The sequence below is a fragment of the Pseudomonas sp. TWI628 genome (assembly GCF_039673865.1).
GTDB lineage: Bacteria > Pseudomonadota > Gammaproteobacteria > Pseudomonadales > Pseudomonadaceae > Aquipseudomonas.
Window position 1 is genome coordinate 110589 of record NZ_JBDJMM010000002.1, and the last position, 56849, is coordinate 167437.

The 56849-nt window shown below is 63.7% G+C and carries 53 protein-coding genes and 1 riboswitch (2 of these 54 cut by a window edge); of the genes, 23 read left to right on the forward strand and 30 right to left on the reverse strand.

The genetic code is table 11. The annotated features are described in order from the left end of the window. Positions 1-498: the 5' portion of a DUF3016 domain-containing protein gene (locus ABE528_RS02060; RefSeq protein ID WP_346652006.1), read on the reverse strand. 18 nt of this gene lie to the left of the window's left edge; 498 of the gene's 516 nt are visible here — the first part of the coding sequence; its start codon is at positions 496-498; the stop codon falls past the left edge of the window. Positions 499-572: 74 nt separating this feature from the next. On the opposite strand from ABE528_RS02060, the gene ABE528_RS02065 reads away from it, so the two are divergent. Next, positions 573-1298, forward strand: coding sequence for a metallophosphoesterase (locus tag ABE528_RS02065; RefSeq protein WP_152957529.1), 726 nt, complete (start codon positions 573-575; stop codon positions 1296-1298). Here the strand turns inward: ABE528_RS02065 and ABE528_RS02070 are convergent. After that, positions 1246-1860: a LysE family translocator gene (locus tag ABE528_RS02070; protein ID WP_346652007.1), complete on the reverse strand. Its 615-nt coding sequence runs from the start codon at positions 1858-1860 to the stop codon at positions 1246-1248. The genes ABE528_RS02065 and ABE528_RS02070 overlap by 53 nt on opposite strands. Positions 1861-1921: 61 nt before the next feature. Then, positions 1922-2740, reverse strand: a complete 819-nt coding sequence (locus ABE528_RS02075; RefSeq protein WP_346652008.1) for an AraC family transcriptional regulator — start codon at positions 2738-2740, stop codon at positions 1922-1924. Positions 2741-2871: 131 nt separating this feature from the next. Between ABE528_RS02075 and ABE528_RS02080 the strand changes: the two genes are divergently transcribed. Beyond that, positions 2872-3495, forward strand: a complete 624-nt coding sequence (locus ABE528_RS02080) for a LysE family translocator (protein WP_346652009.1) — start codon at positions 2872-2874, stop codon at positions 3493-3495. Here ABE528_RS02080 and ABE528_RS02085 read toward each other — a convergent pair. From ABE528_RS02085 to ABE528_RS02140, 12 genes are all read right to left on the reverse strand, one after another. Further along, the gene (locus ABE528_RS02085) at positions 3492-5816 is read right to left on the reverse strand and encodes an autotransporter outer membrane beta-barrel domain-containing protein (protein ID WP_346652010.1); all 2325 of its coding nucleotides are present in this window, start codon (positions 5814-5816) and stop codon (positions 3492-3494) included. The two genes, ABE528_RS02080 and ABE528_RS02085, sit on opposite strands and share 4 nt — an antisense overlap. A gap of 133 nt (positions 5817-5949) precedes the next feature. Continuing rightward, positions 5950-6225, reverse strand: coding sequence for a peptidylprolyl isomerase (locus ABE528_RS02090; RefSeq protein WP_008095636.1), 276 nt, complete (start codon positions 6223-6225; stop codon positions 5950-5952). Positions 6226-6261: 36 nt separating this feature from the next. Continuing rightward, the gene (locus ABE528_RS02095; RefSeq protein ID WP_346652011.1) at positions 6262-8220 is read right to left on the reverse strand and encodes an acetoacetate--CoA ligase; all 1959 of its coding nucleotides are present in this window, start codon (positions 8218-8220) and stop codon (positions 6262-6264) included. A 58-nt stretch (positions 8221-8278) separates the two neighbouring features. Then, positions 8279-8758 (reverse strand): serine protease inhibitor ecotin, encoded by a 480-nt coding sequence (gene eco, locus ABE528_RS02100; protein ID WP_346652012.1) that lies wholly within the window; start codon positions 8756-8758, stop codon positions 8279-8281. A 55-nt stretch (positions 8759-8813) separates the two neighbouring features. Beyond that, the gene (hbdH, locus tag ABE528_RS02105; protein WP_346652013.1) at positions 8814-9584 is read right to left on the reverse strand and encodes a 3-hydroxybutyrate dehydrogenase; all 771 of its coding nucleotides are present in this window, start codon (positions 9582-9584) and stop codon (positions 8814-8816) included. A gap of 11 nt (positions 9585-9595) precedes the next feature. Then, positions 9596-10987, reverse strand: a complete 1392-nt coding sequence (locus tag ABE528_RS02110) for a GntP family permease (protein WP_152957521.1) — start codon at positions 10985-10987, stop codon at positions 9596-9598. 271 nt (positions 10988-11258) lie between these two features. Further along, positions 11259-12641 carry a sigma 54-interacting transcriptional regulator gene (locus ABE528_RS02115; RefSeq protein ID WP_346652014.1) on the reverse strand — a complete coding sequence of 461 codons (1383 nt, stop codon included), beginning with the start codon at positions 12639-12641 and terminating at the stop codon, positions 11259-11261. A gap of 17 nt (positions 12642-12658) precedes the next feature. Continuing rightward, positions 12659-13675 (reverse strand): ABC transporter permease, encoded by a 1017-nt coding sequence (locus tag ABE528_RS02120; protein WP_152957519.1) that lies wholly within the window; start codon positions 13673-13675, stop codon positions 12659-12661. Continuing rightward, positions 13675-14733 carry a microcin C ABC transporter permease YejB gene (yejB, locus tag ABE528_RS02125; protein ID WP_346652015.1) on the reverse strand — a complete coding sequence of 353 codons (1059 nt, stop codon included), beginning with the start codon at positions 14731-14733 and terminating at the stop codon, positions 13675-13677. The genes ABE528_RS02120 and yejB overlap by 1 nt, the downstream gene beginning before the upstream one ends. Then, positions 14730-16658 carry an extracellular solute-binding protein gene (locus ABE528_RS02130; protein ID WP_346652108.1) on the reverse strand — a complete coding sequence of 643 codons (1929 nt, stop codon included), beginning with the start codon at positions 16656-16658 and terminating at the stop codon, positions 14730-14732. The genes yejB and ABE528_RS02130 overlap by 4 nt, the downstream gene beginning before the upstream one ends. A gap of 7 nt (positions 16659-16665) precedes the next feature. Beyond that, a complete protein-coding gene (locus ABE528_RS02135) occupies positions 16666-16947 on the reverse strand; it encodes a peptidylprolyl isomerase (RefSeq protein ID WP_054884552.1) in 282 nt (93 codons plus the stop codon). A gap of 81 nt (positions 16948-17028) precedes the next feature. Next, entirely contained in the window at positions 17029-18090 is a 1062-nt protein-coding gene (locus ABE528_RS02140) for a 3-deoxy-7-phosphoheptulonate synthase (RefSeq protein WP_346652016.1), read from the reverse strand. A 632-nt stretch (positions 18091-18722) separates the two neighbouring features. Here ABE528_RS02140 and benA point away from each other — a divergent pair. The 15 genes from benA (at position 18723) to ABE528_RS02215 (ending at position 32788) form a co-directional block, all read left to right on the forward strand. After that, positions 18723-20093 (forward strand): benzoate 1,2-dioxygenase large subunit, encoded by a 1371-nt coding sequence (benA, locus tag ABE528_RS02145; RefSeq protein ID WP_346652017.1) that lies wholly within the window; start codon positions 18723-18725, stop codon positions 20091-20093. Then, positions 20090-20575, forward strand: a complete 486-nt coding sequence (benB, locus tag ABE528_RS02150; protein ID WP_346652018.1) for a benzoate 1,2-dioxygenase small subunit — start codon at positions 20090-20092, stop codon at positions 20573-20575. Before benA ends, benB begins: the two co-directional genes overlap by 4 nt. Positions 20576-20645: 70 nt before the next feature. Further along, positions 20646-21659, forward strand: a complete 1014-nt coding sequence (benC, locus tag ABE528_RS02155; protein WP_152957513.1) for a benzoate 1,2-dioxygenase electron transfer component BenC — start codon at positions 20646-20648, stop codon at positions 21657-21659. 104 nt (positions 21660-21763) lie between these two features. Next, on the forward strand, positions 21764-22525 hold the full coding sequence (locus ABE528_RS02160; protein WP_152957512.1) for a 1,6-dihydroxycyclohexa-2,4-diene-1-carboxylate dehydrogenase: 762 nt from the start codon (positions 21764-21766) through the stop codon (positions 22523-22525). 65 nt (positions 22526-22590) lie between these two features. Next, positions 22591-23913 carry an aromatic acid/H+ symport family MFS transporter gene (locus ABE528_RS02165; protein ID WP_346652019.1) on the forward strand — a complete coding sequence of 441 codons (1323 nt, stop codon included), beginning with the start codon at positions 22591-22593 and terminating at the stop codon, positions 23911-23913. Between the two features lie 30 nt (positions 23914-23943). Next, positions 23944-25065 carry a muconate cycloisomerase family protein gene (locus tag ABE528_RS02170; protein WP_152957510.1) on the forward strand — a complete coding sequence of 374 codons (1122 nt, stop codon included), beginning with the start codon at positions 23944-23946 and terminating at the stop codon, positions 25063-25065. A gap of 19 nt (positions 25066-25084) precedes the next feature. After that, positions 25085-25375 (forward strand): muconolactone Delta-isomerase, encoded by a 291-nt coding sequence (catC, locus tag ABE528_RS02175; RefSeq protein WP_346652020.1) that lies wholly within the window; start codon positions 25085-25087, stop codon positions 25373-25375. A gap of 38 nt (positions 25376-25413) precedes the next feature. Continuing rightward, entirely contained in the window at positions 25414-26328 is a 915-nt protein-coding gene (gene catA / locus ABE528_RS02180; protein WP_346652021.1) for a catechol 1,2-dioxygenase, read from the forward strand. A gap of 97 nt (positions 26329-26425) precedes the next feature. After that, on the forward strand, positions 26426-27625 hold the full coding sequence (locus tag ABE528_RS02185; RefSeq protein ID WP_346652022.1) for a benzoate/H(+) symporter BenE family transporter: 1200 nt from the start codon (positions 26426-26428) through the stop codon (positions 27623-27625). A gap of 54 nt (positions 27626-27679) precedes the next feature. Beyond that, positions 27680-28930 carry an OprD family porin gene (locus ABE528_RS02190; protein ID WP_346652023.1) on the forward strand — a complete coding sequence of 417 codons (1251 nt, stop codon included), beginning with the start codon at positions 27680-27682 and terminating at the stop codon, positions 28928-28930. A gap of 94 nt (positions 28931-29024) precedes the next feature. Beyond that, entirely contained in the window at positions 29025-30080 is a 1056-nt protein-coding gene (locus ABE528_RS02195; RefSeq protein WP_346652024.1) for a metal-dependent hydrolase, read from the forward strand. A 69-nt stretch (positions 30081-30149) separates the two neighbouring features. Beyond that, a complete protein-coding gene (locus ABE528_RS02200) occupies positions 30150-31061 on the forward strand; it encodes a LysR family transcriptional regulator (RefSeq protein ID WP_346652025.1) in 912 nt (303 codons plus the stop codon). A gap of 99 nt (positions 31062-31160) precedes the next feature. Then, positions 31161-32141 (forward strand): LLM class flavin-dependent oxidoreductase, encoded by a 981-nt coding sequence (locus ABE528_RS02205; RefSeq protein ID WP_346652026.1) that lies wholly within the window; start codon positions 31161-31163, stop codon positions 32139-32141. Between the two features lie 154 nt (positions 32142-32295). Continuing rightward, positions 32296-32508, forward strand: a complete 213-nt coding sequence (locus tag ABE528_RS02210) for a cold-shock protein (RefSeq protein ID WP_152957502.1) — start codon at positions 32296-32298, stop codon at positions 32506-32508. Positions 32509-32581: 73 nt separating this feature from the next. Next, positions 32582-32788, forward strand: a complete 207-nt coding sequence (locus ABE528_RS02215; RefSeq protein ID WP_152957501.1) for a hypothetical protein — start codon at positions 32582-32584, stop codon at positions 32786-32788. A 104-nt stretch (positions 32789-32892) separates the two neighbouring features. On the opposite strand, the gene ABE528_RS02220 is transcribed toward ABE528_RS02215, so the two are convergent. From ABE528_RS02220 to ABE528_RS02230, 3 genes are all read right to left on the reverse strand, one after another. Continuing rightward, positions 32893-33903 carry an aldo/keto reductase gene (locus tag ABE528_RS02220; protein WP_346652027.1) on the reverse strand — a complete coding sequence of 337 codons (1011 nt, stop codon included), beginning with the start codon at positions 33901-33903 and terminating at the stop codon, positions 32893-32895. 80 nt (positions 33904-33983) lie between these two features. Continuing rightward, on the reverse strand, positions 33984-35504 hold the full coding sequence (locus ABE528_RS02225) for an FAD-dependent oxidoreductase (RefSeq protein WP_346652028.1): 1521 nt from the start codon (positions 35502-35504) through the stop codon (positions 33984-33986). Positions 35505-35683: 179 nt separating this feature from the next. Continuing rightward, on the reverse strand, positions 35684-37012 hold the full coding sequence (locus tag ABE528_RS02230; protein WP_346652029.1) for an MFS transporter: 1329 nt from the start codon (positions 37010-37012) through the stop codon (positions 35684-35686). A 163-nt stretch (positions 37013-37175) separates the two neighbouring features. Here ABE528_RS02230 and ABE528_RS02235 point away from each other — a divergent pair, with 163 nt between their 5' ends. Together ABE528_RS02235 and ABE528_RS02240 are read left to right on the forward strand one after the other, a co-directional pair. Beyond that, a complete protein-coding gene (locus ABE528_RS02235; RefSeq protein ID WP_346652030.1) occupies positions 37176-38273 on the forward strand; it encodes a sugar diacid recognition domain-containing protein in 1098 nt (365 codons plus the stop codon). Between the two features lie 112 nt (positions 38274-38385). Continuing rightward, positions 38386-39528, forward strand: a complete 1143-nt coding sequence (locus tag ABE528_RS02240) for a glycerate kinase (protein WP_346652031.1) — start codon at positions 38386-38388, stop codon at positions 39526-39528. Between the two features lie 24 nt (positions 39529-39552). On the opposite strand, the gene ABE528_RS02245 is transcribed toward ABE528_RS02240, so the two are convergent. From ABE528_RS02245 to ABE528_RS02255, 3 genes are all read right to left on the reverse strand, one after another. Then, the gene (locus ABE528_RS02245; protein WP_346652032.1) at positions 39553-40503 is read right to left on the reverse strand and encodes a tyrosine-type recombinase/integrase; all 951 of its coding nucleotides are present in this window, start codon (positions 40501-40503) and stop codon (positions 39553-39555) included. Between the two features lie 114 nt (positions 40504-40617). Then, the gene (locus tag ABE528_RS02250) at positions 40618-41613 is read right to left on the reverse strand and encodes an SCO family protein (RefSeq protein ID WP_346652033.1); all 996 of its coding nucleotides are present in this window, start codon (positions 41611-41613) and stop codon (positions 40618-40620) included. Positions 41614-41676: 63 nt separating this feature from the next. Further along, positions 41677-45069: an Ig-like domain-containing protein gene (locus ABE528_RS02255; RefSeq protein WP_346652034.1), complete on the reverse strand. Its 3393-nt coding sequence runs from the start codon at positions 45067-45069 to the stop codon at positions 41677-41679. 252 nt (positions 45070-45321) lie between these two features. Then, positions 45322-45436, forward strand: a riboswitch (TPP riboswitch). A 28-nt stretch (positions 45437-45464) separates the two neighbouring features. Here ABE528_RS02255 and ABE528_RS02260 point away from each other — a divergent pair. Next, positions 45465-46112, forward strand: a complete 648-nt coding sequence (locus tag ABE528_RS02260) for a TenA family protein (RefSeq protein WP_346652035.1) — start codon at positions 45465-45467, stop codon at positions 46110-46112. A 2-nt stretch (positions 46113-46114) separates the two neighbouring features. After that, positions 46115-46774: a thiaminase II gene (gene tenA, locus ABE528_RS02265; RefSeq protein ID WP_346652036.1), complete on the forward strand. Its 660-nt coding sequence runs from the start codon at positions 46115-46117 to the stop codon at positions 46772-46774. Positions 46775-47092: 318 nt separating this feature from the next. Here the strand turns inward: tenA and ABE528_RS02270 are convergent, their stop codons facing one another. The 9 genes from ABE528_RS02270 to tssB all read right to left on the reverse strand — a co-directional run bounded on the left by ABE528_RS02270 (position 47093) and on the right by tssB (position 55619). Further along, entirely contained in the window at positions 47093-47617 is a 525-nt protein-coding gene (locus ABE528_RS02270; protein WP_346652037.1) for an Hcp family type VI secretion system effector, read from the reverse strand. A gap of 92 nt (positions 47618-47709) precedes the next feature. After that, positions 47710-49053, reverse strand: coding sequence for a type VI secretion system baseplate subunit TssK (tssK, locus tag ABE528_RS02275; protein ID WP_346652038.1), 1344 nt, complete (start codon positions 49051-49053; stop codon positions 47710-47712). 53 nt (positions 49054-49106) lie between these two features. Next, complete coding sequence (tssJ, locus tag ABE528_RS02280) at positions 49107-49901, reverse strand: type VI secretion system lipoprotein TssJ (protein WP_346652039.1); 795 nt, start codon at positions 49899-49901, stop codon at positions 49107-49109. Further along, on the reverse strand, positions 49898-50455 hold the full coding sequence (locus ABE528_RS02285; protein WP_346652040.1) for an FHA domain-containing protein: 558 nt from the start codon (positions 50453-50455) through the stop codon (positions 49898-49900). The genes tssJ and ABE528_RS02285 overlap by 4 nt, the downstream gene beginning before the upstream one ends. Next, positions 50452-51468 (reverse strand): type VI secretion system baseplate subunit TssG, encoded by a 1017-nt coding sequence (tssG, locus tag ABE528_RS02290; protein ID WP_346652041.1) that lies wholly within the window; start codon positions 51466-51468, stop codon positions 50452-50454. The genes ABE528_RS02285 and tssG overlap by 4 nt, the downstream gene beginning before the upstream one ends. After that, positions 51432-53198 carry a type VI secretion system baseplate subunit TssF gene (gene tssF, locus ABE528_RS02295; protein ID WP_346652042.1) on the reverse strand — a complete coding sequence of 589 codons (1767 nt, stop codon included), beginning with the start codon at positions 53196-53198 and terminating at the stop codon, positions 51432-51434. The genes tssG and tssF overlap by 37 nt, the downstream gene beginning before the upstream one ends. A gap of 3 nt (positions 53199-53201) precedes the next feature. Continuing rightward, positions 53202-53612 (reverse strand): type VI secretion system baseplate subunit TssE, encoded by a 411-nt coding sequence (tssE, locus tag ABE528_RS02300; protein WP_346652043.1) that lies wholly within the window; start codon positions 53610-53612, stop codon positions 53202-53204. Further along, the gene (gene tssC, locus ABE528_RS02305) at positions 53609-55099 is read right to left on the reverse strand and encodes a type VI secretion system contractile sheath large subunit (protein ID WP_346652109.1); all 1491 of its coding nucleotides are present in this window, start codon (positions 55097-55099) and stop codon (positions 53609-53611) included. The genes tssE and tssC overlap by 4 nt, the downstream gene beginning before the upstream one ends. A gap of 16 nt (positions 55100-55115) precedes the next feature. After that, positions 55116-55619 carry a type VI secretion system contractile sheath small subunit gene (gene tssB, locus ABE528_RS02310; protein ID WP_346652044.1) on the reverse strand — a complete coding sequence of 168 codons (504 nt, stop codon included), beginning with the start codon at positions 55617-55619 and terminating at the stop codon, positions 55116-55118. Positions 55620-55923: 304 nt separating this feature from the next. On the opposite strand from tssB, the gene vasI reads away from it, so the two are divergent. Further along, entirely contained in the window at positions 55924-56556 is a 633-nt protein-coding gene (gene vasI / locus ABE528_RS02315) for a type VI secretion system-associated protein VasI (RefSeq protein ID WP_346652045.1), read from the forward strand. Next, on the forward strand, positions 56544-56849 hold the 5' portion of the coding sequence (gene tssA, locus ABE528_RS02320; RefSeq protein ID WP_346652046.1) for a type VI secretion system protein TssA. The gene runs 1161 nt beyond the window's last position; only the first 306 of its 1467 coding nucleotides appear in the window; it begins with the start codon at positions 56544-56546; its stop codon lies off the right edge, out of view. Before vasI ends, tssA begins: the two co-directional genes overlap by 13 nt.

Below are 56849 nucleotides of genomic sequence, written 5' to 3' on the forward strand. Positions count from 1 at the left end.
CGCGAACCGCTGGCGGAACCAGTCGTAGAGCATGGCCTTTTCCGCGTACAGGCGGTCACTGCTGTGGGCGGCGCGGCCCGGGCGGCTCAGGTACATCTTGTCGCTGACCCGCTCCTTGGCCTGCTGGTCGGGCTTGCCAGGCTGGTGCAGGGTGTAGCTCAGGTCGATGGTCGGCCAGGTGATGTCTCGCATGAAGCGCACATCGTAGGCCTGGCTGTGCCATGGCTCGTAACGGCCAGCCAGGTCGACGTCGCGAATGTCGATGACCAGTTGCTGGTCGGGCTGCAGGTAGCGCTGGCCGAGTTTCTGCAGGTATTCGGTCAGGGTCTTCATCACGTAGGGATCGGCGCCGCGTTCATAGCCAGGGCCATCGAGGCTGGCGTCGCGAAACTTTTCCGGGTGGTCGAAACGCACCTCGACCTGCGCAGGCGGGGTGCCTTGTGCCATGCTGTTGAATGACAGCGCCATGAGCACGGCACACACAAGAGCGTTACGCATGATGCACCTCCGGGGCGGGCTGCGTGTCGCTTCATTTTACGCCGGCCGCGGCGCGCCAGCAGAGGAACATTGTAATGAGCCGGTTTCGGCGGTTAGCCGCCAACAGCAAGGGGCGTGACTTGGCCGTGGGTGATATCCACGGGCATTTTCGGCGGCTTGAGCAATGCCTGGACGCAGCAGCTTTCGACCCCGCAGTGGACCGCCTGTTCAGCGTCGGCGACCTGGTCGACCGCGGGCCGCACAGCGAAGAATGCCTGTGGTGGCTTGAGCAGCCCTGGTTTCACGCCGTGCAGGGCAATCACGAGTCGCTGGCGATCACCTGCCTGCATGGCGGGCGTCTGGATCTGGAGATGTACCGTGCCGCAGGTGGTGGCTGGTTCATCGACATGCCCCGCGACAAGCAGGCGGTCTTCGTCGAACGGTTCCTGCAACTGCCGATTGCCCTGGAAGTGCAGACCCACTCCGGCCTGATCGGCCTGCTGCATGCCGACAGCCCGTTCAACGACTGGAGCGAATTGCGCAACAGCCTGCTGTTCGATGACGACGCTGGCGTTCGCGAGGTGTGCCAGTGGTCGCGTCAACGCCTGAAGGATGGCAACACCGAGCTCGTGGCAGGCTTGCGCGCCTTGCTGGTAGGGCATACGCCGGTATTGCGGGCCAAGCAGTTGGGCAACGTCTGGCATCTGGATACCGGCGGCTGGGCCAGCGGCCATTTCAGCCTGATGGACCTTGCCAGCCTGCGCCTGGTCAGCCCGCCAGCAGATGAATCAGCAGCGCCACGGCCAGCACCATCAGCATGACCCCGCAGGCCCGTTCCAGCCACGGCAGGGCATGGGCGAAGCGCCGCAGCAGGCGTTGATTGCCGATGGCCGCTGCCACCAGCAGGTCCCACAGCAGCACGATGCTGAACATCCACGCGCTGTACAGCCACTTCCAGCCGGCGCTGCTGCTGGCCACCATGCCAGCGAGGCTGGCGTAGAACAGCGCGTTCTTCGGGTTCAGCGCCCCTGACAGAAAGCCCAGGCCCAGGCCACGCCACCAACCCTTGATCGCGCCCGGCCCAGCAACGGCTGTCAGCTCGTTTTTACCGGCATGGCGCAGGAACAGCAGGCCGATGTACAGCAGGTAGCCAGCACCGGCCAGTTGCAGGGTGAGGAACAGCACGCTGCCTTGGCGCAGAATGGCCAGGCCGGCAAAGGCCATGGCGATGAACAGGCCATTGGCCAAGGCGATGCCCAGGCAGGCGCCGCTGGCCACGCGCCAGCCTGCCGCTACCGAGGTGCGGGCAACCAGGAAAAAGTCCGGGCCGGGTGAAAGCAGGGCGAGGAAGTGGGCGAGGGCGACGATCAGGAACTGCTCCATGCTGGGCTGTCTCGGGAACAAAGCCGCAGTCTGGAGGCTGCTCTGGCACAGGTATTGAAGATTATTGCGCGTGGCGGTACTGCCCCGGCGTCACCCCGACATGGGCTTTGAACACCCGCTGGAAGTGGCTCTGGTCGGCAAACCCCAGCTGGTAGGCAACCTCGGCCAACGCCAGGCCGTCACGCAGCAGCAGCCGGCCACGGTTGACCCGTGCATTGAGCAGGTAAGCATGGGGTGTCAGCCCGGTGGCGGCGCGAAATGCACGGATCAGCTGGTAGCGGCCAAGGCCTGCTTGCCTGGCCAGGCGTTCCAGGCTCAGTTGCGCCAGGTCCTGCGCTTCGATGTGTTCGATCAGCCCCCGCAAGGTCGGCATCCGCAACACAGGCGCGGGGGCCGCGAGCGATGCCGGTTGCGCCGAAAAATCGTGATCCCCCAGGAATGCCAGTAGCGCCGCTTCTTTCTCGCCGACGCCGGCGGTGGAAAAGAGCAGGTCGTTCAGCGCGCAGAATTCACGGTATAGCGCCGGGTCCCGGCTGATCCGCGCAGGGGCACCGGGCCTGGCTGCGGCGAGCCCTGACTCCAGCCGCCACTGCGCCAGCCAGGCAGCATCCACATGCAGCATCTGGTAGCTCCAGGCTTGGCCAGGCACGGGGTTGCAGGCATGTACCCGCTGCGCCGGCACCAGCACCAGGGTACCCGGCGTGAGGCGCTCCTGCCCGTCGCCAGCGCCTGTGAAGCAGCTGTTGCCGGCATCCACCGCGCCGATGGAGAAGGTCGGGTGACTGTGCGCCTTGTAGCAGGCGCGGCTATGGCAGGCGCGGCGGCTTTCCACCCAGGGCAGTGCCGGGTCGCGCCAATGCTGGGAGCGGGCAGTGGGCATGACAGGGTCCTCGATCAGCTGGCCAGCTTAGCAGCGGCGGGCGCTTGACCGTACAGTTTTTGCCGCTGGCTGTACCTTGACCCGGCCCCGGCCCGGCATCGACAGTAGCGGCTGATTGCCTGGAGAACAAAATGGACCTGTCGAGCCTGTTGCTATTCATCCCTGCCTGCTTTGCCCTGAACATGGCGCCGGGGCCGAACAACCTGTTGTCGTTGCACAATGCCAGCCGCTTCGGCCTGCGCACCGCCTGCGTGGCCGGCGCCGGGCGGATTCTTGCCTTCAGCGGCATGATCGCCCTGGCCGCCATGGGCCTGGCGGTGGTGCTGCACACCAGCGAATTCCTGTTCCTGGCAGTCAAGGTGGTGGGCGCGGCGTACCTGTTCTACATCGCCTGGCAGCTGTGGCGCGCCCCAGTTGGCGAGGCCGTGGTGGCCGGTGATCATCCGCGCGGCACCTGGCGCCTGGCGCGCCAGGAATTCTGGGTGGCGGCGGGCAACCCGAAGGCCATCCTGATCTTCACCGCCTTCCTGCCGCAGTTCGTCTCGGTTGGCAGCGCCACCCCGGTGAGCGAGCAGTTCCTCTGGCTCGGCATGCTGTTCCTGCTGCTGGAGTGGGCAGCGATCGCCATCTACTCAGGCCTGGGTGCCTACCTGCAACGCTGGTTCAGCCAGCCAGGGCCGCGCCGGTTGTTCAACCGGGTCAGCGCCTCGCTGCTCGGTTGCGCTGGCCTTGGCCTGCTGGCGGCGCGCCGCTAGAACTGCCAGCGCACGCCCAGGTTCACGCCGCTGGCTTCCTGCTGGCGGCTGTCGAGGTTGCTTGAGTACTGCACGCCGCCGTGCAGGCTCAGCGCCGCGCTGACCTGGGCAGCCAGGCCGGTTTCCAGCTGCAACGAGGTGTAGCGGTAGTCGGTCTTGATCTTGTCCACCCCATCGAAGGTCAAGGTGTCGCGACCGCCGTCGCCATGCCACAGGTTGAGCTGCGCGTAGGGTTGCAGCAGGCGCCCGCTGCTGGCGTTGTAGGCGCCTTCGAGGCGCACGCCGAGCCGGCCGGTGAGCTCGACCTGGGCATCATGGCTGACGTGCGCGACGCTGTCGTTGGCGCTGTCCAGTGAGACTTTCTGGGCAATCAGCTGGGCTTGCGGCTCCAGGGTCCAGCGTTCGGACAGGCTGATCGGGTAGCCGGACTCCAGCGATGCGGTCCAGGCGTGGCCGTCGATGTTCAGTTTGTCGCCCCGGTCAGAGCGGGCGCGGCCATCGAGTTTGGTGTACTGCAGCACGCTGTCGAGGTACCAGCCTTGTGGCCCAACCAGCGTCCAGTAGCCGCCAACGCTGTCGCCATCGAGCTTCAAGTCACCAACGCTGCGGTCCTTCACGGCCAATGCGAAGCCTTTGACGTCGGCGTCCAGCCGGCTGTGGCTGACATACAGGCCCAGATGCTGGCGATAGCCGTTATCGCTGAGCTTGGCATACAGGTCCTGGCCCACCTTGAAACCGTACAGGTCACCGTTCAGGCTCGGGCTGACGGTGCCGCTCCATTGCTGGCGCAGCGCGCCGCCGTAGGCCTGGCCCCAGCTGGCGGGCAGGCTGCCTTGGCCAGCCAGCAACTGCTGGTCACCCTGGCGTTGGTGGAAGGTGCCCAGGGCCTGACGAGCGATGATTGCAGCACCCCGTGGTGCGGCGGCGTAAACCGGCACTTCGGGGCGGTACAGCGGCACACTGACGCCGGCAACCGGGGCTGGCAGCTCGGCCTGGCCGGGAGCCGGTGCAGCCACGGGTGGGGTTGCTGCGGGCTCGACTGGCGGCTCACCTGGTGCCGGGGCGGTGGCGGACGGTGTTGCCACCAGCGTCGAGCGCAGGTACCAGCTGTTCTCGCTGCCTGCGGTTACCCCGCCCTTGAACAGCCGGTAGTCGTAGGCGCCGACCGACAGCGTCTGTGTCTGGACAAAGGCGGTGGCGCTGCTGGTGGCGCCATTGCGAGCCTCGACCACCTGGATGCCGTTCTGCAGGGTGGTAGCACCGGTGCCGCCCAGGTTGTTGACCTGCAAGCGCGTACTGCCGGTGATCGTGCCTTGGCTGACGACCAGCCGGTCGGAGGCTGCGTCGTCACCTGCCAACACGCTGTTTACGCGCAACAGTCCATTTTCCCCCACGTAATTGCCGTTCACAGTCAATCTGCCTTGAGCGTCATCGCCACTGCTGAGGTCGAGGGTACCAGCATTGTTCAGCGTCGCCTTCTGCCCTTGGCTGACGGGCGTGATGGTGCCTTGGCGGGAAACCAGTGTACTGCTGTCGTCGATGAGCAAGGCGCCAGTGCCGCTGCCAGGCTGCTCAGCGGTGCCGTCGCCAAGGGTCAAGGTGTCGTCCAGTGTGAGGCGGCTGTTTTCGAACAGGCCGATGGCTTCCCAGTTCACATACCGGGTTGCGCCATTGATCTGGCTGTTCTCGAATACCAGGCTGTCGTTGCCGCGGCCACCGTCCAGGGCAATGACCAGCGTGCTGGAGTCGAGGCCGACGATGGTTGCATGGTCATCACCCGGGCCCATATCGACCTCGCCGCGAATACGGCCGCCAGTCCAGGTGAAGACGTCGTCTCCCGCACTGGCCAGTACATTGCCTTTCAGCAGGCCGCCGCTGATGGTGATGTCGTCGACTCCGCCGCTGGTACTGATGTTGCCGCCGATGGTGCCACCACGCAGGATGATGGTGTCGTTGCCGAAGCCGCTGACCAGGTTGCCATCGATCAAGGTATCGACACCAGGGGCCTCGGACATTTCGAAGTAGTTGTCTGCCAGCTTGAGGTCGACGCGGCCAATACGCCCGCCGGCGAAGGTCGCGTAGTCGCCATCCTCGAATGCACCGACGATCTGCCCGGCGGACATGGAGAACGTGTCGTAGCCTTGCCCTTGATTGAGCGATTGCACGGTCCCGCCGGTCATCCTGAAGTCGTCGATGGCCGGGGTCTGTACGACGGCACCCAGGTTGTCGCCAGGCGAAACCACCAAGGCTTGCGCGTGGACGATCAGCGGCAGGGCAACGAGGGGAAAGGCAGCAGGCAGTAGCAGGCGAGGGCAACGCATAGGCAGGTCTCCGTGTCCATTAGAGGGACCACTACCTGAAGCGGCATCTTAGGTGCCGCTTCGGCCCTGCCTGAGTTGTATGGAATGCGCGAACACGGGGCAACTGGCAAAAATGCTAGGTGGCCCGTGGCTATCAATCGCGATAGAAGGTCTGCACCAGGTGGTAGCCGAACTTGCTCTTGATCGGCCCGTGCACCACGCGCAGGGGCTTCTTGAAGATCACCTGGTCGATCGCGCCGACCAGCTGGCCCGGGCGTACTTCACCCAGGTCACCGCCGCGTTTGCCCGACGGGCAGGTGGAGAACTTCTTCGCCAGCACGTCGAAGGCCTCGCCGTTGGCGATGCGCTGCTTGAGCTTTTCGGCTTCGTCAGCGGTCTTGACCAGGATGTGGCGGGCTTGAGCTTTCATGGGTACACCTGTGCTTCGGGGCGAAAAAGGGCGCCATTATGCCTGATCGCGCAGCTCCGTGCGGTCACGAAACTGCTCCAGCGCCTGCGGGTTGGCCAGGGCGTCGGTATTTTTCACCGGCAGCCCGTGCACCACGTTGCGGATGGCCAGTTCCACCAGCTTGCCGCTGATGGTGCGCGGGATGTCGCTGACCTGGGCGATCACCGCCGGCACATGGCGCGGTGTGGTGTACTGGCGGATCACCTGGCGAATGCGCTGGCGCAGGGCGTCGTCCAGGTGCAGGCCATCGCGCAGGCGCACGAACAGCACCACGCGCACATCGCCGTGCCAGTCCTGGCCGATGGCCACGCTTTCCAGCACCTCTTCGACCTTTTCCACCTGGCGGTAGATCTCGGCCGTGCCGATGCGCACGCCGCCGGGGTTGAGCACGGCGTCGGAACGGCCATGGATCAACCAGCCACCGCTGCTGCGCTGCTCGGCGTAGTCGCCCTGCGCCCAGACCCCGGCGAACTGGCTGAAATAGGCGTCATGGTAGCGGCTGCCGTCAGCGTCGTTCCAGAAGCCCAGGGGCATCGACGGGAAGTTGCGGGTGCAGACCAGCTCGCCTTTTTCGTCGAGCACCGGCTGGCCCTGCTCGTTCCAGACCTCCACGGCCATGCCCAGGCCCTTGCAGGCCATTTCGCCACGTCGCACTGGCAGGGTCGGGTTGCCGAGCACGAAGCACGAAACGATATCGGTGCCACCGGACATCGAGGCCAGGCACACATCAGCCTTGATCTTGCCGTAGACGTAGTCGTAGCTGTGTGGCGACAACGGTGAACCGGTAGACAGGATCAGCCGCAGGCTGTCCAGGCGATGGCTGCGGGCCGGTTGCAGACCGGCCTGTTCAAGCGCAGCCAGGTACTTGGCACTGGTGCCGAAGGCCTGGATGCGTTCGCCGTCGATCAGGTCGAGCAGGCGCTCGGGGCCAGGGTGGAACGGTGAGCCGTCGTACAGCACCAGGGTGGCGCCGACGGCCAGGCCGCTGGCCAGCCAGTTCCACATCATCCAGCCGCAGGTGGTGTAGTAGAACAGCACGTCGTCGGCCTTCAGGTCGTTGTGCAGGCCGTGTTCCTTGAGGTGCTGCAGCAGCAGGCCGCCGGCGCGGTGGACGATGCACTTGGGCACACCCGTGGTGCCGCTGGAATAGAGGATGTACAGCGGGTGGTCGAACGGCAGCGAGGCAAACACAGGCTCGCCGCCAGGCTGGTAGAAGTCATCCCACAGGCTGACCTTGGCGGCGGTGAATTCAGCCGCTTGTGTGTGCGGGCGGGTATAGGGCACCACGATCAACTGCTGCAGCCCCGGCAACTGGGCGCAGACCTGGTTGATCTTGTCGACCTGGTCGATCGACTTGCCGGCGTATTGATAACCGGCGCAGACCAGCAGCAGTTTCGGTTCGATCTGGCCGAACCGGTCGATGATGCCGTGCAGGCCGAACTCCGGCGAGGACGTCGACCAGACCCCGCCCAGGCTGGTGCAGGCGAGCATCGCCACCAGGGTTTGCCAGGTATTGGGCATGACCGCAGCGATGCGGTCACCGGGCTTGACGCCGGCTGCCATGAACGCCTTCTGCAGGCCTGCGACTTCGGCGGCCAGTTGGGCATGAGTGATGACCACGCGTTGGCCATCTTCGCGCACCGAAACCAGCGCAGGCCGGTCGTCACGACGGCGCAGCAGGTGTTCGGCGAAATTCAGCGTGGCGCCGCTGAACCAGCGGGCGTCGGGCATGTGCGCGCCTTCGCTGAGGACCTGGCTGGGCGGGGTATGCCAGGCCACCTGAAAATAGTCGGCAAGGGTTTGCCAGAAGGCCGGGCGCTGCTCGATGCTCCAGCGGTGCAGGGCCGCGTAGTCATTGAGCTGCAGGTTGTAGCGCAGGTTCACCCGGCGGCGGAAGGCATCCATCCGGCTGGCTTCGATCTGCGCCGTGGAGGGGCGCCAGAGCACATCGTTCATGCCGAACCTCCAGAGAATGCTTGGGGTTGAGGGCCCCATGAAGGGCCCTCGGAGTCACTTATTCCACTTTAGCGGTTTGCACGTCGGCCGATGCCGACCACACGCGATATCGCACTTCGACACCCTTGGGCACGTACACCACCACGGGCAGCTTGCTGTTGTAGCGCAACATGAAGCCTTCACCGACCACCGGCACGAAGGCCTGGGTCTTGTTGCCATCCGGGCAGGCCATCAGGGTGCTGGCCGGGCCAGCGACCTTGTCCAGGCGGTAGTAGCTGTATCCCCAGCCTTCGAGGGTATGCTCTTCCAGGCTGCCGGCCAGGCGCTGGCGGTTGCAGTCCACTTCCAGCGTCTTGCCGGCCAGGATTTCCAGCTTGTGGGCCGATTCATCGGTTTGCGCCGGCAAGTGGATGACCTGCCGGGTGAAGCCTTTTTCCGCCTCGGGATAGGGCGCGACGTCCTTGAGGCTGGCCGCCATCGCCGGAGCGGCGGCGGCCAGGGTCAGGGCAAAGATCGCGGACATTGGGGTAGGGCGCATAGGGCCTCCTTGCAGATAGACGGGTGCAAGACCGTTGCCAGGCCCAGGCCGCCCGTCACTGGGCCAACCAGCCACCGTCGACGTTCCAGGCGGCACCGCGAACCTGGCTACCGGCCTCGCTGCACAGGAATAGTACCAGCTCACCGAGGTGCTCGGGGGTGACGAAGGCCAGTGAAGGCTGCTTCTCGGCCAGCAGATCCTCTTGTGCTTGCTGCGGATCGACGCCGTTGGCAGCACGATCGTCGATCTGTTTCTGCACCAGCGGGGTCAGCACCCAGCCTGGGCAGATGGCGTTGCAGGTGACGTTGCTGGTGGCGGTTTCCAGCCCCACCACCTTGGTCAGCCCGATCACGCCGTGCTTGGCCGCCACATAGGCCGCCTTGCCGGTGGAACCGACCAGCCCGTGTACCGAAGCGATATTGATGATCCGCCCCCAGTTGCGCGCGCGCATGCCGGGCAGGGCCAGGCGGGTGCCATGGAACACTGCCGAGAGGTTGAGGGCGATGATCTTGTCCCAGCTTTCCAGCGGGAACTGCTCCACCGGCGCCACGTGCTGGATGCCGGCGTTGCTGACCAGGATGTCGACGCCGCCGAACTCCCGTTCGGCCATCGCGAACAGCGCTTCGATCTGTGCCACCTCGGACAGGTCCGCCGGGTGGTGGGCAACCTTGACGCCATGGCTGGCGATCTGTGCCAAGGCTGGCGACGGGTCGCCGAAACCGTTGAGCACAATGTTCGCTCCGGCGCGGGCCAGCACCTGGGCGATACCCAGGCCGATGCCGCTGGTGGAGCCGGTGACGAGTGCCGTCTTGCCTTTCAAAGTCATGCACAAACTCCTTAGACGATGCCGGTGGCGTAGAAGGTGGCGATGACCACGAATACCGCCACGGTCTTGATCAGGGTAATACCGAAAATGTCCTTGTAGGCTTCGCGGTGGGTCAGCCCGGTCACTGCCAGCAAGGTGATCACCGCGCCGTTGTGCGGCAGGGTGTCCATGCCGCCGCTGGCCATCGCGGCCACCCGGTGCAGCACTTCAAGGGGAATGTTGGCAGCATGGGCAGCGGCGATGAAGCTGTCGCTCATGGCCGCCAGGGCGATGCTCATGCCGCCCGAAGCGGAGCCGGTGATGCCGGCCAGCAAGGTCACGGTGATCGCTTCGTTGACCAGCGGGTTGGGTATTCCGCGCAAGGCATCGGCCAGCACCAGAAAGCCCGGCAGCGAAGCGATCACGGCACCAAAGCCATACTCGGATGCGGTGTTCATGGCCGCCAGCAGGGCGCCACCCACTGCACTCTTGGTACCTTCGGCCAGGCGCTCGCGGATAACCCCGAAGGCACATACCAGCACCATCACGATGCCCACCAGCAGAGCCGCCTGCACCGCCCAGATCGCCGTGAGCTTGGCCACGTCGCTGTTGACCGGCGCGCTCATGCCCGGCAGTTGCAGGGTGTGGCTGGGGCCATACCACTGCGGGATCCAGTGGGTGAACAGCAGGTTCATCACGCCCACCAGCACCAGCGGCGACAGCGCCAGCCAGGGGTTGGGCAGGGCCAGGTCAGCGGCCGTCTCAGGCTCGTTGCGCAGGTTGCTGCCATAGCCTTCGCCCGCACGCTGGGCCTTGTTGCGTTGGCGCTGCAGGTAGAGCATGCCGCTGCAGAACACGAACAGCGTGCCGATCAACCCCAGCCACGGCGCGGCCCAGGCGGTGGTGTTGAAGAAGGTGCTGGGGATGATGTTCTGGATCTGCGGGGTGCCGGGCAGGGCGTCCATGGTGAACGAGAACGCGCCCAGGGCGATGGTCGCCGGGATCAGGCGCTTGGGTATGTCGCTCTGGCGGAACATTTCGGCGGCGAACGGATACACCGCGAACACCACCACGAACAGCGACACGCCGCCATAGGTGAGCAGGGCGCAGACCAGCACGATCACCAGCATTGCCTGGCGGGTGCCGAGCAGGCGGATGGCAGCGGCGACGATCGAGCGCGAGAAACCGGACAGTTCGATCAGCTTGCCGAACACCGCGCCGAGCAAAAACACCGGGAAGTAGAGCTTGATGAAGCCGACCATCTTCTCCATGAACACCCCGGTGAACGCGGGGGCCACGGCGGCGGGGTCGGTGAGCAGGACGGCGCCGAGGGCGGCGATGGGGGCGAAGAGGATCACGCTGTAGCCGCGGTAGGCGGCCAGCATCAGCAGGGCCAGAGCGGCGAGGGCGATGAGCACGGTCATCGGGATGGATCTCCTGGGTGAGTCTTGTTGTTATGGGTGACCGGGAGATAGCGGGAATCGTGCCAAATTAGTAACGTATTGAATTTAAAGGAAAATCCTCTTCCAGTTTTAAGCCGTGTCTATATGTTGAGACGGTAAGGGGCTGCTTTGCAGCCCATCGCCGGCAAGCGCGGCTCCCACAGGGGGCGCGGCACCCAGGGGGAGCCCGGCGTGCCGGCGATCGAGGGCGAAGCCCTCGTGACAATCTCAAATTAGAAACACAAATCTCTAATCAGAGACCAAGCGCAACCATCTTCTTGTACAAGGTCGAACGCCCCAACCCCAAGGCCTTGGCCGCTTCAGGCACATTCCCCGAATGCTCGGCCAATGCCCCGCCAATCAGCCGGCGCTCGAACTGTTCGCACGCCTCACGATAGCTCATCCGTTGTTCCTGACCCGCGACCGGGCTCAATGGCCCCAGCGCCGCAGCCAGGTCGGCTACGCCAAGGCGCGGCTGGTCAGCCAGCAACGTCGCCCGCTCCAGCACGTTGCGCAGCTCACGAATGTTCCCAGGCCACCCATGCCGCGCCAGCAATGCCTGGGCATCCTGCTCCAGTTCGTACTGGCTACCCAACTCGGCCAGGATCGCTTCACACAGCGCCGGCAAGTCCTCGACCCGCTCGCGCAGCGGCGGCACTTCGATCGGCAGCACATTCAGCCGGTAGTAAAGATCGGCACGAAACGCCCCGCGGGCCATGGCTGCCTGCAGGTCGATGGAGGTAGCGGCAATGATGCGCACGTCACTGCGCAGCATCTGGTTGGAGCCGACCGGTTCGTACTCCTTTTCCTGCAGTACGCGCAGCAACTTGCTTTGTAGCGCCAAGGGCATGTCACCAATCTCGTCGAGGAACAAGGTGCCGCCCTCGGCCAGTTGCAGTTTGCCGCTGCGGCCCTTGCGATCGGCACCGGTAAAGGCGCCGGGCGCGGTGCCGAAGAACTCGGCTTCCAGCAGGGTTTCGGGGATTGCCGCGCTGTTGATACTGACGAAGGCCTTGTGCGCCCGCGGCGAAGCCGCATGGATGGCATGCGCCAGCAACTCTTTGCCGGTGCCGGTCTCGCCCAGCAGCAGCACGGGCGAATCGCTGCTGGCACCGCGCCGTGCGCGGCGTTTGGCTTCGAGGCTGGCCGGGCTGCTGCCGACGAACTGGGCAAAACTGTACTTGGCCTGGCGTGCGCGCAATTGCGAGCGGGTGCTGGCCAGCTCCTGCTGCATGCTCGCAAAGCGCTTGAGCAAGGGCGACAGGCTGCGCAGCTCCTCGAACAGGGCGAAGCCGATGGCGCCGATCAGGGCGCCCTGGGCATCGTGAATCGGCAGGCGCATCACCACCAGCGGCTCGTTGGGGGTATCGAGCATGTCCAGCAGGATCGGCCGGCCATCGCTGACCACCTGGCGCATCAGGCTGCCCGGTATGACCGCCTCGCACGGCTGGCCGATCGCGCTGGCCGCGTCGGCCAGGCCGAAGCGCCGGGCGTAGCGCTCGTTCATCCAGACAATGCGTGCGTCGCGGTCGACGATCACCGTGCCTTCGCTGGACTGCTCGATGATTTCGAACAACGAGCGGATCGCCAGTTGCCGTACCTGGGGGTAGTCCTTGAGGCTGTCGCTGTCATGCATGGGAAGAATCCTGAAACCTATCTTCTGGGGTCGAACGCCTCGCGCAGCGCATCGCCGATGAACACCAGCAGTGACAGGATCACCGCCAGGGCAAAGAACGCGGTAAAGCCCAGCCACGGCGCTTCCAGGTGCTGCTTGCCCTGGGTCACCAGTTCTCCCAGCGAGGCACTGCCCGCGGGCATGCCGAAGCCGAGGAAATCCAGCGCTGTCAGCGTGGTGATCGCCCCGGTGAGCATGAACGGTACGTAGGTGAACGTCGCATTCATCGCGTTAGGCAGCACATGACGCAGCATCACCAGGGTGTCTGACAGCCCCAGGGCACGCGCCGCCTTGACGTATTCGAGGTTGCGCCCGCGCAGAAACTCGGCGCGCACCACATCGACCAGGGCCAGCCACGAGAACAGTGCCATGATGCCCAGCAGCCACCAGAAATCCGGCTCGACAAAGCCGCTGAGGATGATCAGCAGGTACAGCACCGGCAGCCCCGACCAGACCTCCAGCAAGCGCTGCCCGAACAGGTCCACCCAGCCACCGTAATAGCCTTGCAGCGCGCCGGCACCGACCCCGATGAGTACGCTGATCACGGTCAGGGCAAAGGCGAACAGCAGCGAGGTACGCGTGCCATACAGCACCCGCGCCAGCACGTCGCGGCCCTGGTCGTCGGTGCCCAGCCAGTTGCTCGCGCTCGGCGGGCTGGGAGTGGGGACCAACAGGTCGTAGTTGGGTGTGTCGGCACTGAACGGGATGGGGGCGAACAGCATCCAGCCGCCTTGGCCCTCGATCAACTGGCGCACGTAGGCGCTGCGGTAATCGGGCTGGAACGGCAGCTGGCCACCGAACTGCTGCTCGCTGTAACGCTTGAGCGCAGGCGTGTACAGATCACCTTTGTAGCTCAGCAGCAGCGGCTTGTCGTTGGCCACAAGCTCCGCGCACAGGCTCAGTATCAGCAGGCCGGCGAACAGCCACAGCGACACCCAGCCCAGGCGGTTGCGGCGAAAACGCTGCAGGCGACGACGCGCAACCGGCGACAGCATCAGTGCGCCCTCGTGTCGAAGTCGATGCGCGGGTCGAGCACGGTGAAGGCCAGGTCACCGATCAGGCGGAACAGCAGGCCGGCCAGGGTGAAGATGAACAGCGTGCCGAACACCACCGGGTAGTCGCGGGACACGGCCGCTTCGTAGCTCATGCGGCCAAGGCCGTCGAGGGAGAAGATCACCTCGATCAGCAGCGAGCCGGCAAAGAACACCGTGATCAACGCCTGGGGCAGGCCGGCCAGCACCAGCAGCATGGCGTTGCGCAACACGTGCCCATAAAGCACGCGGCGTTCGCTCAGGCCCTTGGCGCGGGCGGTGACCACGTACTGGCGGGAGATTTCATCGAGGAAGGCGTTCTTGGTCAGCAGGGTGAGGGTGGCAAAGCCACCGATCACCAGGGCGCCGACCGGCAGCACCAGGTGCCAGAAGTAATCGGCGACCTTGCCCAGCAGGCTGAGCTGGTCGAAGTCATCCGATACCAGGCCACGCACCGGGAACCAGTTCAGCGAAGTACCGCCGGCGAACAGCACGATCAGCAGCAGCGCGAACAGGAACGAGGGCAGGGCATAGCCGACCACGATCAGCGCACTGCTCCAGGCATCGAAGCGGCTGCCGTGGCGTACCGCCTTGCGGATGCCCAAAGGGATCGACACCAGGTAGGTGATCAGCGTGGCCCAGAAGCCCAGCGACAGGGTCACCGGCAGCTTGTCGAGGATCAGGTCGGTGACCTTGGCGCCGCGGAAGAAGCTTTGGCCGAAGTCCAGCCGGGCGTACTGGCCGAGCATCAGCCACAGGCGTTGCGGGGCGCTCTTGTCGAAACCGTACTGGCGCTTGATCTCCTCGATCAGCTTCGGGTCCAGGCCGCGGGTGGCACGGGACTCGCCGTGTACCACTTCGGTCCGCGAGCCTGGCGCACCGCCGCCCAGCCCCTGCAGCCGCGCCACCGCCTGCTCGACCGGGCCGCCGGGCGCGGCCTGGACGATGGCGAAGTTGACCAGCAGGATCGCCAGCAAGGTCGGAATGATCAGCAGCAGGCGCCGCAGGAGGTAGCTGGTCATGGCTGGGCCTTCTGCCGTTCGGCCATCTGCGCATTGGTCAGCGCCGTCGGGCTGATTTCCCACCAGCTGTCGAGGCCTTCGTCATAGGCGGGCTGGACGTTCGGCAGGCCGAAGCGGTTCCACCACACCGTCGAGCTGCCGGGCGGGTAATAGTTGGGGATCCAGTAGTAGTTCCATTGCAGCACCCGGTCCAGGGCATGGGCATGGCGCAGCATGTCGGCCTGGGTGTCGGCGCGCACCAGGCCGTCGATCAGCTGGTCGACCACCGGGTCCTTGAGCACCATCAGGTTGTTCGAGCCCGGGTCGTTGGCGGCGGCCGAGCCGAAGTAGTTGTACAGCTCGGCGCCTGGCGACAGGGTCACCGAATAGCCAGTGACGATCATGTCGTAGTCACGGGCCATCAGCCGGTTCACGTACTGCGCCGAATCGACGTTGCGGATGTTCAGGGTGATACCGATCTGGGCCAGGTTGCGCTTCCACGGCAACAGCAGGCGCTCCATACCGGACTGGCCGTTGAGGAAGGTGAATTCCAGCGGCTCACCCTGGGCGTTGACCAGGCGATCGCCGTCGGGGTGCCAGCCGGCCTGTTGCAGCAAGGCCAGCGCCTGCAACTGTTGCGGGCGAATGATCCCCGAGCCGTCGGTAACCGGTGCCGTGAACACCTGGTTGAAGACTTCGTCCGGCACCCGGCCACGCAGCGGTTCGAGCAGCTTGAGCTCGCCCGCATCCGGCAGTTCGCGGGCTGCCAGCGGGGTATTGGAGAACACGCTCTGCTGGCGGATGTACATATTGCGCATCATCTGCCGATTGCTCCATTCGAAGTCCCAGAGCATGGCCAGCGCCTGGCGCACGCGGCGGTCCTTGAACTGAGGCTTGTCCAGGTTGAACACGAAGCCCTGGGCCGCTTGCGGCTTGGCCGGGCCGAGATGGGCGCGCTGCAGGCGGCCATCGTCCAGCTGCGCGCCGTTGTAGCCCAGGGTGTAGGCGGTGGCGGAGAACTCGCGGTTGTAGTCGTAGCCGCCGCCCTTGAGCACCTGGCGCGCCACTTCGGTATCGCCGAAATACTCGATGCGGATGTGTTCGAAATTGTAGCGCCCGCGGTTGGCAGGCAGGTCCTTGGCCCACCAGTTCGGGTCGCGTTCGAAGGTGATGCTGCGGCCGTTGTCGATGCGCCCGATGCGGTACGGGCCGCTGCCAACCGGCTTGTCGAAACCGGCGCCGTTGGCGAAGTCGCGGTTACCCCAGTCGTGCTCGGGCAGTACCGGCAGGCTGGCCAGGTCCAGGGCCAGGGTGCGGCCGTGCGGCTGTTTGAAGTCGAAGCGCACCTGCAGCGGGCCTTCGACCGTGACCCCGGCGACTTCGGCGAACTGGGTGCGGTACTTGAGGCTGCCTTCGGCCATGAGCTTGTCGAAGCTGAAGCGCACATCTTCGGCGCGCACCGGCTTGCCGTCGGCGAAGGTCGCCTTGGGGTCGATCTCGAAGCGCAGCCAGGTGTCATCCGGGCCGCGTTCCATGCGCCGGGCGATCAGGCCGTAGACGGTATAAGGCTCGTCGAACGAGCGTTGCGCCAGGGGCGCATACAGCCAGCCATCGACCTCGCTGACGCCGATGCCTTTGTCGATGTAGGGCAGGATATGGTCGAACTGGCCGATCTCGATGGCCGAGCGGCGCATCAGGCCACCCTTGGGGGCGTCGGGGTTGACGTAGTCGAAGTGGCGGACGCTTTCGCTGTAGCGGGGGGCTTCGCCGTAGACGGTAAGCGCGTGAGTGGGCGCGGCCTGCGCCATCCAGCCCATACACAAAAGCACGACCCCATAAATGACCTGTGGGAGCGGGTTTACCCGCGAAGAGGCCCGAGCAGGCAATGGGTTTACCTGCTCTGGCCTATTCGCGGGTGAACCCGCTCCCACAAGGGACACGATGATCAGCAGATCAGTCCTGGCGGCTGGTCACTTCCAGCAGGTGGTAGCCAAACTGGGTCTTGACCGGGCCCTGTACGGTGTTGACCGGGGCGCTGAACACCACGGTGTCGAATTCCTTGACCATCTGGCCTGGGCCGAACGAGCCCAGGTCACCGCCTTGGCGGCTGGACGGGCAAGTGGAGTTGGCCTTGGCGATTTCAGCGAAGTCGGCACCGGCTTCGATCTGGGCTTTCAGTTCGTTGCACTTGTCTTCAGTGGCGACGAGGATGTGACGGGCGGTGGCGCGTGCCATGGTTACTGCTCCTTGGGGGTGAAAACGGCAAGCCTAGCGCACTTGATTGGGTCATGTCTCGCCAGGCTTGCTGTAGCCGCTTCACAGACGCGCTGCGGCCTCGCGCAGCAAGCTCTCGGTCGCGCTCCAGCCCAGGCAGCCATCGGTGATCGACACGCCGTATTTCAGCGCGCCCTTGCCCAGCGCCTGGCAGCCATCGAACAGGTGGCCTTCGAGCATCACGCCGACAATCGCGCGGTCACCCGCCAGGCGCTGGGCCAGCACGTCCTCGAACACGGCGGGCTGGCGGGCCGGGTCCTTGCCGCTGTTGGCATGGCTGCAGTCGACCATGATGCGGGCCTGCAAACCTGCCTTGGCCAGCCCTTGGCGGGCCTGGGCAATGCTGCCGGCAGCGTAGTTCGGGCCGTTATGGCCGCCGCGCAGCACCAGGTGGGTGTCCGGGTTGCCCAAGGTCTCGATGATCGCCGGGTAGCCCTGCGCATCCATGCCGAAATGGCGGTGCGGGGCCGCAGCGCTGCGCATGGCGTCACAGGCGATGCCAACGCCACCGTCGGTGCCGTTCTTGAAACCGACTGGCAGCGCCAGGCCGCTGACCATTTCCCGGTGAATCTGCGATTCGGTGGTGCGTGCGCCAATCGCCGCCCAGCCCAGCAGGTCATCGAAGTAGCCGGCCGCCATCGGTTGCAGCAACTCGGTGGCAATCGGCAAGCCACGTTCGATCATGCTCAGCATCAAGCCACGGGACAGGGCGATGCCGGCATGCATGTCGTCGCTGCCATCGAGGTGCGGGTCGTAGGCCAGGCCTTTCCAGCCGACCGTGGTGCGCGGCTTTTCCACATAGGCACGCATCACCAGCAGCAGCTTGTCATCGACTTCGCGGCTCAGCGCCGCCAGGCGGTCGGCGTATTCCAGGGCCGAGCGGGGGTCGTGGATCGAGCACGGGCCGACGATCACCAGCAGGCGCTCATCGCGGCCGTCGAGAATGGCGCGGATGGCCTGGCGCTGGCTGTGGACTTGCTGGGCGAGTTCGGTAGACAGCGGCATCTGTTGCTTGAGCAGGTGCGGGCTGGGCAGGCGCTGGCTGACGGTGGTGTTGGCCGCTTGCGGTTGGGTCAGGGGCAGAGCGAGGTTGGAGGCGTGCATGGCGTATGTTCCCTGGGCGGACGGCGGGTTCTGGCCCGCGCGGTCGGCCCTATCGAGGTGTTCGACTATTCGTTGATTGATTGTCTGCAGCATTGCCACCGGTGAGGGACCGATCGGAGGCGGCAGGCTGGCCCGAACGGGATTGGCTAAATCGCCAGGCATAGGTGCTTGCGTAGTAATAAGTGGCGTAGTTCATGAATCTGTCCTCGGTTCGAATCGGTAAAAGTGCAATGGCCTGAAAAGCAAAACCCCCGGTCGGGGAGCCGACCGGGGGTTTGAGTATTCTCATGTTCGGCGGCCCCTCGAAGGTGGGCGCCGGGTGGGTATCGGCGCCTAGTGGCTAAACCAATACCCAAAGTAATAGCTGGCAGCAGCCTGGCAGCCGGCAACGGCCAGCACAGGGCGCAGGTTGCGACCGGTGTGGTTGGCGGGGTTGCGGGTGAGTTTCGGCATGTCGCGCTCCAGTGAATGAGCCCGAGCTTACTTCAGGCGCTGCGCACTGTTCAATGGATAAATGCTATTGCGCCGATAATTGCACAAAACGGATAGCACTCTGCAGACGATGGATATTGCCGCCCCAGGGCAAACCCTAACCTGACCCGGTCTGAACTATAACAATGGAGACCCTGGCCATGTCCCTGGGATTCGACTACCTCAATGCCATGCTCGAGGACGATCGCGAAACCGGCGTCTATCGCTGCAAACGTGAAATGTTCACCGACCCGCGCCTGTTCGACCTGGAGATGAAGCACATCTTCGAGGGCAACTGGATCTACCTGGCCCATGAAAGCCAGATTCCCGAGAAAAATGACTACCTCACCCTGACCATGGGGCGCCAGCCGATCTTCATCGCGCGCAACAAGGACGGGGAACTCAATGCCTTCCTCAATGCCTGCAGCCACCGCGGTGCCATGCTGTGCCGGCACAAGCGCGGCAACCGCTCCAGCTACACCTGCCCGTTCCACGGCTGGACCTTCAACAACAGCGGCAAGCTGCTCAAGGTCAAAGACCCGAGCAACGCCGGCTACCCCGACAGCTTCAACTGCGACGGCTCCCACGACCTGACCAAGGTTGCCCGCTTCGAGTCGTACCGTGGCTTCCTGTTCGGCAGCCTGAATGCCGATGTCAAGCCGTTGGTCGAGCACCTGGGTGAGTCCGCCAAGATCATCGACATGATCGTCGACCAATCCCCGGAGGGCCTGGAAGTGCTGCGCGGTGCCAGCTCGTACATCTACGAGGGCAACTGGAAGCTCACCGCCGAGAACGGCGCCGACGGTTACCACGTCAGCTCCGTGCACTGGAACTACGCCGCCACTCAGAACCAGCGCAAGCAGCGCGAAGCGGGTGACGAGATCAAGACCATGAGCGCCGGTGCCTGGGCCAAGCAGGGCGGTGGCTTCTATTCCTTCGACCACGGCCACCTGCTGCTGTGGACCCGTTGGGCCAACCCTGAAGACCGCCCGGCCTTCGAGCGCCGCGACCAGCTGGCCGCCGACTTCGGCCAGGCCCGCGCCGACTGGATGATCGAGAACTCGCGCAACCTGTGCCTGTACCCGAATGTGTACCTGATGGACCAGTTCAGTTCGCAGATCCGCATCGCCCGGCCGATTTCGGTGAACAAGACCGAAATCACCATCTATTGCATCGCGCCGAAGGGCGAGAGCGCTGATGCCCGGGCCAAGCGTATCCGCCAGTACGAAGACTTCTTCAACGTCAGTGGCATGGCCACCCCGGACGACCTTGAAGAATTCCGCTCCTGCCAGACCGGCTACGGCGGCGGCACCGGCTGGAATGACATGTCCCGTGGCGCGCAACACTGGGTCGAAGGTGCCGATGACGCAGCGAAGGAAATCGAACTCAAGCCGCTGCTGTCGGGCGTGCGCACCGAGGACGAGGGCCTGTTCGTGCTGCAGCACAAGTACTGGCAGGACACCATGATCAAGGCGCTGAAACAGGAGCATCAACAGGCACAGCAACTGATTCCCGTGGAGGCCGTGCAATGAGCCTGCATGACACCGTGCGCGACTTCCTCTACCGCGAAGCGCGCTACCTGGACGATGCCCAGTGGGACCAGTGGCTGGAACTGTACGCCAGCGACGCGACCTTCTGGATGCCGTCCTGGGACGATGACGACACCCTCACCGAAGACCCACAGAGCGAAATCTCGCTGATCTGGTACGGCAACCGTGGCGGCCTTGAAGACCGCGTGTTCCGCATCAAGACCGAGCGCTCCAGCGCGACCGTGCCGGACACCCGCACCTCGCACAACATCAGCAACATCGAGATCGTCGAACAGGGCGAAGGCAGCTGCCAGGTGCGCTTCAACTGGCACACCCTGAGCTTCCGCTACAAGACCACCGACAGCTACTTCGGCACCAGTTTCTACACCCTCGACCTGCACGGCGAGCAGCCGCTGATCAAGGCCAAGACGGTGGTGCTGAAGAACGACTACGTGCGTCAGGTCATCGACATCTACCACATCTGATCCGAGGTATCGCGAGCCGCTCGGTGTGCCCTTTGGCGCGCCGCGGCCAGGCTCGCCCGTGAGGTGCAACATGAGCTTCCAGATCGCGCTTAATTTCGAAGACGGGGTGACCCGCTTCATCGAGGCCAGCGGCCATGAAACCGTGGCCGATGCCGCCTACCGCCAGGGCATCAACATCCCGCTGGACTGCCGCGACGGCGCCTGCGGTACCTGCAAGTGCAAGGCCGAGTCCGGGCGCTACGACCTGGGCGACAACTTCATCGAAGACGCCCTGAGCGAGGATGAAATCGCCGAAGGCTACGTGCTGACCTGCCAGATGCGCGCCGAAAGCGACTGCGTGGTGCGCATTCCGGCCTCGTCACAACTGTGCAAGACCGAACAAGCCAGCTTCGAGGCGGCCATCAGCCAGGTGCGCCAGCTGTCGGCCAGCACCATCGCCTTGTCGATCAAGGGTGAGGCACTGGGCCGCCTGGCGTTCCTGCCGGGGCAGTACGTCAACCTCAAGGTGCCGGGCAGCGACCAGAGCCGCGCCTATTCCTTCAGCTCGCTGCAGAAGGACGGCGAGGTCAGCTTCCTGATCCGCAACGTGCCGGGCGGCCTGATGAGCAGCTTCCTCACCAGCCTGGCCAAGGCCGGCGACAGCATGAGCCTGGCTGGCCCATTGGGTAGCTTCTACCTGCGGCCGATCGAGCGCCCGCTGTTGCTGCTGGCCGGTGGTACGGGCCTGGCACCGTTCACGGCGATGCTGGAGAAGATTGCCGAGCAGGGCAGCGAGCACCCGCTGCACCTGATCTACGGGGTGACCAACGATTTCGACCTGGTCGAACTGGACCGCTTGCAGGACTTGGCGGCGTGCATCCCCAACTTCACCTTCAGCGCCTGCGTGGCCAACCCCGACAGCCAGTACCCGCAGAAGGGCTACGTGACCCAGCACATTGCGCCGCAGCACCTCAATGACGGCGATGTCGATGTGTACCTGTGCGGGCCGCCGCCGATGGTCGAGGCGGTGAGCCAGTACCTGCGCGAGCAGGACATCAACCCGGTGAATTTCTATTACGAGAAGTTCGCGGCGGCGGCTGCCTGAGTTTCCTTGGGGCTGCCGGCATCGTGCGGGTGCCGGTGGCCTCCTTTTATTGCAATGGCCTCGGCGAGGGCTTTGCCGGCGATGGGGCAAATGAGGAAAGAGCGATGAACAACAGATTCCAAGGCAAGGTCGCGCTGGTCACCGGCGCCGCCCAAGGCATTGGCCGCGGCGTGTGCTGGCGGCTCAAGGCCGAAGGCGCGCAGGTGGTGGCGGTGGACCGTTCCGAGCTGGTCCACGAACTGGCCGGGGAGGGCATGCTGACCCTGACTGCCGACCTCGAACGGTATGCCGATTGCTCCCAGGTCATGGCCACGGCGGTGGCAACCTTCGGCCGCCTCGACATCCTCGTCAACAACGTCGGCGGCACCATCTGGGCCAAGCCCTTCGAGCACTATGAAGTGGAGCAGATCGAGGCCGAAGTGCGCCGCTCGCTGTTCCCGACCCTGTGGTGCTGCCACGCGGCACTGCCGTACATGCTCGAACGCTGCAGCGGTGCCATCGTCAACGTCTCGTCGATCGCCACCCGTGGGGTCAACCGCGTGCCGTACGGCGCGGCCAAGGGCGGCGTCAACGCACTCACCGCGTGCCTGGCCTTCGAAACCGCCGGCCGCGGCATTCGTGTCAACGCCACCGCGCCAGGCGGCACGGAAGCGCCCCCGCGCCGGGTGCCGCGCAACACCAGCGAGCAGAGCGAGCAGGAAAAGGCCTGGTACCAGCAGATCGTCGACCAGACCCTCGACAGCAGCCTGATGCACCGCTACGGCAGCATCGACGAACAGGTCGGCGCGATCCTCTTCCTGGCCTCCGACGAGGCCTCCTACATCACCGGCGTGACCTTGCCGGTGGGGGGCGGCGACCTCGGCTGAACACTCCTCATCAAAGCCCCCAGGCAAAGCGTTCCTCCAAAACAACAACAAGAGAGACAGATGCCATGCGAACCCTAGACGTACACCCGATCATCGATAACGCCCGCTTCACGTCATTTCACTGGCTGGTCATGGCCTTGTGCGGCCTGCTGCTGATCTTTGACGGCTACGACCTGTTCATCTACGGCGTCGTGCTGCCGGTGATCATGAAGGAGTGGGGCCTGACCCCGTTGCAAGCCGGCGCGCTGGGCAGCTACGCGCTGTTCGGCATGATGTTCGGCGCCCTGGCATTCGGCAGCCTGGCCGACCGCATCGGTCGCAAGAAAGGGATCGCCATCTGTTTCGCCTTGTTCTCCGGGGCGACCATCCTCAACGGCTTTGCCAGCAGCCCCGGCGAGTTCGGCATCTACCGCTTCATCGCCGGCCTTGGCTGCGGCGGCCTGATGCCCAATGCCGTGGCGCTGATGAACGAATACGCGCCCAAACGCCTGCGCAGCACCCTGGTGGCGATCATGTTCAGCGGCTATTCGCTGGGCGGCATGCTCTCGGCAGGGGTCGGCATCTTCATGCTGCCGCGCTTTGGCTGGGAGTCGATGTTCTTCGCCGCTGCGGTGCCGTTGCTGCTGTTGCCGGTGATTCTTTACTACCTGCCGGAATCCGTTGGCTTCCTGGTGCGCCAGGGGCGTACCGATGAAGCGCGCAAGCTGCTCAAGCGCCTGGCCCCGGATTGCGATGTGCAGGCGGATGACACGCTGCAGGCGGCGGACCGCAAAGGCGCTGGCAGCTCGGTGCTGGAACTGTTCCGCAACGGCCTGGCCATCCGCACCCTGGCCCTGTGGCTGGCGTTCTTCTGCTGCCTGCTGATGGTCTATGCGCTGAGCGCGTGGCTACCCAAGCTGATGGCCAACGCCGGCTACAGCCTGGGGTCGAGCCTGTCGTTCCTGCTGGCGCTGAACTTCGGCGGCATGGCCGGGGCAATTCTCGGCGGCTGGCTGGGCGATCGCTACAACCTGGTCAAGGTCAAGGTGGCCTTCTTCATCGCGGCTGCGTTGTCGATCAGCCTGCTTGGGGTGAACAGCCCGATGCCGGTTCTCTACCTGCTGATCTTAGTCGCGGGTGCCACCACCATCGGCACGCAGATCCTGCTGTATGCCGGTGCTGCCCAGCTCTACGGCCTGTCGGTGCGCTCCACCGGCCTTGGCTGGGCATCGGGTATCGGCCGCAACGGTGCCATCGTCGGCCCGCTGCTTGGCGGCGCGCTGATGGGCATCAACCTGCCGCTGCAACTCAATTTCATCGCCTTCGCCATCCCCGGCGCGATTGCCGCGCTGGCCATGGCCGTGCACCTGGCCAGTGGCCGGCGCCAGGCCCAGATGGCGGCGGCCTGATTCTTCAACTGACTGAACTGGAGCTTTTGCATGACAAGCCCGACCATCGAACGGCTGGACGCGATCATCGTCGACCTGCCGACCATCCGCCCGCACAAGCTGGCCATGCACACGATGCAGCAGCAGACCCTGGTAGTGCTGCGCCTGCGCTGCAGCGACGGCGTCGAAGGCATCGGCGAGGCCACCACCATCGGCGGCCTGGCCTACGGCTACGAGAGCCCCGAGGGCATCAAGGCCAACATTGACGCGCACCTGGCGCCCGCGCTGGTCGGCCTGCCAGCCGACAACATCAACGCCGCCATGCTCAAGCTCGACAAGCTGGCCAAGGGCAACACCTTCGCCAAGTCCGGCATCGAAAGCGCCTTGCTCGACGCCCAGGGCAAGCGCCTCGGCCTGCCGGTCAGCGAACTGCTCGGCGGCCGTGTGCGCGACAGCCTGGAAGTGGCCTGGACCTTGGCCAGCGGCGACACCGCCCGCGACATCGCCGAAGCCGAGCACATGCTGGAAGTCCGCCGCCACCGCGTGTTCAAGCTGAAGATCGGCGCCAACCCGCTGGAGCACGACCTCAAGCACGTGGTGGCGATCAAGCGCGAGCTGGGCGAGCGCGCCAGCGTGCGCGTCGACGTCAACCAGTACTGGGACGAGTCGCAAGCCATTCGCGCCTGCCAGGTGCTCGGCGACAACGGCATCGACCTGATCGAACAGCCGATCTCGCGCATCAACCGCACCGGCCAGGTGCGCCTGAACCAGCGCAGCCCGGCACCGATCATGGCCGACGAATCCATCGAGAGCGTCGAGGACGCCTTCAGCCTGGCCGCCGACGGCGCAGCCAGCATCTTCGCCCTGAAGATCGCCAAGAACGGCGGCCCGCGGGCCGTGCTGCGCACCGCGCAGATCGCCGAAGCGGCCGGTATCGCGCTGTATGGCGGGACCATGCTCGAAGGCTCGATCGGCACCCTGGCCTCGGCCCATGCCTTCCTCACGCTGCGCCAGCTGACCTGGGGCACCGAACTGTTCGGGCCGCTGCTGCTGACCGAAGAGATCGTCAACGAGCCGCCGCAGTACCACGACTTCCAGCTGCACGTGCCGCGCACCCCGGGCCTGGGCCTGACCCTCGACGAACAACGCCTGGCGCGCTTTGCCCGCCGCTGAACCAACAGGAGAACTGAACATGCTGTTCCACGTGAAGATGACCGTGAAATTGCCGGTCGACATGGCCCCGGCCAAAGCCGCGCAACTGAAGGCCGACGAGAAGGAACTGGCCCAGCGCCTGCAGCGCGAGGGCAGCTGGCGCCACCTGTGGCGCATCGCCGGGCACTACGCCAACTACAGCGTGTTCGACGTGCCCAGCGTCGAGGCATTGCACGACACGCTGATGCAGCTGCCGCTGTTCCCGTACATGGACATCGAGGTCGACGGCCTGTGCCGCCACCCGTCGTCGATCCACAGCGACGACCGCTGATTCAACCCTTTGCCCAAGAACACCATGAGGTAACCATCATGACCGTGAAGATTTCCCACACTGCCGATATCCAGAAGTTCTTCGAAGAAGCCGCCGGCTTTGGCAACGACCAAGGCAGCCCGCGCCTCAAGCGCATCATCCAGCGTGTGCTGCAGGACACCGGGCGGCTGATCGAAGACCTGGAAATCACCGAGGACGAGTTCTGGCACGCCGTCGACTATCTCAACCGCCTCGGCGGGCGCGGTGAGGCCGGGTTGCTGGTGGCAGGCCTGGGCATCGAGCACTTCCTCGACCTGCTGCAGGATGCCAAGGACGCCGAAGTCGGTTTGACCGGCGGCACCCCGCGCACCATCGAAGGCCCGCTGTATGTGGCCGGTGCGCCGCTCGCTGAAGGTGAAGTGCGCATGGACGACGGCAGCGAGGAGGGCGTGGCTACCGTGATGTTCCTCGAGGGCCAGGTGTTCGACCCTCAGGGCCAGCCGCTGGCCGGCGCCATTGTCGACTTGTGGCATGCCAATACCCGTGGCACCTACTCGTTCTTCGATCAGAGCCAGTCCGAATACAACCTGCGCCGACGCATCATCACCGATGCCGAAGGCCGTTATCGCGCGCGCTCCATCGTGCCGTCCGGTTATGGCTGCGACCCGCAGGGCCCGACCCAGGAATGCCTGGACCTGCTCGGTCGCCATGGCCAGCGCCCGGCACACGTGCACTTCTTCATTTCGGCGCCGGGGCATCGCCACCTGACCACGCAGATCAACCTGGCCGGGGACAAGTACCTGTGGGACGACTTTGCCTACGCCACCCGTGACGGGCTGGTGGGCGAGGTGGTGTTCCATGAAGGGGCAGAGGGGCGCCATGCCGAGTTGAAGTTCGACTTCCAGCTGCAGAAGGCCCAGGCCAATGCGGATGAACAGCGCAGTGGTCGGCCACGGGCCTTGCAGGAGGGCTGATACATCGCCTTGGCTTCTTCGCAGGCGTGCCCGCGAAGAAGCCGACACAGAACAAGAGCCAGCCACCAAGGCCGGCCGATGCCTTGCGAGAAGTCTCATGAAAACCCTGATCAAGGACTGCTCCCTGTCAGCCCTGGTCGCCGGCTGCATCGCGACCCTGATTTCCTACGCCGGCCCACTGGTGATCATCTTCCATGCCGCCGAAGCCGCCGGCCTGTCCCACGCCATGCTGTCGTCCTGGGTCTGGGCCGTGTCCATGGGCAGCGCCGTGCTGGGGGCGGTGCTCAGCCTGCATTACCGGGTGCCGGTGGTGATTGCCTGGTCGATCCCAGGATCGGCACTGCTGGTCACCGCCTTGCCCCAGCTCGGCCTGGAGCAGGCCGTAGGTGCTTACCTGGTCGCCAACCTGCTCCTGCTGCTGATCGGCATCAGCGGGGCCTTCGACCGCATCATCGCGCACCTGCCGGGCGCCATCGCCGCGGGTATGCAGGCCGGCATCCTGTTCAGCTTCGGCACCGAGGTTTTCCGGGCACTGCCGGTGCAGCCGCTGCTGGTGCTGGCGATGTTCACTAGCTACCTGCTGATGCGCAGGCTGCAACCGCGCTATGCCGTCGCTGCCGTGCTGTGCGTCGGTGCGTTGGTGACCCTGGCCAGTGGTGCCTTGCGCAGCGAGGCACTGGTGCTGGAGCTGGCCTCGCCACAGTGGATTACCCCGCAGTTCAGCCTGGCGGCAACCTTCAGCCTGGCACTGCCCATGGTGCTGGTGGCACTGACCGGGCAGTTCATGCCGGGCATGGCAGTGCTGCGCAACGCAGGCTACGGCACGCCGGCCAGCCCGCTGATCAGCGCCAGTGCTCTGGCCGGTGCGCTGCTCGCACCGTTCGGTTGCCATGGCCTGAACCTCGCGGCCGTTACTGCCAGCCTGTGCACCGGCCATGAAGCCCATGAGAACCCGCGCCGGCGCTATGTCGCGGCCGTCGCCGGCAGCACGTTGTACCTGCTGCTGGGGGTTGCCGGGGCCACCTTGATGTCGCTGTTCGCTGCGTTTCCCGCCGCGCTGATCGCAGCCCTGGCCGGGCTTGCCCTGTACGGCGCCATCAGCGAGGCCCTGGCACGCAGCCTGGCTGAACCCAGCGAGCGTGATGCCGGGTTGTTCACCTTCCTGGTCACCGCCTCGGGGGTGTCCTTCCTGGGCCTGTCGGCAGCGTTCTGGGGCCTGCTGTTCGGCCTGCTGGCCCATGCACTGCTGCGCCTGCGCCGCCCGCAACGCCGCGAGGTGCTGCGCCGCAATTCCTGAAAAACCGTGTTCCCCGCGCTTTATCCATAACAACAAGATCAAGAGAGCTTCGGAATGAACCACACCCCTTGCGTCGCCATTGGGCTGACCTTGCTCAGCCCCTCCTTGTTCGCCGCCGAAGGCGGCTTCTTCGAGGATGCCAAAGCCAGCCTCAGCGCCCGCAACTACTACTTCAGCCGTGATTTTTCCGACATCGTCGGGGCCAACCAGCAGTCCAAGGCCGAGGAGTGGGCCCAGGGCTTCATCCTCGATTTCAAGTCCGGCTACACGCCAGGCCCGGTCGGCTTCGGCGTCGATGCCCTGGGCCTGCTCGGCATCAAGCTCGACAGCAGCCCGGACCGGGTCAACACCGGTCTGCTGCCGGTGCACGGTGATGGCCGCGCGGCTGACGAGTACAGCCGCCTGGGCCTCGCTTTCAAGGCCCGGCTGTCGAAGACCGAGCTGCGCGTGGGCGAGTTGCAGCCCAACCTGCCGGTGCTGACCTTCAGTGATATCCGCCTGCTGCCGCCGACGTACCAGGGCACCAGCATCAGCTCGGCGGAAATCGACGGGCTGACCGTGCAGGCCGGGCACCTGACCAGCAGCCACCTGCGCAACGAGGGCGGCGATGGCAAGATGAACGCCATGCTCGGCCATGTGCCCCAGCGCCAGGCCGAAAGCGATGCCTTCAACTATGTGGGCGGTGACTATGCGTTCAACGCCAACCAGAGCAGCGTCAGCCTGTGGTACGGGCAGCTTGAAGATATCTACCACCAGGGTTTCCTGGGCCTGAAGCACAGCAAGCCGGTGGGGGACTGGGTGCTGAGTGCCAATCTTGGCTATTTCACCGCCCAGGAGGATGGCGATGCGTTGCTGGGCAAGATCGACAACCAGGCGTTTTTCTCGATGTTCACTGCCCGGCTGGGTGGCCACAGTTTCCATGCTGGCTACCAGGGCATCTATGGCGACAGCCCGTTCCCACGGGTGTTCGCCAACATTTCGCCGTTGGGCAACGAAGTGCCGACCTATGAGTTTGCCTATACCGACGAGCGTTCGTACCAGCTGCGTTACGACTACAACTTCGCGGCCATGGGTGTTCCAGGCCTGACAGCGACGGTGCGCTATATCACCGGCAACAACGTCGACACGGGCAAAGGGTACGAAGGCAAGGATCGCGAACGCGATCTGGATATAGGCTATGCCGTGCAGAGTGGGGTGCTAAAAGGGCTGGGCATCAGGGTTCGCAATGCCATGGCGCGCTCCAACTACCGCAGTGATATCGACGAGAACCGGTTGACCCTGGTGTACACCTGGCAGCTGTTTTGAGGCGTCACCGGCCATTTGTTGTCACACAGCAGCGATTGCGCCACCCGGGTAACGGGGGTTAGGTTTCCTCAATGGCCATTGAGGAAACCTGACTTTGGACTCCATCACCCAAGCCGTGCTCGGTGCTGCGCTGCAAGGCACGGTACTCGGCCGTATCCAGGGCCGTCGCTCGCTTATCTATGGCGCTGCCCTGGGCACCGTGCCGGACCTCGACGTGGTCATCCGCTACGCCGACCCGGTGTCGCAGATGACCTACCACCGCGGCTTCTCCCATTCGATCTTCGTCCTCACCGGCCTGGCCCTGCTGCTGGCCTGGCTGGTCAACCGGCTCACCCGAACACGATGGCCCGACAAAGGCTACACGCAGCCCCGGCTGTTTTTGGCGTTCTGGCTGGTGCTGGTAACTCACCCGATCCTCGACGCGTTCACGGTCTACGGCACCCAGCTGTTCTGGCCGCTGCAATTCACCCCGCTGAGCTGGGCGGCGGTGTTCATCATCGATCCGGTCTATACCGTGCCGCTGTTGGCGGCTGTGCTTTACGCCGCCTTCAAGGGGCTGCAGGGCAGGGCCGTGCAGCTGTTGAGCCTGGCACTGGTATTGAGCAGCGCCTACCTGGGGTTCGGCCTGGCCGGGCGCATTGCCGCCGAGCAGCGCTTTCAACTGGCGCTCGGGCAGCAAGGTATCCAGGCAAGCCAAGTGCGCGCCGTGCCCATCGCATTCAACAGCCTAGTCTGGCGGGTGCTGGCCAAGACCCCGGAGGGTTTCTACTACGAGGGCATCAGCAGCACGTTTGACCGTGAACCACCGGAGATGCAGCGCCTGCCACTGAACCTGGCGGCGCGCGATGACCTGTACGATGCGCCTTTGCTTGAGCGGCTGCGCTGGTTTACCGGTGACTGGCTGCGCTATGACGTCATCGACGATCAACTGGTGGTCACCGACCTGCGCATGGGCATCCCCGGCAATTACACCTTTCGCTTCAACATGGCCCACCGCGATGGCCAGGGGCAGTGGGTCGCCGATACGCCAAGCCGCTGGGCCGGCTCAGGGGTCGGCGCGATGTTCAATAACGGTGACCTGGCGCTGATCTGGCGGCGGATTCTCGACCAGCGACCGCCGTTGCCGTTGGCCGCCTGGAGCGAGCGCTGAGCACTTGCCCTTGCAATACTGCGATTTGCAACCATTTAAGCCGGCCTTCTGCATGCCCAGGAATCAGCCATGGAACCCAACCGCTTCGGCGACATCGCCGCCTTCGTCAGTGCCGTGAAGGCTGGCAGCTTCACCGCCGCAGCTGCCAGCCTGGGCCTGACCCGCTCGGCAGTGGGCAAGAGCATCGCCCGCCTGGAGGCGCGCATGGCCGTGCGCCTGCTCAACCGTACCACGCGCAAGCTGAGCCTGACCGACGAGGGCCTGGTAGCTTACGAGCGCTGGCGGCAGATTCTCGATGACCTGGACGAGGTGGAAAGCACCATGGCCCAGCGCCGTGGCAAGCCCACCGGCACCCTGCGCCTGACTGCGCCGCTGTCGCTCGGCCAGCGTCATGTGCTGCCGATTCTCGACCAGTACCTCAAGCAATGGCCGGAGCTGCGGGCCGATATCCGTTTCACCGACCGCTTCGTCGACCTGGTCGAGGAGGGCGTCGACGTTGCCGTACGCATCGGTCTGCCCAAGGAAGATTCGCAACTGCTGACTCGCACGGTGGCCTGGCAGCAGTTCGTCACCTGTGCTTCGCCCGCGTACCTTGAAGCACGTGGCATACCGCAGGTTCCCGCCGACCTCTACGGCCATGACAAGATCGCCTTTCTCGCTGGCGAGAAGGCCATGCCCTGGCGCTTCCACACCGACGCGGGCCTGCACCTGTGTGAAAACCCTGGGCGGCTGAACATCGACAGTTCCGAGGCCATGCTTGACGGTGCCAGGGCAGGTTTCGGGCTGATTCACCTGCCGACCTACATTACCGGCGACGACCTGCGCGCCGGCACCCTGGTGGAGGTGCTGCAAGGTTACCGGCCACCGGCAGACCCGATTCGCATCGTGTACCCGAGCAAGCGTCATCTGTCCCCTCGGGTACGCGGCTTCATTGACCTGCTGGTAGTCAGCTGGGAAACGGGCGTGCCCTGGGAGTCCTGATTGGGGACTACCAGGCCCCTATGTAGGGCCTGAAGCCGGGTTTATCCCTGGCGCCGCAGCGCAGACACTGGCGTCACTGATAATCCATCTGGAGACCCCATGACTGCCTTGTCCGTACTGGATCTGGTCATGATCGGCGAGGGCAAGACCTTCGCCGACGCGATCGAAGAATCCCGCCAACTGGCTCGCCATGTCGAGCAGCATGGCTACAGCCGCTACTGGATCGCCGAGCATCACGACATGCCTGGCATTGGTTCGGCTGCCACCTCGCTGGTGATTAACGAGATCGCCAATGCCACGAAGCACATCCGCGTGGGGGCCGGCGGCATCATGCTGCCCAACCATGCGCCGCTGGTGGTCGCTGAGCAGTTCGGCACCCTCGACACCCTGCATCCGGGCCGTATCGACCTCGGTCTGGGCCGTGCACCCGGTACCTCCGGACCGACCGTGCGGGCCCTGCGTGGCGCCGCGCCGGAGCGCGACTTCAACCAGGACATCGCCGAGCTGCGCGACTATCTGGCCGACAACCGCAAACGCCAGGTCCGTGGCGTACCGGGCGCGCACGAGGTACCAATATGGATCCTCGGCTCCAGCCTGTTCGGTGCAGACCTGGCGGCGAAGCTTGGTCTGCCCTATGCCTTCGCCTCGCACTTCGCGCCGCGTTACCTGCTGCAGGCGATCGCCCATTACCGGGCGAACTTCCAGCCGTCCGCGCAACTGGCCAAACCGTATGTGATGGTGGGCGTAAACCTGTTCGCCGCCGACAGCGATGCCGAGGCGGATTACCAGGCCAGTTCGCATCGCAAGTGGATGCTCGACTTGCACGTCGGGCGCTTCGGCTTGCTGCCCAAACCGCAGGAAGGGTATGTGCAGAGCTTGCCGGGTCACGAGCGGGCGGTACTGGAACAGGTGATGGCCTGCAGCATTGCCGGTGGGCCTGAGCGGGTGCGTGAAGGGCTGCGTTCGCTGATCGAGCAGACCGCTGCGGATGAGCTGATGATCGATTGCCGGATCCATGACCCGTTGGCGCGTTTGCGCTCGCATGCCTATGCGGCGCGGGCTTTGGCGGAACTCGGATAATGCCTAGTACGTTTTCTCATATTAAAGACGAACACACCTGATAAAAATGCTAGTAGCTATTCTTGCGTGATCGTTCGAAGATAAGGCTGCGCTGGACATCACTGTCACGACGGTTGCCCAGTAAAAACAAAATTCAGAGATTAAGGTGAAGAACATGGCTGGAGAACAAACGGGCACGGTGAAATGGTTCAACGATGAAAAAGGCTTTGGATTCATCACGCCTGATGGTGGCGGTGATGATCTTTTCGTCCATTTCAAATCCATTGAGGCGGACGGGTTCAAGAGTTTGAAAGAAGGCCAAAAGGTCAGTTTTGTGGCTGAAAAGGGCCAGAAAGGCATGCAGGCAGCCCGCGTGCGTCCTGTATAGCAGGCCTTTGCCTTGCGCTTGTTCGCTCATTGCCTGAATGAGCGCAAGGCTTATCCGCACGGAGGTGTTGATCATGTCCAGTCGCGTTCGCAAGACAAACCCGCTATCCGTATCTGCTGATCCTGAGATTGAGGCTGCAGAACAAGGCATGTATTTTCTGCAGGAGCCCGGCAAACAGTTCCGTGAAGGCCAGACGGTCTCCTACGAGGTGGGAATTGATGAGCAAGGCCGCCTTTACGCTTTCAATGTGCGGATTGAAGTTGAACCCCCTTTGCATTAGTCAGATCAACGATTGAAAAATGGGAGCCATTCAGCTCCCTTTTCAGCATAAGGTTTTCCTGTAATGGCCTCTTGCGGATAAATCAGGCCGGGGCAGGAGAATGATCAGCGACGCGCCAACCGCCCACTGACAAAGTGCGCCACATCGTTGAACCCCGGCGTCGACGCATGCCCCGGCGTTACCAGCGCATCGATGAATGCCTCGTCTTCGGCTGTGATCTTCACTTCCAGCGCCCCGCCATAGGTATCCCACTGCGCCTCGGTGCGCGGCCCAACGATGGCCGAGCTGACCAATTGGCTGTTGAGCACCCAGGCAATCGCGAACTCGACCAGCCCGACGCCCTTGGCCTGAGCGTAGTCCTGCAGCTGCCGGGCAATGGCCAGCGACTCCTGGCGCCATTCCACCTCCATGATGCGCTTGTCCTGGCGTGCAGCGCGGCTGCCCGCTTCGGGCTCGGCCCCAGGCGCATACTTGCCGCTGAGCACACCACGGGCCAGCGGGCTGAACGGCACCACGCCCAGGCCGTGATACGCGGCGGCGGTCATCTGCTCAGGCTCGGCCTGGCGGTTGACGATGTTGTACAACGGCTGGCTCACCACCGGCTTGGCCACGCCCAGGCGCTCGGCGAGGTTGCAGAGCTCGGCGATGCGCCAGCCACGGTAATTGGACACCCCCCAGTAACGGATCTTGCCCTGCTGCAGCAGGTCGCCGATGGCACGCACGGTCTCCTCCAGCGGCACCTTGTGGTCTTCGCGGTGCAGGTAGTAGATGTCCAGGTAATCTAGGTGCATGCGCGTCAGCGTGGCTTCGATGCCATTGAAGATGTGCTTGCGCGACAGCCCGCTGCGGTTGGGCAGGCCATCGGTCGGTCCCATGCCGACCTTGGAGGCGACGATCCAGTCCTGGCGGTGGCGCGCCACCGCTTCCCCGACGATTTCTTCGGAGCGGCCGGCGTTGTACACGTCGGCGGTGTCGATGAAGTTGATGCCCTGGTCCCAGGCTTTGTCGATGATCCGTAGCGCATCCTCGGTGCTGGTCTGCTCGCCGAACATCATGCTGCCCAGGGTCAGGGCGGAGACTTGCAGGCCAGATTGGCCCAGGGGACGGTAGATCATGCCGAGTATCCTTTGCGGGGAATGATCCGCTTGTTTTACACAGAACCGACGGGCTTTGAAAGGCCGCAGGGGCGGTGAAATCAGCCAATCAGCTCAAGGGCTTGATCAAGGGTCAAAGGCCGCTTCATCCGTTGCGACAACGTCGCCATGGCATCCGAATAGCCCTTGGCTACCACGGCCTCGACCTGATCCCCGACACACTGCAAGGCAATGAAGTCACCTTTCTCCGGCTCCCCCACAAACGCGATGCGATCCCAGTCCCGGGCGTGCCCCAGTACCTCGTAGGTGCGACCGTGCTGGTAGGTCCAGAAGAACGGCACGTCGTTGTACCGGCGCTGTTCGCCCAACATGTTGGCAGCGGCGATCACCCCATGCTGCTGGGCCAACCGCCAGTGCTCGATGCGCACTGGCCGGCCCCCATGCGGGAAGGTGGCGATGTCGCCGGCAGCCCATAGCCCCTCAGCGGCGTGCAGCTCGGCATCGACCACCAGCGACTGATCCTTGGCCAACGGCACGCCCTGCACGAAGGCCGTGGCCGGTTTGACACCGGTGCCTAGCAGCACCAGGGGCGCGACCAGCTCTTCGCCATTGGCCAGCTGCACGGCTTCGACCTTGTCTTCGCCCAGGAAGCGTTCAACCTCGGTCGGGCCATGAAAGACCACGCCCTTGCGTTCATGCAGTTCGCGAATACAACGGCCGATACGCTCACCGAGCTGCTTGGCCAACGGGACTTGGTGACGCGTGACCACATGCACCTGCGCGCCGTACTTGCGCAGTGCCGAGGCGGCTTCCAGGCCAATGAACCCGTCACCGACGATCACCACCGGCTGCCCAGGTTCGGCGGCATCGAGCAGGCGTGCGGCATCCTCACGCGAGCGCAGGGTCATGATACCGGGCAGGTCGACCCCTGGCAGTTGCGGGCGCAGTGGTTTGCCGCCAGTGGCCAGCAGGGCGGCGTCGTATTCGATGTGCTGGCCGTCGGCGAGGGTGATCTGGCGTTTTTTTACATCCAGCGCCCGCACCTTGCCAACGCGCCGATCGAGGTGGCCTTTGCGCAGCTGGTCGGGCTCGATCAAGGTTGACACCTCGTCGGGTGCCATCTCCCCGGCAATGACGAATTTGCTCAAGGCGGTGCGGTCGTAGGCGGGTTGGCGCTCCTGGTCGAGCCAGACCAGGTGCCCGCCAAAGCCGTGGTCGAGCAGCGTGGCGACCGCCGCGGAGCCGGCAGCACCGGCACCGATCACCACGAAGGTACGGGCATCGCTGTGTCGCGGTGGCTCGCTTTTCGGCAATGGCTGGTCATCGACCCACACTTCACCGTCCTTGACCCACGCCCGGTAGCGGCGCAGGTCGGTCAGCGCCGGAGGTTCACACACCGCACCTTCATCAACGGCAAACGCAGCCTTGTGCCAGGGGCAGACCAGCAGGCCACCGCAGATCACGCCTTCTTCCAAGGGTGCGCCTTCGTGCGGGCAGTTGCCCTGGTAGGCGTGGACCTGGTCGCCCTGGCGGACCAGGATCATTTCTTCGTTGCCGGCCTGAACGCGCAAGGGGCGCTTGGGATCGAGCTGTTCGAGGCGAGCCACGGCGTGCTGGGTCATGGGGCTTCTCCAAAGGGGCCTTTGGAACCATTTGACGCCTGGGGTGGGAGGGGGATGCGTCGATCTGACGATCGGCGCCGTTGTTCGCCTTGGGATTTGCAGCGCCTGGGAGATCGAGCGCCGCGGCGGCGCTCGATCTCATCGGCGGTGCAAACCTCCCGTCGAACTCACCAGCAAACTCAATGGGTCCGGGCAGCAGTCAATGCACCAGCCCGGGTAACCCGCAGGGCCACCAGGCTACCCAGCACGATCAGCGCCGCCAGCGAATACAGCGCAGCATCGGTCGAACCGGTCTGGTCCTTGATGAAGCCGACCAGGTACGGGCTGAGGAAGCCGGCCATCTGGCCCACCGAGTTGATGATCGCCAGGCCCGCCACTGCGGCACTGGCGCTGAGCAGCGCGGTCGGCATCGGCCAGAACATCGGCAGGCCGGTGAGGGCGCCCATGGTGGCGATCGACAGGCCGAGGATGGCGATGGTCGGGTTGGCAGCGAAGTTGACCGCAATCAGCAGGCCGACGGCGCCCATCAGCATCGGCACCACAAGATGCCAGCGGCGTTCGTTGCGCAAGTCCGCCGAGCGGCCGCACAGAATCATGAATACCCCGGCCAGCAGGTACGGAATGGCGCTCAGCCAGCCGATCAGCAGCGGGTTGTCGAAGCCCATGTTCTTGATGATCGACGGCAGCCAGAAGTTGATCGCGTACACGCCGCTCTGGATGCAGAAGTAGACGAAGCCGAAGGTCCAGATCAGCGGGTTGGTCAGCACCGCCATGACACTGTCACCGGTGGTGTTCGGCTTGCTGGCCGCGTCGGCCTCGAGGTCGGCGGCGATCAGCTGGCGTTCGGCCGGGCTCAGCCAAGCGGCTTTCTGGTAGCCATCGCTGAGCAGCTTGATCGCCAGCACGCCGAGGACCACGGTGGGTACGCCCTGGATCAGGAACATCCACTGCCAGCCGGCCAGGCCATGCTGGCCGGCGGCGAAGTGTTCGAGGATCCAGCCCGAAAATGGCCCGCCGAGCAGGCCCGACACCGGGATCGCCGACATGAACAAGGCCATGATGCGGCCACGACGGTCAGCCGGGAACCAGCGCGAAAGGTACAGCACCACGCCGGGGAAGAAGCCTGCCTCGGCCGCGCCGGTCAGCAGGCGCAGGGTGTAGAACTCGGTCGGGGTGGTGACGAACAGCAGGCAGGTCGAAAGGCTGCCCCAGGCGATCATCATCGCCGCAATCCAGCGCCGCGGGCCGAAGCGGTTGAGCGCCAGGTTGCTCGGCAGGCCGCAGAGCACGTAGCCGATGAAGAAGATGCCGGCGCCAAGGCCGTACACGGTTTCGCTGAACTTCAGTGCATCGAGCATCTGCAGCTTGGCAAAGCCGACGTTGACGCGGTCCAGGTAGTTGAACAGGTAGCAGATGAAAATGAACGGGATCAGCCGCAGGGTGATGCGCCGGTACAGCGCGTTGCGGGTGATATCGGTGCCTTGGTCAGGGGCAGGGCTGTGTGCCATGATCGTGGTCTCTGTTGTTATGGTTGTCGCCGCGTCGCCTGTGCCGGCGCTCGCCCTGACGAGTCTCGGGGAGTGCGACGCGCCTGTCTTTGTGCTTTTGCACAGCGTATCGTGCATGGTGCTGTGCCGCCGTACAAAAGCTGACACGATTAAGGACCGCTGAATGTTCGAACTGGACCATGACCTGGCGCAGGATATCGTCGATCGGGCGATGGCCATTCTGCCGTGCAATGTCAACGTCATGGACAGCCAGGGGCTGATCCTCGGCAGTGGCGAGCCCGAGCGCATCAACACCCGCCACGAGGGTGCGCAGCTGGTGTTGGCCAATGGCCGGGTGGTCGAGCTGGACGTCGACGCGGCCAAGTGCCTGAAGGGCGTGCAGCCCGGCGTCAACCTGCCGTTGATGCTCGACGGGCGCCTGATCGGCGTGCTCGGCCTGACCGGCGAGCCACAGCAACTGCGCACCTACGGCGAACTGGTGCGCATGACCGCCGAAATGCTGCTGGCGCAACGCCATCTACAGGTCGAGCAGCAGTGGCGGCGACAGCGTTGCGATGACCTGCTGGCGTTGCTGCTCGGTGGCACTGGTGATTCGCCACGGCTGCTGGATGAGGCGCAGCAGCTGGGCCTGAAACCCCAGTTGCCACGGGTGCCGTGTCTGTTCGAGCTGCAATCCGGGCCACCTGCCGAAACGTTGTCGGCCTGGTTGATGAGCCGCTACCCGGAAAGCTGGTGCGTGAGCCCTTCGCGCGAGTCGCTGCTGTGGTGCCGCCCGGCGGGGCTGGTGCTGGATGAAGCACGCCTGATCGAACGCCTGCAGCGCCATGGCTGGGAGGTCGAACGCCTGGCGTTGGGCAGCGCGGCGCAGAGCCTGGAGCAATTGCGCCGGGGTTACCGTCGGGTGCGTGACTTGCTGGCCTATGGCCGTGAGGTGCTGCCGAAACAACAGCTGCTGAGCCTCAGCCGCTACCGCCTGCCAGCCTTGCTCTGGCGCCACCGCAACGAAGACGCGCTGGATGAACTGTTGGAGCCGCTGCAGCGCATTCGCGCCCGCGATGCCAGCGGCCAGTTGCTGATCACGCTGCGCGCCTGGTGCGCGCACGATGGCCAGAGCCAAGCCTGTGCCGATGCCCTGGGGATCCACCGCAACAGCCTGCGCTACCGCCTGGAGCGCATCGCTGAACTGGGCGAGGTAGACCCGTTGCGCCTGGAAGGCATGCTGAGCCTGTATCTGGGGCTGCAACTGCTGCCGGCTGATTGAACGCCGCCAAAGGCATTTGCCCAAACAACGCCGCTGGCCTTTTGTGCATCCGACCGAGGCCGGCGCGCCAGACAACTGTCAGCATGCCCGTCATCAGGACAGGAGAATCCCCATGAAAATCGTCATCGCCCCCGACTCGTTCAAGGACAGCCTCGACGCTGCCGGTGTCTCCCGTGCCATCGCCCTTGGCCTGGGTGAGGCGCTGCCCGCTGCCGAACTGGTCGAATGCCCGATGGCCGATGGTGGCGAAGGCACCATGGAGGCGATTGTCGCGGCCAGCCATGGCGAACTGCGCCGGTTGACCGTGCGCGGGCCGCTGGGGCAAAGCGTGGAAGCCGGCTGGGGCTGGCTGGCAGACAGCCGCACCGCCGTGATCGAGATGGCCCAGGCCAGCGGTATCCAGCTGGTACCCAGCGGCCAGCGTGATGCCTGCCGCAGCAGCACCTGGGGCACCGGTGAGCTGATCGCCGCCGCCCTGGCGGCCGGGGCACAACGCATCGTCCTGGCCATTGGCGGCAGTGCCACCAATGATGGCGGCAGCGGCATGCTGCGCGCCCTGGGCCTGCGCCTGCTGGATGCCAACGGGCAAGCGCTGGAGGAGGGTGGCCTGGCCTTGGCGCGGCTGGCCCGTATCGACGCCAGTGACCTGGACCCCCGCCTGGCCGAGGTGCAGGTTGAAGTGGCGGCCGATGTCGACAACCCGCTGTGCGGTGCCAATGGCGCTTCGGCGATCTTTGGCCCGCAGAAGGGCGCCAACCCCGAGCAGGTGCAGGCACTGGACCAGGCCCTTGGCCATTTTGCCGACCACTGTGCCCAGCTGCTGGGTGAGGACGTGCGCGACTTCCCGGGGTGCGGTGCGGCCGGGGGCATGGGCTTTGCCGCCAAGGCCTTCATGGGTGCGCGCTTCCGCCCTGGGGTGGAAGTGGTCGCGGAGTTGGCCGGGCTGGACACGCTGGTGCAAGGCGCCGACCTGGTGATTACCGGTGAAGGGCGCTTCGACGCCCAGACGCTGCGCGGCAAGACCCCCATGGGAGTGGCCCGGGTGGCCAAGCGCCACGGGGTGCCGGTGGTGGTGCTGGCGGGCACTTTGGGCGAAGGCTACCAACAGCTGTATGCCCATGGCATCGACGCGGCCTTTGCCCTGGCCAGCGGGCCGATGACCCTGGAGCAGGCCTGCGCGAATGCCGCGCAGCTTCTGCACGACCGTGCCGGCGATATCGCCCGTGTCTGGCAATGCGCCAGGCAGCAGCGCTGATAGGTGGCATCGCGCGGTACGCCTTCAAGGAATCAGCGCCTGCCCCTGGCTGGCCGGTAGCACGGCCAGCTCGCCAAAGCGTTGCGCCGCATCGATATAGCGCAATGCCGACTTGGCGTCCTTCCAGCCGACGTAGCTCATCAGGGCCTTCAGCTCCCAACCATTGGCCGTTGCCCAGGTGGCGAAGCCGCGCCGCAGGGAATGGCCGGTGTACAGCGCGGCGGGTACCCCGGCCCGTGCCAGCATGCGCCGCAGCAGGCCGACCAGGCTGTTGCTGTTGAGGGGGGTGTCGCTGAGGTTGCCCCAGCGGTCGAGCTTGCGGAATACCGGGCCGTGGGCGATGCCTGCCACCTCGATCCATTGCAGATAGGCATTGACCGGGCACAGCGTTTTCAGGGCCGGGGTGCGGTGCTGCACGCCCAGTGCTTCGCGGTCGCCCTTGCTGCGAGGCAGGAACAGGGTAATGCCGACGCCGGCTTCGGCCTGGATGTGCTCCACCCGCAACCGTGCCAGTTCATCACCGCGAAAGCCGCGCCAGAAGCCCAGCAACAGCAAGGCAGTGTCACGCCGCGCGCGACGCAAGGCTGGCAGGTTGTGGCATGCGCGGGCCTGGGTGGCTTCTGCTTCGAAACGTTCGACGGCTGCCTGCAGGTGTTGCAGCAACAGCGGGGCGGCTTGCCTGGGCGGCGTCGGGTGCAGGGTGCGGATGCCGCGCAGCACCTGGCGCACCAGCGGCGCCTTGGTCGGGTCGGGGAAGCCTTGGCTGATGTGCCACTGGCTGAGTGCTGCCAGGCGTTGGCGCAAGGTGCTGACCGCGTGCTGTTCGGCGTGATCGGCCAGGTAGCGGGCGATGCTGTCGGCGGTGGCCGGCAGGAAACCGCCCCAATGGGCCTCGAAGTGTTCGATGGCGGCCTGGTAGCTGCGCCGGGTGTTGTCGCGGGTGGCGGCGCGGACGTAGCGCTCGATGTCGGTCATGGTGGTGGTGCCAGCTTCATATTAGCGACACCATAACGCTTATTGGTTTGCCTGTCCGGGCCTCTCGCGGCTGAAGCCGTTCCTACAGGTACCGCATAGTCCTGCAGGGTCGGCTTAAGGTTTTCCCCGATCCGCCAGCGGCGTCTGTATGCGCGTGGTCTCTTCCTGCAGGTAAGTGATCAGCGCGGTGATCTCGGTATCGCCCAGGCGCATGTTAGGCATGGCCAGGCGGTTGTACTGTTCGTAGAGCAGGGTGGCCAGCGGTTCCTTTTCGGCCAGCATCTGGTCCGGCTCTTTCAGCCAGCGTATCAGCCAGTTTGGGTCGCGTTGCTGGGTTACGCCGAGCAGGTCGGGGCCGATGCCGGGTTGGCCGGGTTCGGTGTTACCCACGGTATGGCACGAGGAGCAGCGGGTGCGGAAGATCTGTTCGCCGCTGCTGGGCGGGCGGATCTGCGGTGCGCTGGCGTAGTCGTTGCTCATGGCACTGGCCTGTTTCCAGTTGTGCAGGCTGTTGCCCAGGCGGTCGGCAAGGATGTACGGGCTTTCGAACGGTGAGGCCTTCATCCAGCGGCCAGTGGCCTGGTTGCCGATGATCAGGCTCAGGTTGTGGTCCTTGGAGCGCCCGTTTTCCAGGCCTTCGATGTACAGGCCCAGGCGCCGGCGCAGCTGTTCGATGTCTTCAGGTTCGCCGGTGAGCAGGGTCCAGCCGGGGCCGATGCCAAACTTTTCGGCATAGCGCTTGAGGGTGGCGGGGGTGTCGTTGTAGGGGTCGATGCTGATGGAGTAGAGGAAGATGTCCTTGCCCACCCGGTCCCCGAGGATCTTCTGTACCTGGCGCAGGCGGGCGGTTTCCACCGGGCAGGAGTCGGAACAGCCGGTAAAGATGAAGTTGATCGCCACCACCTTGTCCTTGATCAGGTCGTCGAAGAACCGCACCTTCTTGCCGTCCTGGGTGACCAGCGGGGTATTGGGGAAGTAGCTGGCGCCCCACGGTGTGGCGGCCTCGGCCGAGGGTGCCGACTGCGCCGATTGCGCTGGCTTGATCGGCCAGTAGTGAGTACCGGCAGCAAACAGGGTGAGGGCAAGCAGAACACGCCATGACAGGGCCATGATGTCATTCCTCCAGGGTTGATGCAGTTGGGGCCGCAAAGCGGCCCCTTTTCAATGGAACAGTCACTTGATGCTGATTGGCGCCGTCACGCTCTGGCCCAGTGCCGACTTCACGGTAATCGTCGCCGGTGTCGCCGGGCCGCTGCCGGTGGTGGTCACCGACAACCGCCAGCGTGCCCCGGTACCTGCCGCCGTCAGCGTCGCCGTGCCCAGGTTCAGCGGGCCGCTGGTGGTGGCTGCGGTCACGCTGATGCTGTTGCCGGTGGCCACCGAGGTGGTGCCGGAGATGTCCCAGGTGTAGCGGTTGTTGCTGCGTACCTGCACCACGGCGCTGCTGACCTGGATCTGGTCCGCTACCACAGCAGGGCTCACCGCGACACTGACCGTGGCCTGGTTCAGCGAATCGGCACCCTTGGCGTCACGCGCCGTGTAGGCAAAGCTGGCGGTGAACGGGGCGTCGACCGTGGCCGGCGGGGTGTAGGTCACGGTGGTGCCATCGGTGCTGACCGTACCCTTGCCGGAATCAGGCTGGTTGAGGCCCTTGACGGTCAGCGGCAGGTTGCCTTCGGGGTCGGTGTCATTGGCCAGCACGTTGATCACGATCGGCTTGCCGGCCGTGGTCGCGGCGCTGTCGTTCACGGCCACCGGTGGCTTGTTGGCAGTGTCGGTGGTGGTGTTACTGGCGGTGCGGAAGGTTGGCAGGCCCACCGACGCCATGTATTGCACACCATCCCAACCCGGCAGCGGGGTTGGCATCACCTGGAATTGGCCCGGGTGCTCGATGTCCCAGCGCAGCAGCATCGAGTTGTCTTCGTGCTGGGTGTTGTGGCAATGCTCCATGTAGGTCCCGGCGAATTCACGGAAGTGAATGGCCATTTCCACCTCAGACGAGGAGTCGGCATCCGGGCCGATGCGGTAGACGTCCTTGCGTGCCCATTTTTCCCATTCCGGTGGAGCCTTGCCATCACGGCTGAGGATCACGCCTTCCTCGAAGTGAACATGCACCGGGTGGCTCCAGCCGCTGCCGCCGTTCTTGATCTTCCACACCTCCAGGGTGCCGTCGCCACTGAAACCGGACTGGGTCGCTTCGCTGGCCAGCTGCGCTGCCGCGGAGATGCGCCGTGGGTCCATGCTGTAGCCAAAGCCACCGTCGGTCTTGATGGTCCAGGGGGTGGTGTCGGTGCCGTCGGAGCGGCCGAAGGTGAACTCGCGGTGGCGCGCGGCCTTGATCTTGGCCTGGTCGGCCACGGCGTTGCGATCGATCACCAGCGGGATCATTTTCAGGCCTTCAGCCTTGCCCGGTTTGGCCGGCTCATAGGCGCTCGGGTCCATGCTGACGTCAGTGCCGTTGTAGGGTTGCACGACCAGTTGCATGACCTTGCCGACCACTGGGTCGCCTTTGTCCCATTCAGGCCCGCTGCTGGTCTGCTTGATCACCGCCTTGTACTTCTCGGACAGCACGTCGGCCAGCGAAATGGCCTGTTTCGGGCCCTTGCCGGTTTCATGCTCCATGATGTTGACGATGTACAGCTTGTCGCCGACTTTGATCCCGTTCTTGGCGAAGTTGATGATGATGTCGTAACGCTCGGCGATGCCTTGCAGTGGCAGGATGGCGTTGTTGTCGTCGGTCTTGCCATCGCCGTTGAGGTCCAGGGTGCCGTCGAATGGCACGGCATGTTCCATGATGTTGCCGTCGTTGGCGATCATGTGGAACGGCACGCGGGCGTACGATACGTTGGAGCCGGACGGCCCCTTGAACTCGCCACTGTTGCCAGCGATTTCACGCACCACGGCAAACTTGAAGTAGCGCGACACCGAGCCGTTGAGGATACGGAAGCGGTAGCTACGTGCGCGGACCTTGAGCTTGGGCTGGTACTGCCAGTTGACCAGCACCTGGTCACCGAGGAAGCCGTCGGTGTTGAACGGGTTGAACCACAGCTGGCCGTTCTGATCCCAGGCCTTGTCGGCGATCACCAGGTTGACGTCATAGTCGCGGTTGCCCCACGGCATGGCCGAGCCGCTCGGGAAGCGCAGGTTGACGCCGTCCTGCAGCGCTTCATTACCGCGGTCCAGCGCGCTGTAGTAGTTCATCATCACGGCATTGCCTTTGTAGACGTTCTGCGCCGTGAAATCCATCATGTGGTCGTGGAACCAGTGGGTACTCATGGTTTCGTGCCAGTCGCCACGAATCTTGATGCTGCCGTTCTCGCAGGTTTTCAGCCCTGGGTTGGCGTCGTTGACGAACAGGGTTTCACCCGGCGAGCAGGGGAAGGCGGCGCGCGGGTCTTCGGCACGGGTGTTGATGGTGTCGTAGCCGGCCAGCTGGATCGGCCAGCGGTAGTCGTAGTACTGGCCGGGGAAGAAGTAGGCGTTGGCAAAGCCATCGCTCTCGGCCGGCGAGTGACCGTTGTGCTCGTGGGTGGAGATGGTGTGCAGGCCGAAGCCGGCGTTGGCTGCCGGGTCGATCGGCAGGGCGTTGTAGTGGCGCATCAGCACCGGCTGGCCATAGCGGACCATCAGCAGTTTCGGCGGAAAGGTGCCGTCGAAGGTCCACAGCGACTTGTGGTTCTGCAGGGGGAAGTTGGGGTGGAAACGGGTGTCGATGCCCTTGGTGGTGCCGAGGGTGTTCGGGATGTCCGAGGTCTGGTAATACAGCCCGCCCGGTGCGAACTCGCCGACGGCATAGTTGTGCAGCTGCTTGCGGTCACGCAGCCCCTGGTTGATGCGCGCACCGGCCTGCGCGGTCTTGAACGCCGCCTGGGGGTAGAACTCGTTCCAACGCTGGTGCGACCAGCCTTTTCCTGGTGGCCGGCCTTCCGCTGGTGAGCCGACCGAGTTGCGGTTCAGGAACAGCTCGATCTGCGCCTTCCACGGGTTGCGGTCCAGGGTGTTGGCGTACTGGGTCGGGTACGGGTACAGCCCCGGTTGCTTGAGGAAGGCTTCCAGGGCATTGCCGTTGGGGCTGCTGCGGGCGACCACGTTGGGGTCTTGAGCAGGTTCCGCGCCCAGCGTGGGCACCGGGAAGGTCAGCGTCGGTGGTGGCAGGTTGGGGTCGAGTTTTTCCGGTCCGAATTCCTCGAACAGCAGCAATTGCTGGGTAAACGGCTGCGCCCCGAACAACGGGCTCGGCTTGCCGTTGGTAGGGTAGTTGCGTGACGTCTGCAGGGCGGGCGGCAGCACGTTGTCGACGAGGTTGCTGGTGCGATCACCATATACCCCATTTTGTAGCTCCAGCGATCCTTGGTTGGCCTCGGGCAGGGTGGACAGGTTGAGCAGCGCCGGGGCGGGGTCTGCTGGCTGGTCATCGTAATGCGACGGGTCCGTCGGCGGTGGCTGGCTGACATCATCCATCGAGGAGGCCATGGCTGAGATCAGCCCGAAGCTGAGCATCAGCGCGGTCACGGCGGACAATGTGAAGGCGTGGCTGTTGGGGTGGATCACGGCAGGTGTTTTCATTGCCTGGTGCCTCGCTCGCAGCAAAATGGCTATGGGCCATCAATGGCGTATTGCCGGGTTTTTATGGCCTGAGCAACGGCTGTGCCAACAGGTGTTTCGGTAATACTTTGTTAAACAACTCCTTGCGGCGCCTGATGCGCGCTAAATAACAGGGTGTCAAAGACCGGGTGTAGGCCCCCGAAACTGGGCGGGGTGGGGGCCCAACTCCGGTGGTGGGGTGGGTGACAATTGGTGATTGGCGCTGTATACCTGTTGCCCACCAAGGGGAGCCCGGCAACGGGCTGAGAAACCGCTGGCAGCTGCAGCGCGGTGACCCTTCGAACCTGATCCGGATAATGCCGGCGAAGGGATGGGACTGAACCTGCCTTTTGCCGGCCTCACTGCGAGGCCACACCATGACCGAACGCTTTAGCGAAACCCTGCAACGCCAGAACCAACCGACTTGGTCGGCCGCCGTCGGCCACCGTTTCGTCACCGAACTCTGTGCCGGCAGCGTGGCCGACCCGATCATGGTCCGCTACCTGGTCCAGGACCACCGCTTTCTCGACAGCTTCCTGACCTTGCTCGGTGCCGCCATCGCCAGCGCCGACACCTTTGAGGCCCGCCTGCGCTTCGGCCGCTTCGCCGGGATGATATCCAGCGACGAGAACACCTATTTCCTGCGTGCATTCGAGGCCCTCGATGTCAGCCCGGCGCAGCGCACCGAGCCCGCCGACACTGCACCGACAGCCGGGTTCAAGGCCATCATGCGCGAGGCCGCAGCTACCCGTTCCTACGCCGCCGCACTGGCCGTGCTGAATGTTGCCGAAGGCCTGTACCTGGACTGGGCCCTCAAGGCACCCAAGCCATTGCCGGCCAACTTCGTCTACGCCGAATGGATCACCCTGCACGACAACCCGGCGTTCTGCGATTTCGTGGCCTTCCTCAAGGCCGAACTGGACCGGGTGGGCCCCCAGGAGGCCGCATTGGCCAGTGATTTCTACGCACGTACCGTTGAACTGGAGCTTGCCTTCTTCGACGCCGTCTACAGCGAGGAGGCGTGAGCATGGATATTTTCGAGCGTTTGAAGGCGGCTACTGCCGGGCAGTGGAACAGCTATGTCGATCACGACTTCGTGCGGCAGATGGGCGAGGGCACGCTGTCGGAAGAAGCCTTCCGCACGTACCTGATCCAGGATTACCTGTTCCTCATCCAGTTCGCCCGCGCCTGGGCCCTGGCCGCTTACAAGAGCCGCCTGCCGGCGGACATCCGCGCTGCCCAGGCGGGCCTGGCGGCGATTCTCGACGAGACCGAACTGCACCTGCGCTTGTGCGCGCGGTGGGGGTTGTCGCAGGCCGATATCCAGGCTGTGCCTGAGCACCAGGCGACTGTGGCCTACACCCGTTACGTGCTCGACTGCGGCGCGGCCGGTGACTTGCTTGAACTGCATGTGGCGTTGGCGCCGTGCGTGATTGGGTATGCCGAGATTGGCCGCACGCTGGCGGAGCGCATTGGTGACCTGAGCGGGCACCCTTACCGGGAGTGGATCGGCGAATACGCCGGGGAGGCTTACCAAGGGGTGGCAGCGGCGGCGCGCAAGCACCTTGATGAATTGGCGGAGCGGAGCATGACCGAGCAGCGCTTTGTCGACCTGGCACAGGTCTTTGGCCAGGCATCGCGGCTGGAGGCTGATTTCTGGCAGATGGGGCTGGATGGCGGGGAGTGAGGTCAGCTTGACTTTAATCGGGCTGGTTGTTGAGGTCTTGTGAATCGCCGTGCACATGAACCGCACGGCGATCCGGTCGCGCTCGGGCAGGGTGCGGAAGTGATCGATCAGGTTGACCTCTTCCTTGTTCAGACGGCGCAGGGAAATGCGATGGTTGAATGTTGCAAAAGCCCGGAGGATGCGGAGCATGTGTTGGAGCCAACGTGGGGGCTCCGGAGCTCCAACGACACCACTTCGAATTCAGCTTTTCCCACCAGAGACTGGAATCTGTAACGCAAGGCAGATTGGCTAGGCCCGCCCGCTTGCGCTACCGCTAGATCAGACTGCAGTCTCTTTGGGTTTGCGCCAGTCGTCCCCGCCTGCTGTGCTTGCGGTGATGTGCACCCACTCAATGCCACGGTAGGCCATCGATACTTTGACGATTTGGGTGAACTCGCTGTTGTCCTTGTCCTGCACATGCGGCAATTCAAGATCGATATCAATGATTACAGCGTCGATCAGCTTGGTCGTGAAGAAGTGCTCCAGAACGCCGTCGACCGAGGTCCGATACCAGAAGAGCTCGACTTCAGGCAGCATTTCTCCACTGGAGAGCGCGCTGTACAACAGTGGTACCGCCTTGTTCAGAGTGCACGTGAAGATCAGCGGCCCATGCACCCGCTCGCCAGCCGGCTGACCGCTCTGAGGATCCGTGGGCACGGTGATGCGATGATTGACTTGCTGCACGAGAATTTGATCTTCGTGGCCTTCCCGGTAAATGTTGCCGACGGAGTCCGCGGTGAATGCACCTGCAGTGATGTTGCCTTGAGTTTTACCAGTGATCTTGATGTAAGCGGGTGTTGGCATGGCAGTCTCTCCTGCGTCCATGTGGATTAAGCACGCGCACCGGGTGGCGTGGCCATCGGAACGATGGGCTTGTCAGCGAAGCAAAGGCCTCGTCAATGCGTTGAGTTCCTGATCGCCCAGAACTGCAGCTCAAGCCCAGGGAACTCGCCTGCGACATGAATACCGAAGCCATTGGACGTCTTCATGCCCGCCCAGCTCGGGTCGCGGCGGTCCAGCTCGAAGTAGGTGAAGCCTGCGTGGAAGGGCAGATCCCGAGGCGCCACGGGTAGCGGAACCAATGGAATGCCTGGCAGTTGCAGCGGCACTGCCTCGCTCAGCGACTCCAGCGAGACGACTTTGGCTTTTTGCACGAACATTTGGCGCAACGTTTGTGGTGGCAGGCTGGCCCGCACTGCCAGGATGAAATCGGCTTGGTCAATCAGGCGGCGGTCGTCCAGCGTCGTCGTCATCACTCCGTACTTCAGTGTCTTCAACGGCAGCGAAACGGCGCGGGGCTGCAGCACCGTGCTCAGCGCCTGGCGCAGGGTGTCTTCCAATGGCTTGAACGAAGTGCGCAACGCAGTGTGGTGATAGGCGGGGTATTCCTGTGGCAGGCGGGTCTCGTCGGTGAAGGTTACGAACTCGCCACAGGCCTGGCTCATGCACAGGTACAGCTGCTCAGGGTGCGTCTGGCCTTGCCTGGCCAGATGCTGGAAGCACGGCCACCAGCGATTCATGGCCTGCAGCAGGTTGAAGTCGCGGATGTCGGCGATACCGGACTGCCCGGAGGCGCCGATACGGGCGGCGAGGTTGCGCGCGCGTTCGCGCAGGGTGTTGGTGATCTCCTCCAGAAAACGTTGCAGCGCCGGTACCGCTCGCACCGAAACACTGGTGGGATAGAAGCCTTCATCCAGTTGCAGGCTGCCATCGGGGCGCCGCTCCAGAATACGTGCCAAGGCCAGGCGGGTGTAGGCGCTGCTGTCGTCGGCCTTGCGTTTGAGCTGCAGGTTGGGCACTGCCAGGTCGACCTGGACCAAGTCACCGTCGGCGCTATGGGTATCCTTGATTTCCTCGGCCTGGGCGCTGTAACGGAAGTTGGCGGCATTGTCGGGCCAGCTCACCTCGCGGCCACCTTCGGTACGCAGCGGCAGGCACAGGTAGATCTCGCTGTCCCTGGCGCCGTCGTCCTTGATCTCCAGCGGTGGGGGTGGTGGCAGGTCTGCCGGGATATCGAACACCGTGCCATCTGGCATGATGCCCCGCGCACGGGTGATGGCAATTTTGCCCAGGCTCAGGTATTCGTCGTTCAACTGCAGTTCGCTGAAGCCATAAAAGGCTGCGTTCAGGCTACCGAGTCGTTGATGCAGGGCCGCTTCGGCGGCACGGGCTGCTTGCTGGAAATGCTGCGGTTTGACGAACAGGCCTTCAGGCCACAGGACGGGGTTACGTGAACTCATGAGCGCTCCGTGTCAGCGTGAGTAAGCGAGAAGGTCAGGGTTTACAGGCGCCATCAGTCTTCTTCCTTGAGCAGGACCTGCGTGTCGTTGAGCAACACCGACAGGATGATCTGGTGGCCGCGCGGCGGAATGCGTAGCACTTGACTCCAGCCGCTGTTTTCCTTGTTCCGGTAGTTCGCGATTACCGCAACGAAACGGGTTTCGGCCTCGATGGGCGCAAAGGGAATGAACTTGAACTGGCCTGGCCGCAGCATGTAATCGTCATCGCGGATGTAGGTGCTGCGCAGCGCTTTGGCAGGGTCCTCGTCCAGCAGGTCGTATGCGCTGTTGTGCAGGAGAGAGTCGTCGCGCAGTTGCAGGATCTTGATGGCCATGGGTGTAGCGAGCGGTTCGCTGCCCACCGTGGTGCTACGCGGCAAGCTCAGCACCACGGTCGGGTCGTCGTAGCTGCCGGGGGTGCTTTCCTCCATTGGTGAGCGGGCCAGATCATCGCCATCGTCCATTGGCATCGGGACGGGCGACATAGCCGGGAACTGTAGCTGGAGGTATTCGAACAAAGTCCCGACTTTTTCGGTGAGCAGGTACGGGTCACCTGCGCTCAGGTTGACCGCATAGGGGCTGGGCTCGAGAGCGCTTTCCTGCTCAGCTGAAGCCTTGACGCTGCTGGGGTTGCTATTGAGCGTGGGGCTGGCGTTGATGCTGAACGCCACTTGGGTGGGGTGTTCCTTGGTTGGGCCGACGGGCAACGAGGGGTCCATGATCACTTGGCCAATTTTGCTCAGGGACGTGCAACCCGAAAGCCCGATCAGCGCCGTCAGTAGACTGGCCACGAAAGAATGGCGCGTCATGGGCGTTCTCCTGCAATCAGGCGTTCCAGGTGGGGCGCTTGGGCAGGCCCCGACACTGCATCCAGTGCCGCCAAGGGGTCGGGGCCCATGCCCGGTTCGAAGACCGAGCAGATTTCAGCAACAAACTGGCTGGTGGATGAAACGGGTTGCCAAGTAGCGGCCGGACTGTCCAGTAGCCATTGATCAAAGGTTGTCTGGCCAGGGTTGAACAGGTCCGCCAGGGCGCGCACATCGGCTCGTGAAAGTTGAACCTGCAGCCGATAGGCGCCAATACGCAGTCGGTCACCCTCTCGCAGACGCCTGGCGGTGTGCGGCCCCAAGCTGTCGAGGCTGTCATTGAGGTAGGTGCACTGGCAGCGGTCGATTACGCAGAAGCTACCCTCGATCCAGCGAATCTCGCAGTGGATCGACGCAACCGTGCGTTCACGGTCATTGATCAGCCAGGTGGCTCCCGCGCTGCCGATGGTGCCGCCTGTGCTATCGAACAGGTGCCGGGCAGTGTCTACAAGTTGCAACTGGCCGAGGTTGATGATGCTCAAGGTCAATGTGTTCATGAGCGCCCCCGGAAACGCACGATGGGGCTGATCTGGCCATGGCGGTCATCGACAAAGCTGGTCCAGCCCAGGTAGGCGCCTTGGCTGGAGTGCAGGCAGAAGGGCGACAATGCGTTCTGCTTCAGGCGCAGCTCAAGGTCGTAGGCCAGGCCATCACGCAACAGGAAGTCGATCAGTGCACGCACGCGATTGAAGTTGATGCCGCTGGGCAACAGCTCACGCAACTGTTGCTGGTCGAGTTCGCTGATCACGATGGTGAACTTGCTGCTGCGGGTTCGCGTGCGGCTGCCGACCATGAAGGAGCTGCCCAGCCCGCCATTGCTGCGGCCCAGGCTGACCCGTTGCTTGGCCGTGGTGGGGACCGAGCGGGTTTCGAACTCGCGGATGTGCACCCGCTTCAGGTCGAAGCAGTGGGCAATGATGCCGGCAACGGTGCCCGGCGCACGGCTGCGACTGGCGATGACGCCGGCGAAACTGAGCAGCCGGCTCCAGGGTAATGCCGTATCACCGCGCAGCTGCCTGTCATTCAACCCGAGCAGGGCGAAGATGTACTGCGAGAAGCCATCGCTGGCACCCGGCTGAAAGCGAATGTAGTAGCGGTACTTGCGCCAGATGCGGTGTAGCAGGCTGAGCAGGTAGTGATTGAAGAAGTCGAAGAACGCCGGCCGCACACCGATGCCCTGTGCATGTTCATATGCCACCTGCTCAAGGTAATAGGATGGCAAAGGCGAATCGGTGCCGTGCAAGCCCATGAAGGTGGCGCACACGCGATAGCACTCTGCTGCGCCGGGCATACGTTCGGCCCTGCAAACGTCGGAAACCGGAAAGGTCAGGCGCGGATCACAGGCCAGCCGCACGCGAAGCCGGGTAGCCTGATCGGGCCAGCGTGGTTCCAGGTCATCACCGTGCAAGCCGTGCAGGCGTTCCAGCAACTGGAAGAAGTTGTACTGGTGCGCCTCGGCAAGCAGCTTTTCGGCTAGATCAGCGGTTGTTTGCCGGTCTGGATGGGCCATGTGTAGTGCTCGTTGTTGGTGGTGTTGATCACTTCCAGTTGATGGAAGGAATTGATGCTGGCGTACAGGGCGAAGAAGTGCGCGAGCACGCAACCGAACAGGTACAGGTCGCCCTCGCAGAGGAATGCAGCCTGATCCAGCTTCAGCCGTGTTCGCAGCCCGCGGATGGGCAGGCCCTTGATCAGCCAATCCAGAGGTTGTGTCTGAACATCCTGGATGCCATCGAGGCGCTTGCGGGTGGTGCGTGTCTGCTGAATGTCATGCAAGGCCGCGAAGTCATACGCGCAGATGACTGCTTTGAGCGGTTCGGCCGAGAGCAGCGACAGGTAGTTGAGCGACATGTTGGAGATCAGGGCCCATTGCAACTGGCCGTCCAGTACCGGCCGGCAGGGGCGGGTGGGAGCACAGATGTTGGTGTAGGTGGCCAGGGGCGGTGTGACCTCGGAAATCACATTGATGTCATCGACCGTCAACGCCAGCGGCAGGTCGCGATTGGTACAGGTCAGGTCGATGGACGCTGTTTCCAGTTTGCCGATGTAAGCGTTGGCGTCTGCGCGTACAAATGCGATGCGGTGCGTGACACCATCGCCACGCAATGAGTCTTCGATGCTGTAGCGGTAGTACAACGCCGTGCGCCCTTGAACATGCTCGATCTCATGGGCAAACGACTCGAAAGGGCGGAAAGTGCGCAGATGCTCGCCGGTACTTCCGTCTGTTGTCGTGCGGGTGCTGATGACCTGGTCGACACTGAAGATCTCGTAGGCGTGCCGCGCGGTGCCGCTCGGTGTGAGTTCCACTTGAGCAGCCTGAGAGGACAGGTCGATAGGCTCGGCGCTGTGCGTGAACAGGTTTACCGCCGGGGTGCAAAACAGGCTGAAGTCTGCTTTGCCGACACGCAGCGAGTCAGGCAACTGGCGGGTGAAGTGAAATTCGAGCCCTACATGCTGAGTACCTTGATCAGGCCAGATATTCTCCAGGCCCGTCATGCTGAAGAAGTGGTAACGCTGGGGAAATGCGAAGTACTCCTGCAGGATCCGATAGCCGTCGAAGACGTTCTGCGGGTAAGGCAGCAAAGCTTCGTCGGGGCTGAAGCCTGGGAACACCACGCTGCTGGCTGGCAGCCGGCGGACCGCGCCATTGATCGTCACACTGACATGCCGGAGGTACTGAGCGAGCCACAGGTACAGCGTGCGGGCAGTCTGGGTGTCACCGCTCAGATGAAAGGCCAGGCTGGCGCAGCCCAGGGTGTTCAATGGCCGCTCGACCAAGGTTTGCAAGTCGATTCGAATCACCGAACTGTCGAGCGTCTGGGTTGCGCCCACCGCGTCGATCTCGAACGGATGGACGTCCACTGCCGTGCAGGTGCGAAATTCGCAGGGCACCCCATCCACCGGTTTGGAGAACAGCCGTGAGGCCCTGGGGATACGCTGGGAGTGGCTGAGTGCTTGCTTGCGTGGCGTGAACTGGATGATGGTGGCGCTTGGCAGGGGCCGCAGGTAGTTGGGCCACAGCAACTGCAGCATTGGGTGCGTCAGTTCAGGGAGGTCGTCCTCCAGCTTCAGGCGCAACTTCGCGGTCAGGAACGCGAAGGCTTCCAGCAGGCGTTCGACATCCGGGTCGCTGCCACCCTTGCCGAGCAGTCGGGCAAGCTGTGGGTTGTCATTGGCGAAGTCGTTGCCCAATTCATGGAGGTAACGCAACTCTTCGCTGAATCGGTCCTTGAGCGACATGGGTCACCTCACTCGGGTGTGGCGGTTATGGCCGTTGACCAGCAGCTCCAGCTGCAGCCGTTCCGTGTGGTTGTTGACCTGCACGTGGCAGTCAAGCCGGAAATGCAACGCCAGCGGAGCTTGGCAATCGGGCACGGCTTTGAGCGAACGCACGTGGACGCGCGGTTCAAAGCGCTGAAGGGTACGGCGGATGTCTGTGCTCACTTGCTTCAGCAGGTCGCCACTGCTCGCGTCGTGCCCGTTGAAATCGCGTAGGCCCAGTTCAGGGCTGCTTTGTGAGCAACCCAGGCGAGCATTGAGCAGCGTTTCCAGGTGTCGCTTGATGGCGGCAAACTTCTGGGCAGCGTTCTCTTGCCTGGAGGGCTTGCGGTTTGCGAACTGGTCCAACACCAAGCGATCGAAAAATCCACTCATTGGCTGTCAAGCCGACCGACGAGGGAGATTTCGAAGTTCGCCCCCATGTATTTGAAGTGCGGGCGCACGGTGAGTGAAACCTGGTACCAGCCCGGATCACCGGCAACGTCGGAAACCTCGACCCTTGCAGCACGCAATGGGCGACGGCTGCGCACATCGGCCGAGGGGTTCTCCTGATCGGCGACGTACTGCTTGATCCATTTGTTAAGTTCGGACTCAAGGTCCTTGCGCTCTTTCCAGCTACCGATCTGCTCGCGCTGCAACACCTTGATGTAGTGCGCCAGCCGGTTGACGATGAACAGGTAGGGCAGCTGGGTGCCAAGCTTGTAGTTGGTCTGCGCCTGCAGCCCTTCCGGGGTCTTGGGGAAGTTCTTCGGTTTCTGAACCGAGTTGGCCGAGAAGAATGCAGCGTTGTCGCTGTCCTTGCGCAGGGTCAAGGCGATGAAGCCCTCTTCGGCCAGCTCGAACTCCTTGCGGTCGGAAATCAGTACTTCGGTCGGGATCTTGGCCTGCAGCTGGCCCAGGGACTCGTACAGATGCACCGGCAGGTCTGCGACGGCACCACCCGACTGAGGGCCGATAATGTTCGGGCACCAGCGGTAGCGGGCAAAACTGTCGTTGATGCAGCTGGCGAGCAGGAAGGCGCAACTGCCCCACAGGTAATTCTCGTGCTTACCATCGATGTGCTCTTCGTAATTGAAGCTGTTGATCGCCTGATCCTGAGGGTGATAAGCCGAGCGGAGCATGAAACGTGGCCCGGTCAGCGCGGTGTGGCGGGCATCTTCGCTTTCGCGGAAGGCGCGCCACTTGGCATGGCGTGGGCCAGCGAAAATGTCCTTGATCTCTTTCAGGTTGGGCAGCTCTTCAAAGCTGCTCAGGTTGAAGAACTCAGGGGAGGGCGCAGCGAGGAATGGTGCATGCGACATGGCACCGACGCAGGCCATGTAGCTCAGCAGTTTTATATCGGCGGAAGAGGGGCCGAAGTTGTAGTTGCCGAGCATGGCCGCAACAGGTTCACCACCAAATTGGCCATAACCCGCCGTGTAAACATGTTTGTAGACGCCACTGCAGGTGATGTCGGCTGCATTCTCGAAGTCATCGAGCAAGTCGTCTTTGCTGACATGCAAGACTTCAAGCTTGATGTTCTCGCGGAAATCCGTACGGTCGACCAGAAGTTTAAGGCTGCGCCAAGCGGATTCAAGTTGCTGGAAGTCAGGCTGGTGCAGAATGGCATCCATCTGTCTGCTCAGCACTCGATCCAGTTCGGCAATCATCTGATCGACGCGATGCTTGTTGATTAGTTGATCTGGGTCATGGCTTTTCAGGATTTCGGCAATAAAAGCAGATACGCCTTGGCGAGCAACTTGATAGCCCTCTTGGCTGGGCACCAGTTTGGTTTGCGCCATGATCTGGTCAAGCAAGGTAGCGCTGCTCAGTGTCTCGCCCGTTGTTTCAACGGTGACAGTGGTGCTGGTCGGCTTTGGCATGGGACGCTCCGTTGTCTCAGTGTTCTTTTGGTGCCTCAAGCACCAGGTCCAGTTCTTTGGCGAGTTGTTTGCGCGTCTGCTCGTTGTTCAGCAGGTGCTGCAGTTGCTTGCGGAACGCAGGCACATTGCCCAGCGGGCCTTTCAGAGCCACCAGCGCTTCGCGCAGTTCCAGCAGCTTGTTCAACTCCGGCACTTGGCGGGCGATGTGGTCTGGCCCGAAATCATTGATCGACTTGAACTGCAGGTTGACCGCCAGTTGCGCATCGGGGGCTGTACTGAGCAGGAAAGGGACGCTCATGGCCAGGCTGACATCGGCGTCATTCAAGACGTTGTTGAAACTGTGTTTATCGATGCGCATGACCGAACGGTCTTCTAGCGCCCGGGCGTCATCCAGGCCGAAATCGCCCAGCACCAACATCTTGTGCGGCAGTTCTACTTCGGCCTGTTCATCGCCAGTGGCGGGTACGTACTTGATGTTGATGCGTTCTTTAGGTGCAACCGATCCTGTGGAATTTGACATCGCAGAATCTCTCCTTGGTTTGTAGGTTGTTGTTCCTGGTAGTGGCTTCCTGTTTTAACTTAGCTTGTAGGAAGTTTCCCTTGCATCGATATGAGACATGCGCAAAACAACGGCACTGTTGTAGCTCCGCTAAAAACCATGCCTTCAGTGCTGTTGTTTCGTCGAGCGCAAAAATGTATGGAAATATTTATTTGTGGCACTTTGTTTTTATGAGCTAGGCTCGTTCCGTTCTGGTTGAGAGGTGCCTGAAGGTCGTTTCTATGCCTGCCGATTAAATGGGGTATGTGTATGGAGTTTTCTTAAGATGATTGATAAAAAATCCTACAAGTTAAGTCTTTCTTTAATAGTCGGCTGTATACCGATATCTGCCTATTCCGATCAGGATTGCCAGCGGATCGTGTCCAACATCGAACGTCTGGCTTGTTTCGATAAATCAGCCGGAACACCTGCGCACCTTGTGCCGATGCAATGGTCTGCGCCGGAGCAGGATTCGCCCACGTTGCGGCGCGTGATGGCCCATGAAGCGGGGCGGCTACCAGAAGACCTGTCCTTTCGTCTCAAGTCTGCCGAGGACGGGCTGATGATCTCTGCGCCTGCAATCGCTTCAGCCGCGCCACATCCCTACCTGGTGATCAGCTGTGTGCAGAACATCTCCAGATTGCAGTTGATCACTGCGGCCCCCATCCACGCCGGCCGAGTGGAGGTGCAATTGATTGGTGAGCGTGGTGCAACCGTCTCCACGCCATGGCAGGTGATGGAGAACGGTCAGGTGCTGGACGCCGGCAGAGGCTTGCCGGGCATCGAGCAGATCAAGCCACTGATCGGGGCTCATCGCATTCAGGTCGAGAGTGACAACCCGGCTGTCGACGGGCTGATCTTTGACGCTCAGGGACTTGATCCGCTCATCGATGAGGCACGCATGACATGTCGCTGGTAGCAGAGGTCACCGCGCAGGAAATTGCCCGACTGCTCGCCCCCATCGATGCACAGGCACCTGCCGGCCTGTTCGATGTGGAAGACGAAACCTACCAGGCCATAGACCAGGAAATGGTCAAGCTCGGCGGGCTGCAGGCGTCCACCATCGACTGGGCCTACATCGAAGAAGCGTCCCGTCAGTACCTGGGCCAGCAGTGCAAGCATTTGCGCATCGTCGCGCACCTGAGCGTGGCGTGGTTGCGCAGCAGTTGTTGGGAACGCTGGGGATACACCTTGCTTTTGCTGGGCGGTATC

Bases quoted from the DNA above. Each gene is read 5' to 3' on its own strand.
- ABE528_RS02065 (WP_152957529.1), top strand. From the start codon at position 573: ATGAGCCGGTTTCGGCGGTTAGCCGCCAACAGCAAGGGGCGTGACTTG.
- ABE528_RS02070 (WP_346652007.1), bottom strand. From the start codon at position 1,860: ATGGAGCAGTTCCTGATCGTCGCCCTCGCCCACTTCCTCGCCCTGCTT.
- ABE528_RS02075 (WP_346652008.1), bottom strand. From the start codon at position 2,740: ATGCCCACTGCCCGCTCCCAGCATTGGCGCGACCCGGCACTGCCCTGG.
- ABE528_RS02080 (WP_346652009.1), top strand. From the start codon at position 2,872: ATGGACCTGTCGAGCCTGTTGCTATTCATCCCTGCCTGCTTTGCCCTG.
- ABE528_RS02085 (WP_346652010.1), bottom strand. From the start codon at position 5,816: ATGCGTTGCCCTCGCCTGCTACTGCCTGCTGCCTTTCCCCTCGTTGCC.
- ABE528_RS02090 (WP_008095636.1), bottom strand. From the start codon at position 6,225: ATGAAAGCTCAAGCCCGCCACATCCTGGTCAAGACCGCTGACGAAGCC.
- ABE528_RS02095 (WP_346652011.1), bottom strand. From the start codon at position 8,220: ATGAACGATGTGCTCTGGCGCCCCTCCACGGCGCAGATCGAAGCCAGC.
- eco (WP_346652012.1), bottom strand. From the start codon at position 8,758: ATGCGCCCTACCCCAATGTCCGCGATCTTTGCCCTGACCCTGGCCGCC.
- hbdH (WP_346652013.1), bottom strand. From the start codon at position 9,584: ATGACTTTGAAAGGCAAGACGGCACTCGTCACCGGCTCCACCAGCGGC.
- ABE528_RS02110 (WP_152957521.1), bottom strand. From the start codon at position 10,987: ATGACCGTGCTCATCGCCCTCGCCGCTCTGGCCCTGCTGATGCTGGCC.
- ABE528_RS02115 (WP_346652014.1), bottom strand. From the start codon at position 12,641: ATGCATGACAGCGACAGCCTCAAGGACTACCCCCAGGTACGGCAACTG.
- ABE528_RS02120 (WP_152957519.1), bottom strand. From the start codon at position 13,675: ATGCTGTCGCCGGTTGCGCGTCGTCGCCTGCAGCGTTTTCGCCGCAAC.
- yejB (WP_346652015.1), bottom strand. From the start codon at position 14,733: ATGACCAGCTACCTCCTGCGGCGCCTGCTGCTGATCATTCCGACCTTG.
- ABE528_RS02135 (WP_054884552.1), bottom strand. From the start codon at position 16,947: ATGGCACGCGCCACCGCCCGTCACATCCTCGTCGCCACTGAAGACAAG.
- ABE528_RS02140 (WP_346652016.1), bottom strand. From the start codon at position 18,090: ATGCACGCCTCCAACCTCGCTCTGCCCCTGACCCAACCGCAAGCGGCC.
- benA (WP_346652017.1), top strand. From the start codon at position 18,723: ATGTCCCTGGGATTCGACTACCTCAATGCCATGCTCGAGGACGATCGC.
- benB (WP_346652018.1), top strand. From the start codon at position 20,090: ATGAGCCTGCATGACACCGTGCGCGACTTCCTCTACCGCGAAGCGCGC.
- benC (WP_152957513.1), top strand. From the start codon at position 20,646: ATGAGCTTCCAGATCGCGCTTAATTTCGAAGACGGGGTGACCCGCTTC.
- ABE528_RS02160 (WP_152957512.1), top strand. From the start codon at position 21,764: ATGAACAACAGATTCCAAGGCAAGGTCGCGCTGGTCACCGGCGCCGCC.
- ABE528_RS02165 (WP_346652019.1), top strand. From the start codon at position 22,591: ATGCGAACCCTAGACGTACACCCGATCATCGATAACGCCCGCTTCACG.
- ABE528_RS02170 (WP_152957510.1), top strand. From the start codon at position 23,944: ATGACAAGCCCGACCATCGAACGGCTGGACGCGATCATCGTCGACCTG.
- catC (WP_346652020.1), top strand. From the start codon at position 25,085: ATGCTGTTCCACGTGAAGATGACCGTGAAATTGCCGGTCGACATGGCC.
- catA (WP_346652021.1), top strand. From the start codon at position 25,414: ATGACCGTGAAGATTTCCCACACTGCCGATATCCAGAAGTTCTTCGAA.
- ABE528_RS02185 (WP_346652022.1), top strand. From the start codon at position 26,426: ATGAAAACCCTGATCAAGGACTGCTCCCTGTCAGCCCTGGTCGCCGGC.
- ABE528_RS02190 (WP_346652023.1), top strand. From the start codon at position 27,680: ATGAACCACACCCCTTGCGTCGCCATTGGGCTGACCTTGCTCAGCCCC.
- ABE528_RS02200 (WP_346652025.1), top strand. From the start codon at position 30,150: ATGGAACCCAACCGCTTCGGCGACATCGCCGCCTTCGTCAGTGCCGTG.
- ABE528_RS02205 (WP_346652026.1), top strand. From the start codon at position 31,161: ATGACTGCCTTGTCCGTACTGGATCTGGTCATGATCGGCGAGGGCAAG.
- ABE528_RS02210 (WP_152957502.1), top strand. From the start codon at position 32,296: ATGGCTGGAGAACAAACGGGCACGGTGAAATGGTTCAACGATGAAAAA.
- ABE528_RS02215 (WP_152957501.1), top strand. From the start codon at position 32,582: ATGTCCAGTCGCGTTCGCAAGACAAACCCGCTATCCGTATCTGCTGAT.
- ABE528_RS02220 (WP_346652027.1), bottom strand. From the start codon at position 33,903: ATGATCTACCGTCCCCTGGGCCAATCTGGCCTGCAAGTCTCCGCCCTG.
- ABE528_RS02225 (WP_346652028.1), bottom strand. From the start codon at position 35,504: ATGACCCAGCACGCCGTGGCTCGCCTCGAACAGCTCGATCCCAAGCGC.
- ABE528_RS02230 (WP_346652029.1), bottom strand. From the start codon at position 37,012: ATGGCACACAGCCCTGCCCCTGACCAAGGCACCGATATCACCCGCAAC.
- ABE528_RS02235 (WP_346652030.1), top strand. From the start codon at position 37,176: ATGTTCGAACTGGACCATGACCTGGCGCAGGATATCGTCGATCGGGCG.
- ABE528_RS02240 (WP_346652031.1), top strand. From the start codon at position 38,386: ATGAAAATCGTCATCGCCCCCGACTCGTTCAAGGACAGCCTCGACGCT.
- ABE528_RS02245 (WP_346652032.1), bottom strand. From the start codon at position 40,503: ATGACCGACATCGAGCGCTACGTCCGCGCCGCCACCCGCGACAACACC.
- ABE528_RS02250 (WP_346652033.1), bottom strand. From the start codon at position 41,613: ATGGCCCTGTCATGGCGTGTTCTGCTTGCCCTCACCCTGTTTGCTGCC.
- ABE528_RS02255 (WP_346652034.1), bottom strand. From the start codon at position 45,069: ATGAAAACACCTGCCGTGATCCACCCCAACAGCCACGCCTTCACATTG.
- ABE528_RS02260 (WP_346652035.1), top strand. From the start codon at position 45,465: ATGACCGAACGCTTTAGCGAAACCCTGCAACGCCAGAACCAACCGACT.
- tenA (WP_346652036.1), top strand. From the start codon at position 46,115: ATGGATATTTTCGAGCGTTTGAAGGCGGCTACTGCCGGGCAGTGGAAC.
- ABE528_RS02270 (WP_346652037.1), bottom strand. From the start codon at position 47,617: ATGCCAACACCCGCTTACATCAAGATCACTGGTAAAACTCAAGGCAAC.
- tssK (WP_346652038.1), bottom strand. From the start codon at position 49,053: ATGAGTTCACGTAACCCCGTCCTGTGGCCTGAAGGCCTGTTCGTCAAA.
- tssJ (WP_346652039.1), bottom strand. From the start codon at position 49,901: ATGACGCGCCATTCTTTCGTGGCCAGTCTACTGACGGCGCTGATCGGG.
- ABE528_RS02285 (WP_346652040.1), bottom strand. From the start codon at position 50,455: ATGAACACATTGACCTTGAGCATCATCAACCTCGGCCAGTTGCAACTT.
- tssG (WP_346652041.1), bottom strand. From the start codon at position 51,468: ATGGCCCATCCAGACCGGCAAACAACCGCTGATCTAGCCGAAAAGCTG.
- tssF (WP_346652042.1), bottom strand. From the start codon at position 53,198: ATGTCGCTCAAGGACCGATTCAGCGAAGAGTTGCGTTACCTCCATGAA.
- tssE (WP_346652043.1), bottom strand. From the start codon at position 53,612: ATGAGTGGATTTTTCGATCGCTTGGTGTTGGACCAGTTCGCAAACCGC.
- tssC (WP_346652109.1), bottom strand. From the start codon at position 55,099: ATGCCAAAGCCGACCAGCACCACTGTCACCGTTGAAACAACGGGCGAG.
- tssB (WP_346652044.1), bottom strand. From the start codon at position 55,619: ATGTCAAATTCCACAGGATCGGTTGCACCTAAAGAACGCATCAACATC.
- vasI (WP_346652045.1), top strand. From the start codon at position 55,924: ATGATTGATAAAAAATCCTACAAGTTAAGTCTTTCTTTAATAGTCGGC.